We start from the raw sequence: 45,508 nt of genomic DNA, 5'->3' as shown, positions 1-45,508 counted from the left end.
CGATCCGTGAGGGTGGCCGTACCGTTGGTGCAGGTGTTGTGGCTAAAATTATTGAATAAATAGTTTTGGTTTGCTAAATGAAATAATTGCTTGATAGTTAATTGTTTTGTTTGTATAATCCGCAACCTTAATGAGCAGTGGTCTGTTTATGACGCCACTGCTTTTCTTTTTTTGTAAATAGAGAAAAGTTTTTATGGCGACACAAAATATACGTATTCGCTTAAAGGCGTTTGATCACCGTTTGATCGATCAGTCTGCTCGTGAGATTACCGAGACGGCCAAGAGAACCGGTGCTCAAGTAAAAGGGCCGATCCCTATGCCTACGCGCAAAGAGCGTTTCACCGTGTTAGTTTCTCCGCACGTCAATAAGGATGCGCGAGATCAATACGAAATCCGAACACATAAGCGTATGCTGGATATTGTTGATCCGACAGACAAAACGGTTGATGCGCTGATGAAGCTGGATCTGGCCGCTGGTGTGGACGTTCAATTAGAGCTTAGATAAATTAAGCTGGTATTAACTATCAATCGTAATGGTTAATAAATAATAATAAATGAGGTAACGATATGGGTATTGGTGTAGTTGGTACCAAGGTTGGTATGACTCGTGTGTTTAACGACGACGGTGTATCAACTCCTGTGACGGTTGTGGAAGTAACCCCCAACCGTGTTACACAGATAAAAGAGAGTATGGTTGATGGATACAATGCCATCCAAGTGACTTTCGGAGCAAAACATTCAGGTCGAGTGAACAAGCCATCGGCTGGACACTTTGCTAAAGCGGGTGTGGAAGCGGGTATTGGACTGTGGGAATTCCGTTTGGATGAGCCATCTGACGCTGAAGGCCTGGAGTTGGGCTCTGAGATAACGGTAGAGAAATTTGCGGAAATTACGAAGGTAGATGTTACAGGAACCACGAAGGGTAAAGGTTTTCAAGGTGGTGTGAAACGGCATAATTTTAAAATGCAAGATGCCACCCATGGTAACTCTGTTTCGCATCGTGCCCCTGGGTCAATCGGACAGAACCAAACGCCTGGTCGAGTTTTCAAAGGTAAGAAAATGGCCGGTCACATGGGGGATGTCAGACAAACCACTCAAAATCTTGAGTTGGTGAGGGTTGATGTTGAGAATTCATTGCTAATGATTAAAGGTGCCTTGCCAGGAGCTAAAGGCAGCACTGTGATTGTTCGCAAGGCGATTAAGTAAGGTGGGCACGATGGATCTGAAATTAATAGAATTAGCCAGTGGAAAGGCTTCGGGATCTGTAACAGTTTCTGATGCTGTCTTTGGCGTAGAGTTTAACGAGTCACTTGTGCATCAAGTTGTTAATGCCTATATGGCCGGTGCTCGTTCCGGCACAAAAGGTCAGAAGAATCGATCTGCTGTTAGAGGCGGTGGCGCTAAGCCTTGGGCTCAAAAAGGCTCAGGTCGTGCGCGCGCAGGTACCTCGCGTGGCCCGGTTTGGGTTGGCGGCGGACGTGCATTTCCAGGTCATAATCGTGACTTCTCTCAGAAGATTAATAAGAAAATGTATCGCGGCGCAATACGTTCGATTCTGTCTGAGCTGGTGCGAAACGAACGACTGGTTGTCGTGGATGATTTTAAAGTCTCAGCGCCTAAAACAAAAGAGTTTGTAGGGCATTTGTCCACGCTTAATCTGAAGGATGCATTGGTAATTACAGAAGGGTTTGACGAATATTTGTATCTGTCGGCCAGAAACCTTTATCACGCAGATGTCTGTGATGTCAGTGCGATTGACCCGGTCAGTCTGGTTGGTTTTAAGTCTATCGTAGTGACACAAGGCGCTATGAAGCAGCTTGAGGAGAAGTTGGGATGAGTAATGAACGTTTGTTGAAAGTGTTGCTGGCTCCTCATGTTTCCGAAAAGTCAGCTTTATTGGCAGATGCGTCAGAGCAGTATGTCTTTAAAGTGGTGCCTGATGCGACAAAGCCTGAAGTTAAGCAAGCTGTAGAGACATTGTTTGATGTGCAGGTTCAATCTGTCAATATGATTAATATCAAAGGCAAGACAAAGGTTTTTAAAGGGCGGGCAGGCAAGCGAAATGGCGTTAGAAAAGCCATTGTGCGTTTAGTGCCAGGCCAAGAAATTGACTTTGTTGGCGCAGAATAAAAGAGGTTGTTATGGCAATTATCAAAAAATCAAAACCTACTTCGCCTGGTCGCCGTTTCGTTGTCAGTGTAGTAGAGCCGGACTTACATAAAGGCAAGCCATTCTCGGCGTTACTGGAAAAGAAATCCAAGTCAGGTGGGCGTAACGCAAATGGTCGTATTACTGTCCGTCATCAAGGTGGTGGGCATAAACAGCATTACCGTAATGTGGATTTTAAACGTGATAAAGATGGTGTTCAAGCCACGGTTGAGCGCTTGGAATATGATCCAAATCGAACAGCTCATATTGCACTGTTGAAATATGCGGACGGTGAAAGACGCTACATTTTAGCACCCAGACACATAAAAGCCGGTGATGCTATTGAGTCAGGTGAGCATGTTTCTATTAAAACAGGCAATGCTTTACCTCTGAGAAACATTCCGGTAGGTACCATTGTTCATGCATTAGAGATGCGTCCCGGTAAAGGTGCGCAAATCGCTCGTAGTGCGGGTGCTTATGCGCAGATTGCAGGTCGTGATGGTCGTTATGTCTTGGTTAAGTTACGATCCGGTGAGATGCGTAAGATTCTGGCTGAGTGTCGTGCGACCATCGGCGAAGTTGGCAACCAAGAGCACTCTTTGCGTAAGCTAGGCAAAGCGGGTGCTAAACGCTGGAAAGGCGTTCGTCCGACTGTTCGTGGTGTGGCCATGAACCCGGTTGATCATCCCCATGGTGGTGGTGAGGGTCGTACTTCAGGTGGTCGTAACCCTGTGACACCTTGGGGTGTACCCACCAAAGGTAAGAAAACACGTAGTAACAAGCGTACTGATGGAATGATCGTACGTCGTAGAAATAAATAAGGAAGGACCCTATGCCACGTTCAGTTAAAAAAGGACCTTTTGTAGATCATCACCTTATGAAAAAGGTGATGGAGGCACAAGAATCTGGTAATAAACGTCCGATTAAAACATGGTCAAGAAGATCAATGATTCTTCCTGATATGATTGGTCTGACAATAGCAGTACACAATGGTAAAGAGCACATTCCTGTTTATGTATCCGAAAACATGGTCGGTCATAAATTGGGTGAATTTTCGATGACCCGTACTTATCGTGGTCATGCAGCCGATAAAAAGTCTAGATAAGGAGAAAGGTTATGCAAGTTAGTGCTACTCATAGATTTGCCCGTATTTCTCCTCAGAAAGCGCGTTTGGTTGCAGATCTTATTCGCGGTAAGGATGTTGAAACGGCTGTTAATTTGTTGGCTTTCAGCGACAAGAAAGCGTCTGATCTCATTAGCAAGGTGTTGAATTCTGCCATCGCTAATGCAGAAAACAACGAAGGCGCTGACATTGACGAGCTCAAAGTTACTGCAGCTTATGTCAATGAAGGTCCGATCATGAAGCGCATGCGTGCGCGCGCAAAAGGTCGTGGAAACAGAATCTTAAAACGCATCAGTCACATCACTGTGACTGTAGGCGATAAGTAAGGAGAATCAGAATGGGACAAAAAGTACATCCAATTGGGATTCGTCTCGGGATTACAAAAGACTGGAATGCCCGCTGGTATGCCGATAGCAAAAACTATTCTGATTTCTTGATCAGTGACATTGAAATTCGTAAAGAGCTCAATGAAAAGCTAAAGCATGCTTCGGTGAGCCAAATTAATATTGAACGCGTTGCCAATGGCATTCGTGTGACCATTCATACCGCTAGACCGGGTGTCGTGATTGGTAAAAAAGGTGAAGATATTGAAAAGCTGAAGCAATCGCTAATAGCCAAAACAGGGTTGCCGGTTAATATCAATATTGAAGAAATCAAGAAGCCTGAGCTCGATGCAAAATTGGTTGCAGAAAGCATTGCTCAGCAACTTGAAAAACGTATTCAATTTCGTCGTGCTATGAAGCGTGCGGTTGGTAATGCCATGCGCCTTGGCGCTGAAGGCATCAAAGTCAATATTTCGGGTCGTCTGAACGGAGCTGAAATTGCGCGTGCAGAATGGTATCGAGAAGGTCGTGTTCCGTTACACACTTTACGAGCAGATATCGATTATGCAACGTTTGAGGCAGATACTACCTATGGAAAAATTGGCGTTAAGGTTTGGATCTTTAAAGGCGAAAAGCTGGAAAAAATTTCCATGATTAACGATGAGAGCCAGTCCAAAGGTAAAAAAGGCCGTAAATAAGAGGATTATTCGTTATGTTGATGCCAAAACGGACAAAATTTAGGAAAGTGCATAAAGGTCGTAACAGAGGCCTGGCAAATGTTGGTAATAAAATCAGCTTTGGTCAGTACGGCTTAAAAGCAGTTGAACGTGGTCGTATGACATCACGTCAAATCGAAGCAGCACGTCGTGTAATGACCCGAAAAGTCAAACGTGGTGCCAAAATCTGGATTCGAGTGTTTCCAGACAAGCCAATTACGAATAAGCCTTTAGAAGTTCGTATGGGTAAAGGTAAAGGTAGTGTAGAGTATTGGGTTGCTCAGATTCAACCTGGTCGTGTTCTTTATGAGATGCAGGGTGTGGATGAAGTCGTTGCGCGTGAAGCTTTCGATTTAGCTGCAGCCAAGCTACCTTTTAAAACGCAATTCGTTACAAGAACGGTGATGTAAATGACGGCAGAATTAAGCGCTAAGTCAAATGAAGAACTTAAGAATGAACTCTTAGATCTTTTAAAACAACAGTTTAACCTAAGAATGCAGCATGCAACGGGTCAATTAGCTAATACATCAGAGCTAAGAAAAACTCGTCGTGCGATTGCTCGGGTTAAAACCATCATTCGTCAAAAAGTAGGTAAATAAGAATGGCTGGTACAGAAAGCACAACACGTACACGAACCCTGCAGGGTGTCGTAGTCAGTAATGGGATGGATAAGTCCGTTGTCGTTATGACGGATCGTTATATCAAACATCCGAAATATAAAAAGTTTGTCCGTAAATCCACCAAGCTTATGGCGCATGACGCCGAAAACGCTTGTGGTGTTGGTGACAAAGTTACCATTGAAGAGTGTACGCCACTCTCAAAAAGAAAGTCTTGGTCTTTAGTTTCAATCGATGAAAAAGCGGCACTTTAATTAATATCCGCTAGACTTTTTCGATTTAACTGATATAATCCCTCGAATATTACCGTCCTAATAGTCAAGCCCTTTGGGGAACTGATTATTTCGACGGTTTTTGTGTTATTTAAAATTTATGGATGGAGTTCCATCATGATTCAGATGCAAACTGTACTGGATGTTGCAGACAATAGTGGCGCACGAAAAGTCCAATGTATAAAAGTATTGGGTGGTTCCAAGCGTCGTTATGCAAGTGTCGGTGATGTCATAAAGGTCGCTGTAAAAGAGGCTGCCCCACGCGGTAAAGTCAAAAAAGGTGATGTCTATAACGCGGTTGTTGTAAGAACAGCGCAAGGTGTTCGACGTCCCGATGGGTCTAAGATTAAGTTCGATGGAAATGCTGCAGTCATCCTAAATGCAAAGCATGAGCCCATTGGCACGCGTATTTTCGGACCGGTAACACGTGAGTTGCGTAACGACAAGTTTATGAAGATCGTTTCGTTGGCTCCAGAAGTACTATAAGGAACAGATAATGAATCGTCTAAAAAAAGGTGATGAGGTTATCGTTATTGCAGGTAAAGATAAAGGGAAGCGCGGAAGCATTTCTCGTGTAATGCAAGATGGTAAGCTAATAGTAGATGGAATTAATTTGGTCAAGAAACATATGAAAGCCAATCCTATGCAAGGTGAGCAGGGTGGTATTGTTTCAAAAGAAATGCCAATTAATGCTTCTAATGTTGCTTTATACAATCCTGAAACAAAAAAAGCAGACCGTGTTGGTGTTAGAGTTGAAGAAGGTGTTAAGAAGCGCTTTTTCAAGTCTAATGGTAACTTGGTGGATGCTTAATAAGGTTGAGATATGGCAAGATTACAAAAAATTTATAATGATCAAATTGTTTCGGCCTTGGTGGAAAAATTTGGTTATAAGTCAGTCATGCAGGCACCTAAGCTTGTAAAGATTACGGTTAACATGGGTGTTGGTGATGCCATAGCAGATAAAAAGGTGTTGGACAATGCCGTGTCTGATATGGAAGCCATCACGGGTCAGAAAGCGGTTCGTACCCTTGCGCGCAAATCAGTGGCCAGCTTTAAAGTTCGAGACGGTTATCCGCTCGGCTGCAAAGTCACACTAAGAGGTGCACGTATGTATGAGTTTTTAGATCGCTTGGTCAATGTAGCTTTGCCTCGAGTTCGAGATTTTCAAGGCGTAAAAGCGAATGCTTTTGATGGTCGTGGTAACTATAACTTGGGTGTTAAAGAGCAAATTATCTTTCCGGAAATCGAATTTGAAAAAGTCGATAAGATCCGAGGCATGGATATTAGCTTTACAACAACTGCTTCAACAAATGATGAAGCAAAAGCTTTATTGGAAGCTTTTAATTTTCCATTTAAGAAGTAAGGAAGGTTTCTATGGCAAAGCAATCAATGATCGAAAGAGAAAAGAAAAGAGCAAAAACTGTAGCAAAGTATGCTGCTAAACGTGCTGAACTCAAGAAAGCATCCGTTGATGTATCTCTTAGTTATGATGAGCGCATGGATGCAATGGATAAGCTAGCGAAGCTACCACGTAATGCGTCACCTGTTCGACAGCAGAATCGTTGTCGTTTAACGGGGCGTCCTCATGGCGTTTATAGAAAGTTTGGATTGTCACGTAACATGCTAAGAGAATTAGCCATGCAAGGTGATGTACCTGGTTTAAGAAAAGCAAGTTGGTAAGGATAAATATTTATGAGTATGTCTGATCCAATAGCTGATATGTTGACTCGAATCCGCAATGGTCAAATTGCTGGTCACGCGAATGTTTTGATGCCTTCATCAAAAGTAAAGATTGCCGTGGCTAAAGTTTTGGCTGACGAAGGGTATGTGAGTGCATACAGCGTAAGTGATAAGAATGGTAAGTCGGAATTATCGGTTGATTTGAAATATTTTGAAGGGAAGCCGGTAATAGAGATGGTTAAGCGTGTAAGTCGTCCAGGCCTGCGTGTTTACAAAAACAAAAATGAATTGCCAAAGGTTATTGGTGGTCTTGGTGTGGCGGTAGTTTCTACTTCACAAGGCATCATGTCTGATCGCGATGCTCGCAAAGCCGGTATCGGTGGCGAAATCATTTGCTACGTAGCGTAATGGAGGGAGATATAAATGTCTAGAATTGCTAAGTCTCCTATCACTGTGCCAGCCGGTGTTGAAATAAAAGTGGATGGTTCCAATGTGTCTGTAAAAGGTGCTAAAGGAACGCTGAGCAACACCTTTAATTCCGTGGTCTCGATTGGTATGGAAGACAAAGTATTGTCAGTTTCGCCCAAAAATGATTCCAAGAACGCTTGGGCTCAATCAGGTACGGTAAGATCCATTATCAACAACATGGTTGTGGGTGTATCTGAAGGTTTTGAGAAGAAGCTGCAGTTGGTGGGGGTTGGTTATCGTGCACAGGCTCAAGGTAAAGTATTAAATCTAACCCTTGGTTTTTCGCACCCTATCAATCACGAACTTCCTGAAGGTATTACGGTTGAAACACCATCGCAAACCGAAGTTGTCGTTAAAGGCGCTGATAAGCAGGTTGTTGGTCAGGTTGCGGCTGAGATTCGTGCTTATCGACCACCAGAGCCTTATAAAGGCAAAGGTGTTAAATATGCCGACGAGTATATTTTGCGTAAAGAAGCTAAGAAAAAATAAAGGTTGGGAAAACAAATGGATAAAAGAGCTACCCGACTACGTAGAGCAAAAAAGACACGTGCAAAACTGGCTTCGCAAGACAGAGCGCGTTTATGCGTTCATAGAACGCCGAAGCATATTTATGCACAAATTATTTCGGCAGACGGTGCATCCGTTGTCGCGTCTTGCTCTACAGTCCAGGCAGATATAAAAAGTCAAGTTGCTTTTGGTGGTAATAAAGAAGCCGCCATCCTGGTCGGCAAGTCAATTGCTGAAAAGGCAAAAGCAGCCGGAATTGAATCAGTAGCGTTTGATCGTTCAGGTTTCAAATATCACGGTCGTGTACAAGTTCTCGCTGATTCAGCGCGAGAAAACGGTCTAGTGTTTTAAAAGAAGGGATAACAATGTCTTCAAGAGAATTACAAGAAGGTCAGGACGGTCTGATTGAAAAACTGGTCTCTGTACGCCGAGTTGCTAAAGTGGTAAAAGGTGGTCGAGTATTCGGTTTTTCAGCGTTAACCGTTGTTGGTGACGGTGAAGGTCGTGTGGGCTATGGCAGTGGCAAGGCAAACGAAGTTCCTGTTGCGATTAAGAAAGCTATGGAAAAAGCACGCCGTAATATGAGAGATATTCACCTGAATGGTGGTACTCTTCAATACCCTATTAATTTCAAGCAGGGGGCAGCGAATATTGTCATGCTACCAGCATCGGATGGTACGGGGATTATTGCAGGTGGTGCGATGCGCGCCGTCCTAGAAGCCGCCGGTGTTAAGGATGTATTGGCCAAGTGTGTTGGTACAACCCGTCCTGTTAACGTGGTGCGTTCAACAGTCAATGCTTTGACGGCGATGAGTAGCCCTGAATTGATTGCTGCAAAACGTGGTAAATCAGTTGAAGAAATATTAGGTGAATAATATGTCAGATAAGAAATTAGTCAAAGTTACTTTGGTGAAAAGTACAATCGGGCGTATGCCGGCACACAAAGCCTGTGTTGCGGGTTTAGGCTTGAGAAGAATGCACCATACAGTAGCGGTTATTGATACGCCAGAAAATCGTGGCATGATCAATAAAGTTTCCTATTTGCTTAAAGTAGAGGAAGCATAATATGCATTTAAATACTTTAAAACCAGCAGAAGGTGAAAAACAAGCTGCCAAGCGTAAAGGGCGTGGTCAAGGTTCCGGAAACGGAAAAATGGCTGGGCGAGGGCACAAAGGCCAGAAATCCCGTTCGGGTGGCATGCCTAAGATTGGCTTTGAAGGCGGGCAAATGCCTCTGCAGCGCAGACTCCCTAAGGTCGGTTTCAAATCACGTAAAGCCGCATTTGTGGCAGAATTACGTCTTGATACCTTAGCTAGAGTGGAAGCAGATGTGATTGATCTAGCCGCATTGAAAGCTGCCAATTTTGTCTCTGACAGAATTAAAACCGTCAAGGTTGTTAACAGTGGCGAATTATCGAAAGCGGTTAAGATCAGTGGCCTGAAAGTTACAGCAGGGGCTAAAGCAGCGATTGAATCCGCTGGTGGGTCAGTCGAAGCGTAATTATGAATAGTCAGTCAATTGAAAATTCGGGTTCAAGTGGGTTAAGTCAAAAAATATTTTTTGTTCTTGGTGCGCTCATTGTGTATCGCTTAGGAACTCACATTCCTGTACCGCTGATTGATCCAGTTGCACTGGCCGCTATGTTTGAGCAGCAACAAGGCACTATCCTTGACATGTTTAATATGTTCTCAGGTGGTGCTTTGGAGCGTTTGTCGATTCTGGCATTGGGGATCATGCCCTATATTTCAGCCTCGATTATTATGCAGTTGCTCACTGTGGTGTCCCCCACGCTTGAACAACTCAAAAAGGACGGTGAAGCCGGGCGCAGGAAGATAACGCAATACACTCGTTATGGCACAGTTGTGTTAGCTACCTTTCAGGCTTTGGGCGTTTCGATTGCGTTAGAGTCACAAAATATAAATGGTATGTCGGTTGTTGTTGAGCCGGGCTTCTTGTTTAAAGTGATTGCGGTAACCACGCTAGTGAGTGGCACGATTTTCCTGATGTGGTTGGGTGAACAAATAACAGAACGCGGCATAGGTAATGGTATTTCACTCATTATTTTTGCCGGTATTGTTGCAGGCCTGCCTTCTGCGCTGGGTGGAACTTTTGAGCAGGTCAATACGGGCGCATTGCATGCCATTACGGCTTTTGTATTATTGGCTTTGGTCTTTCTTGTGATTGCCTTTGTTGTGTTTGTTGAAAGAGGGCAGCGACGAATTCCAATACACTATGCACAACGTATGCGAGGACGTAAATTATACGGAGGGCAGGAAGGTCATTTGCCACTTAAGCTAAACATGGCTGGTGTCATACCGCCGATCTTTGCTTCCAGTATTATTTTGTTTCCAGCAACGCTGGGCGGCTGGTTTGGTACCGCCGAGAACATGGGGTGGCTAAAGGATATTGCAACGACCATGTCCCCGGGTCAACCGCTGTATATTTTGTTGTACGCACTTGCGATTATCTTTTTCTGTTTTTTCTACACGGCAATTGTGTTCAATCCTAATGAAACGGCAGATAACCTGAGAAAGTCGGGTGCTTATATTCCGGGGATTCGACCCGGCCAGCAAACGGCTAGACGTATAGACACTATAATGAGTCGTTTGACTTTAGCCGGTGCCATTTACATCACCTTGGTGTGCTTGCTACCGGAGTTCTTGATTTTATATTGGAATGTACCATTTTATTTTGGCGGTACTTCCCTGCTGATTATTGTGATTGTTGTTATGGATTTCATGACGAATATTCAAGCGCACATGCAATCAGGTCAATATGAGAGCATGATGAAAAAAGCAAATTTAAAAGGGCGGTAACTTTATTTTAAGTTACTACTAGTAATTAATCCTTTAAATGAGTATAATCGCTCGTTTTTCGGTAGATGGATAGTAAGGAGCGCAAAATGGCTCGTATTGCCGGCGTAAATATTCCAGCTAACAAGCATATTGTTATTGGATTAAGATCGATCTATGGTGTTGGGCAGACCACTGCACAAGATATTTGCAAGAGTGTCAATATCGATCCAACAACGAAAGTTCGTGAATTAGATGAAGAACAGTTAGAGTCAATTCGTACGGAAGTGACTAAATATCGTATTGAAGGTGATCTTCGTCGTGAAGTGACCATGAATATCAAGCGTTTAATGGATATGGGTTGTTACCGCGGGATTCGTCACCGTAGAAGTCTTCCTTTGAGAGGACAGCGTACTAAAAATAATGCGCGTACCCGAAAAGGCCCTAAAAAGCCGATTAAACGTTAAGTAATAATATTAGAGAGTTAATATGGCAAAAGCGAATACACGTGTTAAAAAGAAGGTTAAACAGGTCGTAACGGATGCCGTTGCACATGTTCATGCCACTTTTAATAACACCATCGTGACGATAACAGATCGTCAAGGTAATGCACTTTGCTGGGCTACTTCCGGTGGAAGTGGCTTCCGTGGTTCTCGTAAGAGTACCCCGTTCGCGGCGCAGGTAGCGGCTGAACGTGCAGGGCAAGTTGCAACCGAATACGGTGTAAAGAATATGGATGTCATGGTTAAAGGCCCAGGGCCAGGTCGAGATTCTGCAGTGAGAGGGTTAAACAGTGTTGGTTTTAAGATTACATCCATTTCAGATGTGACGCCCATTCCTCACAACGGATGTCGTCCTCCTAAAAAGCGTCGTGTTTAATTTTTAGAGGTAGAAGATGGCTAGATATATTGGTCCAAAATGTAAACTCTCACGTCGTGAAGGAACCGATCTATTTTTGAAAAGCGGTGTTCGTAGCATCGAATCAAAATGTAAGATAGATCAGTTACCTGGACAGCATGGTGCTGGACGTAAACGTGTTACCGAATATGGTTTGCAGTTAAGAGAAAAACAAAAAGTACGTCGTATGTACGGTGTTCTTGAGAAGAAATTCCGTCTGTATTACAAAGAAGCCGATCGTCGCAAGGGCTCAACAGGTGTTAATCTGTTGCAACTTCTTGAAACGCGTCTGGATAATGTTGTCTATCGGATGGGTTTTGCAGCGACACGTGCCGAAGCTCGTCAGCTCGTATCGCATAAGTCGATTCAAGTGAACGGTCAGTCGGTTAATGTACCTTCTTACGAAGTTTCTGTCGGTGATGTTGTCAGCGTTCGTGAAAAATCGCGCAACCAATCTCGCATTGCAACAGCATTAGAGTTAAGCAGTCAAGCCGGTGGTGTCAGTTGGGTTGAAGTTGATCCATCCAAATTTGAAGGGACGTTCAAGTCGGTTCCAGATCGTTCAGATTTGTCGAGTGATATCTCTGAGAATCTGATCGTCGAACTTTACTCTAAGTAACCCTTTGAAAACGGAGATAACTTCTAATGCAAGAGATGTTAGAGCAGCTACTAACTCCACGTTTAGTAGACATTAAAACAGTTAGCGGATTTAACAGCCGTGTAACTCTTGAGCCTTTAGAGCGTGGTTTTGGGCATACTCTAGGGAATGCTTTAAGAAGAATCTTATTGTCTTCGATGCCGGGTGCTGCGATTGTAGAAGTTCAAATCGACGGTGTTCTTCACGAGTATTCCGCTATTGAGGGTGTTCGTGAAGATGTCTTGGAGATTTTATTGAATCTCAAGGAAGTAGCCGTTAAATTGAATGAAACTTCTCAAGCTGAATTAAGCCTTTCCAAAAAAGGACCTGCAGTTGTTACGGCGGCGGATATACAGTTGAATCATGACTGCGAAATCATGAACCCCGACCTGGTGATTGCACATCTCAGTGAAGGCGCCGAACTTTCATTAAAGTTAAAGGTTGAAAAAGGCATTGGCTATCGATCGGCTGTGCAATCCAGTGACACTGACTCTTCCAGTATCGGTGTTCTTAAACTGGATGCCAGTTTCAGTCCGGTTAAAACAGTCAGCTACGAAGTTCAGAATGCGCGTGTTGAGCAGCGTACGGATTTGGATAAGTTGATCTTAAACGTTGCCACAGATGGAACCTTGGATCCTGAAGAGGCCATTAAACAGGCCGCGACGGTTCTACATTATCAATTGGTGGCGTTTGTCGATCTGAAACACAAAGAAATTGTGGTTCAGGAAGAAGAAGAGAACGAGTTTGATCCGATTTTCCTCCAGCCTGTTGATGATCTAGAGTTAACGGTACGTTCAGCGAATTGTTTAAAGGCCGAGCAGATTTATTACATCGGCGATTTGGTTCAACGCGCTGAGTCAAGCTTATTGAAAACGCCTAACCTGGGCAAAAAATCCCTGCAGGAAATCAAAGATGTCCTAGCGCAAAGAGGACTGGGGCTGGGAACTAAACTTGAAAACTGGCCGCCTTCGAGCCTAGTCAGTAAAGAGTCAGCATAATTAAAGGAAACAACCATGCGTCATCGTAAAAGTGGTCGTAAATTAAATCGTAATAGCTCACATCGCAAGGCGATGTTTCGTAATATGTCAGCATCATTGATCGAACATGAAATGATTAAGACAACTGTAGCTAAAGCGAAAGAACTGCGTGGTGTTGCCGAGCCTCTTATTACATTGGCAAAGCAAGACAGCGTGCATAACCGACGTGTTGCTTTTTCACGCTTGCGTGATAAAGCGGCCGTTGGAAAGCTTTTTTCAGAATTAGGGCCTCGTTATGAGTCTCGTCCTGGAGGGTACATCCGTATCCTTAAGTGCGGTTATCGCCCAGGGGACAATGCGCCTATGGCGTATGTTGAGTTAGTAGATCGCCCAGAAGGCGTTGATACTGACGCTTCTGAAGAATAAGTTATGAGCCAGCGTCACGCTGGCTTTTTTATGTACTGCTGTTTCGACACTCACTGCCATCTTGCGGACCCCGTTTTTACCCAAGCCGTGTTGGACGAATTCTTCGCCAGCTTATCGAATTCCGAACAGTCTTTTTATTTTCTAGCGGTTTCAACCAGCCTTCAAGACAGTCATCTTACTCATCGCTTATCACAACGCTACGACCGTGTGCTCGCGTCTGCAGGGATTCATCCTTGGTTCGTTTCTTCCGATTTTGAATCGCAGCTTGCCGCTATGGAAGATTTTGTTGTTCAGCATGCAGCATCGCTGGCAGCTTTGGGTGAAATTGGCCTGGATGCTATGCCTGGCCGACCCAACCAGGCCTGGCAGAAAATCGTTTTTGAGCATCAATTACGATTGGCAGAGGCGCATTCATTGCCCGTGTCTATTCATTGCTTAAAAGCCTATAATCCCATGCTGAAGTTTTTACGAGCCTATAATGTCACTGGCGTTATGCATGGATTTTCGGGTGGTGCGCAAATGGCTCGGGATTTTATAGAGGCTGGTTTTACGATTGGTGTGAATTCAGTGCTTTTGAATCAGAATGCGTGTCGTTATCATGCGATGGTTCAGGCGGTTGGTCTAGAGCATTTAGTGCTGGAGTCGGACGCCCCCTTTTCACAAAATTTTTCGATGTCCCAGCCCTTTGCGAGTCTTGCGCTTCTATCTAAAAAAGTATCCGAATTACTGGGTGTCACACAGGATGAAGTTTTGGATAAAACCTGTCAGAATGCAAAAGCTATTTTTTTGAAGGAATGAAATGGAAGCCCTTTTTGAACGAAGTCGATTAGTGTTCAGCGAGTCGGGTATTGAAGCGTTACAATCCAGTCATGTCGTCATTGCCGGCGTCGGTGGCGTGGGGGGCTTTGTTGCCGAAGCGCTTGCTCGTGGTGGGGTAGGTGCCATCACGCTTGTGGATCACGATGTGGTATCCCCGTCGAACTTGAATCGTCAAATTATCGCCTTGCAATCCACCCTGGGACAAGAAAAAGTGCATGTCATGAAGCAGCGGATTTTGGACATTAATCCTCAGTGCCAAGTCACCGCAGTCAATCGTTTTCTGACACCGGATGCAATGGCTGAATTTTTGCAACAGGGGTTTGATTTTGTCGTGGATGCCATCGACAGCTTAAACTGTAAAGTGTCGCTCGTCGCCTCAGCGCATCAGTTGGGTGTCCCCGTCGTTTCTTCTATGGGGGCGGGGCGGCGGGTGGATCCTTCTAAAGTGTGCGTGGCGGATATTTCACAGACGCACACTTGCGGGTTGGCGCGTAATATGCGCCAGCGTCTTCGAAAGCTCGGGATTCCAAAGGGAATTCCGGTGGTGTTTTCAACGGAGCTGCCGCAGCCTCCGGGACCCATGGAAGAAATCGACGGTGCGCGAGGTCGTGTAGTGAATGGAACTGCGAGTTATATGCCTGGCGTGTTCGGCTTGATGCTGGCAGGCCTGGTGATTCAGGCTTTAACGGCGGCTGCGGATGCTTAGCAGAAGACGGTGTTCAGCGGTAGGAGCTTTGTCTGCTTGTCGGCGGGGCTTTAAGCCGTCAGCTGAGCCAGTTTAATACAGCAGCTGATAGACCCCAGACCGATTGACTTGGTTGCCAGCGCGTCGAATCAAGCCTTCTTTCTCAAACGCTTGGATTCTGTTTTTTAATATTGGTGTCGATTCTTCAGCCCCCATCCCAGCCTTGATGTCGTTATCGTACAAGAGTTTCAATAAAATATAGTCCAGCCCGGTCAGCAGATCCAATCGACTTTGGTCGTTTGCGATACTTGGGGCGACCCAGTCCGAATCGTTTGGAAGCCCCATTACTTGTGTGAGCTCTTCCACCACGCAAGCTGGGAGGATGCCGCGGCTCATGGCGTGATCGACGGGAATAATCACCATTGCTTGCAGGATTTCATTATTCCGGTTATGCCGGATCGTTCCCATGCAGTGGCTTTCCGTGCCTAGATTTTTGACATCGGTTGACGTGTAACGGTTAATGGTTTCTTGATAAAACGCATCTCGAGTGAAAATGATGTTTAAGTTGCTGTCTTGCGCTTCTTGGCTTTGTATAATGGGATGCTGTGTGATCTCGGCCAAGTGTTTTAGGTGTGTTTCGCTTAACTGTTTAACGACATCGTTTTCAGGCAGCTTGTAAAAAACATAGCGGTAGCGAATCGGTTTTTCCCATTTCATAATGCGCTCATCGGTTTGGCGATACTCGTTTTTCAGAGCAATCTCTTGAAAAGCCTTCAAAATATAGTCTGGCGATTGCCAGTCATGTGTCAGTTGTGGTGCGAAAGCCGATGCTGTCAAGCTGGTTAGGATTACAATGACAACTTGGGTGATTCGTTGACGCCAGTGCATAGTCGTGTCCTTTGAAGCGATTTACGAATGAATGATATTTATTTCTTTGGGATTTCTTTGGGAGCCTCGGATTTTGTCAGAGGTTTAACCATTTTTTTAAATAATAACCTGTGTAGGATGTCGGGTGCTCGGCGATGGTTTCCGGTGTGCCAGTAGCAATAATTTCACCGCCTCCCGAGCCGCCCTCAGGGCCAAGATCGACAATCCAGTCCGCTGTTTTGATGACATCCAGATTGTGCTCGATAATGACAATGGTATTGCCTTGGTCGCGCAGATTACGAATCACCTTGAGCAACAACTCAATATCGTGAAAGTGCAGTCCGGTCGTCGGTTCATCCAAAATGTACAAAGTGTTGCCCGTGTCCCGTTTTGAAAGCTCCTTGGCCAGCTTGACCCGCTGGGCTTCGCCGCCCGAAAGCGTAGTGGCGCTTTGTCCCAGTCGAATATAGCCCAGCCCGACTTCCATCAGCATCTGCAGTTTCCGGGCAATGACCGGGATGGGGTCAAAGAAAGCGCGCGCATCTTCAACGGTCATTTCGAGGATGTCGTGAATGTTTTTACCTTTGTACTGCACCTGCAGGGTTTCACGATTGTAACGTGCGCCTTGACACACATCGCAGGCCACATAGACATCCGGCAAAAAATGCATCTCCACTTTGATAACGCCATCGCCCTGACAAGCTTCACAGCGCCCCCCTTTGACATTGAAGCTGAAGCGCCCTGGCGTGTAACCTCGGGTGCGGGCTTCGGGCGTGGCGGCTAAGAGTTCGCGGATTGGCGTAAACAAACCGGTGTAAGTGGCCGGGTTGGAGCGGGGGGTTCGACCGATCGGGCTTTGGTCAATATTCACGACCTTATCAAAATGCGCCAGGCCTGTCACTTTTTCATAGGGTGCCGGTTCCAGCGACGCCTTGTTTAAATGGTTGGCCGCAATTTTATAGAGGGTTTCGTTAATCAGGGTGGACTTTCCGGAGCCGGATACGCCGGTGACGCAGGTCAGCAGTCCGGCCGGAATTTCCAGGTCTACCCCTTTCAGATTGTGGCCACTGGCACCGGTGATCCTCAGCGCTCGGTTTTTCGGTTTCGCGAGTCGTTTTTCCGGTATGGCGATGGCGCGCGCACCGGTCAGGTATTGCCCCGTGAGCGAAGCTTTGCTGGCCATAATGTCTTCCGGCGTGCCTTGCGCCATAATACGCCCACCGTGAATCCCGGCACCGGGTCCAATGTCCAGCACGTAATCGGCCGCGCGAATGGCGTCTTCATCGTGTTCGACAACGATGACGGTGTTGCCCAAATCTCGCAAGTGGTTCAAGGTATTGAGTAGGCGGTCATTATCACGTTGGTGCAATCCAATGGAGGGTTCGTCCAGCACATACATCACCCCGACTAAGCCAGCGCCAATTTGGCTGGCCAAGCGAATACGCTGGGCTTCGCCACCGGAAAGGGTGTCGGCACTGCGATCCAAGGTTAAGTAGTTTAAACCGACATTGACTAGAAACGATAAACGATCACGTACTTCCTTAATGATTTTCTCAGCAATTTGTCCTTTGGTGCCTTCCAGCGTCAACTGGCTGAAAAACGTGTAGAGTTGGCCGATGGGTTGTTCCGTGAGTTCTGGCAGCGACCGGTTCGCCACAAAAACATGGCGTGCGGCTTCATTAAGGCGTGCCCCATGGCAGCTGCTGCAAAGGTGGGAGACGCGAAACCGATCCAGTTCATCCCGCACCGCCTTGCTGTCGGTTTCGGCAAAGCGGCGTTCCATATTGGGGATCACGCCTTCGAAGCGACGCGTGTCGGCGTAGCGACCGTGGGGTAAAGGCAGTTTTTCCTTGCCCGAGCCATACAGAATAATGTCTTGGTGTTTTTTCGAGAGCGTCAGCCAAGGGGCTTCCATGTCGAAACCATAATGGTCGGCCACGGCTCTGAGGATGTCGTAATAATATTTATGCCGTCTGTCCCAGCCGCGAATGGCGCCGCCAGCGAGGCTGAGATCCGGGTGCATGACCACACGTGCCGGATCGAAAGCCTGTTTGACGCCAAGGCCATCACAGACAGGGCAGGCGCCGTGCGGATTATTGAATGAAAAAATGCGGGGTTCCAACTCCGGTACCGCATAACCGCAGTGTGGGCAGGAAAAGCGTTCCGAAAACAGCAGTTGAAAGTCATCCGCTTCATCCATCGGCAAGACCTGGGCAATGCCGTCGGCCAGATGAAGTGCGGTTTCGAACGATTCCGCCAGACGCTGTTTGATGTCTGGGCGGATTTTGAAACGGTCCACCACCACCTCAATGTCGTGTTTGTATTTTTTATCCAGCGCAATGCCACCATCCAATTCCAACAGTTTGCCGTCGATGCGGGCGCGCACATAGCCTTGCGCCTGTAATTCATCCAGCAAGTTTTGATGACTGCCTTTTTTGCCGCGTACAATCGGTGCCACCAGCAGGCATTTGGTGCCTTCCGGCAACGTCAAAGTGTGATCCACCATTTGACTGACGGTTTGCGCCACCAGATCGCACTGATGCGTCGGACAACGTGGGGTGCCAGTGCGTGCATAAAGTAACCGCAGGTAATCGTAAATTTCGGTGACGGTGCCAACGGTTGAGCGCGGGTTATGCGACGTGGATTTTTGTTCAATGGATATCGCCGGAGACAAACCTTCGATGTGATCAATATCCGGTTTGTCCATAACGGATAGAAATTGGCGCGCATAGGCGGACAGTGACTCCACATACCGGCGTTGACCTTCGGCGTAGATGGTGTCGAAGGCCAGTGACGATTTGCCGGAGCCTGACAGCCCTGTAATGACGATGAGTTTGTCACGTGGGAGCGCCACATCAATGTTTTTCAGATTGTGGGTGCGCGCACCGCGAACAATGATTTCTTCCAGCATTTGAACCTTCCGTCAGACGTTATAGTGAACGCGCACATTCTTTCCTCTTGAGAAGCCTTAGGTAAAGCACTCTGTGCACCGTTGAAGTGCCAAGATTATAGCAAACCCATTTGTGTCGGGTGGCGTCTGATGCGGTGGTGTCGTCAAAAATCTGGGTTGGGTAACACCAGCACACCGGAAACCGTGATGCGAATCTCGGTTTGCCCCGCTTCCAGAACCGGCGCGGCGGCTTCGGCTTTCACGGCGGACATCATCATGCGTGTTTGCGGCAATCTCGCGCCTGGGGATGAGTCCTGAATTTGGGTTTCGGTCAGGCGAAAGGTTTTTTCTCCGAAAGCGTGTGCAATGCGAGCGGCTTTGTCCCGATACGATTGAATGGCCGTTTGCAAAAGTTGCGCGCCGACTTCGGCCTGTCGTTCAGTCGAAACGCTGAAATCGAGACGATTGAAATTTAAATCGTCTTGAAGCTCGGCCAGCCGTTTTGCCAGGCCTGGCGGATTCCGGCTTACAATCGTTAAGGCTTGTTGCCCGCGCCAAGCCTTGATTTTCTGGTCAGAGTCGTACACAGGAGTAATGCGGTAGTCGCCGGTTTCGATGGTGGAGCCTTTTGGAAGGCCGCTATTGGCCAAGCGTTGACGAGCCTGTTGCATTTTTCGGTTGATGGCCTGTCCGACATCTTTGGGATCTGCGGCCTGGGCTTCGGCTAGAAATCGTGCTGTGACTTGGTCGTTGATGACTTGTTGAGAAACCGTTTCACTAAACGAAATACGGTTGAATTCAGGGTGGATGTCATTTGCCCAGGCCTGGTAAAAAGGCAACATCAAGGCAAACGCCAACAGTGGCGATAAGAGTGAGAGAAGGTGTTTCAAGGGTCGGCTCCTTTTTACGCTGAAAGGAAGTTGCTATAATGGCGGTGTTTTTTCCGCAATCCCGCGGAACCGATCGGCACCACGAAACCTTGACAGGATACCATAAAATGTCTGAATTCAGTCGCAGCATGACCCCGACGGAGCGGCGTGCCGCTTTTTCCATCGCTGGAATTTTCTCCACCCGAATGCTCGGCCTATTCATGATTTTTCCGGTGTTTGCGTTATTTGCACAAGAAGAATTCGCGGATGTGACGGCCACGCAGATTGGTATTGCCATTGGTATTTACGGTTTGACGCAGGCTTTCTTGCAAATTCCGTACGGAATGTTGTCCGATCGTTTTGGGCGCAAACCCTTGATTATTGTCGGGATGCTGGTGTTTATGCTGGGGTCGATTATCTGTGCACTGGCAGAGTCGATTGAAATGATGATTGTCGGCCGCGCCATTCAGGGCATGGGCGCGGTGGCGGCCGTGTTGATGGCCAGCGTCGCCGATCTGGTGTCGGAACAATTTCGCTTGCGTGCCATGTCGATTGTCGGCCTGACCATTGGCTTTTCATTTACCGCTTCCCTGGTGGTCGGCCCCATGTTAGGTGAGTTGTTCGGGGTGCGCGGTATTTTCTGGGTGATTGCAGGCCTGGGCGTTTTGGGGATAATGTTGGTTCTGTTTGCGGTGCCCAAAATCGAGCAGCAAAGCTTTCAGCGCGAGGCCGAAGCTGATCCCAGTCAGTTTAAAGACGTTCTTAAAAACCCGCAGTTGCTGCGTTTGGATATTGGCGTTTTTGTGCTGCATGCCATCTTAACGGCCATGTTTATCGTGGTGCCTTTTTTGATCCGTGACACCGCAGGACTTGACTCAATGCACCATTGGGAGTTGTATCTGCCGGTCATGTTGCTGTCGTTTGTGCTGATGGTGCCATTTATTATTCAAGCGGAATCGAAGGGGCGGATGAAGCCCATTTTTGTGGGCGCGATTCTCACCATTTCCCTAATGCAATTGGCCTTGCTGTATGGTGCCAGCGGTTTCTGGTCGGTTTTTTTGATTTTGATGGTGTTTTTCACCGCCTTCAATTTGCTGGAAGCCAGTTTGCCTTCTTTGGTTGTGAAGTTGTCGCCAGCGGATAAAAAAGGCACCGCCAGCGGCGTTTATTCCAGCAGTCAGTTTTTCGGGGCGGCGTTTGGCGGCGCTTTGGGGGGCTGGCTGTATCAAACGTTCGGATTGGAAGGCTTGTTTGGCTTCACCGCCGCCATCGGTTTTCTATGGTTTTTATTGGCGGCGACCATGGTCAAACCGATGCCCTTGAGCATCGCCTCTGTTCCCATCACAGCCAAGCTTGAAGACGCAGAACTGCCAGGCCTGGTTGAAAAGCTTTTGACGTATGACGGCGTAAACGAAGTGGTGTTCCGTCTGGATGAACAGCGCGTTTACTTTAAAGTGGATCGTCAGAAAGTGGACGAGGCGGGGCTGATCGAATACTTGGAAAAAGGCTTGAGCTAACCTTTTCAAGCGAGGGTTAAAAAGGTATTATTCACCAATTAAGTGTAAATTAATTGTTTGGAGAAAGGTATGGCGCGTGGTGTAAATAAAGTGATTTTGGTTGGCACTTTGGGGCGAGACCCTGAAGTGAAATACGCGGCAAACGGCAATGCCATCGCCAATCTTAACGTGGCCACCTCGGAACAATGGAACGATAAACAAACCGGTCAGAAGCAGGAAAAAACCGAGTGGCACCGAGTGGTGATCTTCGGCAAGCTGGCCGAGATTGCCGGGCAATATTTAACCAAGGGGTCGCAGGTGTACTTAGAAGGCAAACTGCAAACCCGTAAATGGCAAGACCAGAATACCGGGCAGGATCGCTACTCGACGGAAGTGGTGCTGGATCCGTTTAATGGCACCATGCAAATGTTGGGCGGTGGCAACCGACAGGATGCGGGTGCCTATGATGGCGGCTATGGCGCTCAGAACGCACCGCAAATGACCCAGCCGAATGCGCAGCCGAATACAATGGGGCAAGTGCCTCAGCAACAGGCTGCGCAGCCGAATTACGGCCAACAACCAAGCGGTTATGGTAATCAACCTCAAAACAAACCGCCACAGCCCGCACCCGCTTTTAATGACTTTGACGACGATGATGTGCCGTTCTAAAACACACTTGATACCTTTTTGTAAGGTGTGAGGGAAGAACCCGAAGGTCAGTGATTCGGGTTGAATCAGGACGGTTTACGTCCTTTTTTGTTTTTGCGTCAACGTTGAAATTTCACTCAATTCTTTCGTCATTTGGTCGATACCTTGTTTAGAGGTGTTTATTATGACTAAAAACGATATGTCGCCAGCGCTGAAATACTTTTTTAAAAAGTTAGAGCGCAAATCGGAAGAAGTGCGTCAGATTCACCTCTTGGAGGTGGATGAGAAGCATGAAGTGCCTTTTGAGGAGGTGGAGCGTTTTGCGCGTGCCATTATGACGCAAAATATTTTTATCTTTACCGTTGGGGTGAACGGCAAACGTGAATCCACTATTCTCACTAAAGCCATGTTCAGTATCAATAAAGTGGTTCGTTTGTATTACAGCACCAGTTTTGATGAAACGCAGCAGGGGTTTATTCGCTTGCGGCCGGACACGGAACAGCAGTTGATTCTGGTGGAGCGTTTGCATGGCCTGCGCCCGAGACCGGAGTTGCTCTATGCCAGTAAAGATGAATGTCATGTGGTGCGGTTTTTCACCAATTGGTTGTTGCGCCGCATTGATTGGGAAAAAACCAAAATCAACAACTTGGATCTATACAAACGTTTTGTGGATTTGGAGCGTAAAGCGTTGGAAGAGGCGATTGCGGCTGAGGAAGCGGAAAGAGAGCATCACGAATTGCAAAAAACGCTCAGTAAGCATTTTGGCGACAACAGTAAGCACAAAATGCCAACAAAGCTGGTGCAATAGACTCGCGTGGTCGATTAATGGCTGCGGTGCACGGCGAGGTCGGCTAACGCCAGCATGGCTTTCTTGATGGGGGAGTCGGGCAGCACTGAAAGGGCGTATTTGGCTTTTTCCGCTTCGGCTTCGGCCATGGCTTGGGTGTATTGGAGTGCGCCCGAGCCGGCAATGATGTTGGTGACCTCTGTCAGCAACTGGAGCCCATCGGTTTCGATGGCACGCCGTATTAAGGCTTTTTCGTCGTCCGTGCCGTTATCTAAAATGTAGATCAGCGGTAAAGTGGGCTTGCCTTCAGCCAAGTCATCGCCGAGATTTTTGCCCAGGGTATCCGCATCGGCGGTGTAGTCCAGCGCATCGTCTATCAGTTGAAAAGCCGCCCCTAAGTGGCGACCGTAAATGGCAAAAGCGCTTTCAAGTTCCGGTTTATCGGCCAGCACCGGTCCCAGTAAGGTGGCGGCTTCAAACAGCTTGGCGGTTTTACGGTGAATGACTTCCATATAGCGTTCAATGCTGGTGTTGGCATCATGGCAGTTCAGCAGTTGCAACACTTCCCCTTCGGCAATGACATTGGTGGTTTCTGACATGATTTCCATAATGCGCATTCTGCCCGGCTCCACCATCATTTCAAATGAGCGAGAATACAAAAAGTCGCCCACCAAAACGCTGGCGGCATTGCCCCAGACTTCATTGGCGGTCTTGTTGCCGCGACGGGTTTCGGATTCGTCCACAACATCGTCGTGTAACAAAGTAGAGGTGTGAATGAATTCAATCACTGCCGCCATGGTTAAGTGGTCTTGTCCAGCGTAACCGCAGGCTCGGGCGGATAATAAAACCAACAGAGGCCGAAGACGTTTGCCGCCGTTGTTGATGATGTAATGGCCAATTTGATTGATCAGTACGACATCCGAAGCAAGACGCTCCAGGATGAGCTGGTCGGTGGCGAGTATGTCAGGTTCAATGAGTTTTCGAATGTCGGAAAGCGTCATGGGGGTTGGGTTGCATAACCAATATGATTAAAAGAAGCCAAGTTTAGTATGAAATGCACCGGAATCAAAGCCATAAATCCGATTTGGTCGGCATTTGCAGCCTGTTGGGTGGCTTTTGGCTTCCGTTTAATTGGCGGTGGGTAAAATTCTAGCTTAATTGTTTGACCTTAAATATAAAAGACTATATAATCCCGCCTTTGCCGTTTCTGACGGTGTGAATAAACAGAATTTGAATATTATAAGAAACCGGGAGTTTCCATAATGTATGCGGTAATCAAAACCGGTGGTAAGCAATATCGTGTTCGTGAAGGCCAAGTTCTTCGTGTGGAGTCTTTGAATGCAGTCGAAGGCGACAAGGTTGAGTTTGATCAAGTGATGATGGTAGGTGAAGGTGCAGACGTTAAAGTCGGTGCGCCGATTGTTGAAGGGGCTAAGGTAGCGGCCACTGTCACAGCAAACGGTCGTGGAAAAAAAGTATCCATCATCAAGTTCCGTCGTCGCAAGAACAAATCACGTTCCAAGCAAGGCCACCGTCAAAATTATACGGAAGTTGAAATCACAGGTATTTCAGCGTAATTTCGGTGGGTTTTACCGACTGAATGAATCGATTAAAACAATCCGGTTTATTTCTGAGTAGGGAATAAAAGGGTTAACAGGAGATGTCACCATGGCTCATAAAAAGGCTGCAGGTAGTACTAAAAACGGTCGCGATTCCAATGCTAAGCGATTAGGCGTTAAACGTTTTGGTGGTGAGCAGGTTCTAGCGGGAAGCATTATTGTTCGTCAGCGTGGTACGAAATTCCATGCCGGTGATAATGTGGGTCGCGGTAAAGACGATACTTTGTTTGCTAAAGCCACCGGTGAAGTGGCTTTTGTTACCAAAGGCAAGCCACAGCGCACCTATGTAACCATTAAAGCCGACTGATTTCAGTTCACTTCAATGGTTTACAGAAAGCCCCGCGAGTCGGGGCTTTTTTATTTCTCGGTAAAGCGGAACGCCTCGGCTAAAATAGCGAGTGACGGCTGTGCGATAGGTTCAGGTTCAAAGTGCCATCCGGCGCTTTCAGACACTTTAGGAATTCCAATCATGTTATTTGTTGATGAAGCCAATATTCGGGTGATGGCCGGTCGTGGTGGTAATGGCGTGGCCAGTTTTCGCCGTGAAAAATACATTCCATTCGGCGGGCCGAACGGCGGCGATGGCGGCGATGGCGGTAGCGTGTATCTGATTGCCGATCGTAATATTAATACGCTGATTGATTTCCGCTATACCCGAGACTATAAAGCTCAAAATGGCCAGGCCGGCATGGGGCAGCAGAAAACCGGTCGCGCAGGGGAAGATTTGATTGTTCCCGTGCCGGTCGGCACCATTGTGCGCGATCTGGATACTCAGGAAGTGATCGGCGACTTGGTTGAGCACGATCAGGTGTTATTGGTCGCCAAAGGCGGTCGTCACGGTTTGGGTAATGTGCATTTCAAGAGCAGCACCAACCGCACGCCACGCCAGTGCACCCCCGGCGAACCGGGTGATGAGCGTAATTTGTCGCTGGAGCTGTCGGTTTTGGCCGATGTCGGCTTGCTGGGGATGCCCAATGCCGGTAAGTCCAGTCTGATTACCGCCGTTTCTGCGGCACGTCCGAAAGTGGCGGATTATCCTTTCACCACGCTTTACCCGAACTTGGGCGTGGTGCGGGTGTCGCCGGAGTCGAGTTTTGTGATTGCCGATATTCCCGGTTTGATTGAAGGAGCCTCCGAAGGAGCCGGTTTGGGCGTTCAGTTTTTGAAACACTTGTCCCGAACCGGCTTGTTGTTGCATGTGGTCGATATCGCGCCGATTGACGATTCCGATCCGGTTGAGTCGGTGCGCATCATCGAAAAAGAACTGGAAAAGTACAGTGAGGCTTTGGCTGGCAAAGAGCGTTGGTTGGTGTTGAATAAAACCGATCTGCTGCCGGAAGAAGACGCCAGTGAAGTGTGCAATGATATTGTCGAACAATTGGGCTGGCAGGGGCCGGTGTATTCAATATCCGCCGTGAATCGAACCGGAACCGAAGCCTTAATGAAAGAGATTGCCTACGGCTTGGAGCAAAACCGTTTGAAAGCCTTGGAAGAAGCCGGCGAAGAGTCATAAAAGATGGTCACACGTTCAAACATTCACACAAAATCGCGTCGCTGGGTGGTAAAAATCGGCAGTGCTTTGCTCACCAATGACGGTAAAGGGCTGAATCGCGATGCCTTGGCGAATTGGGTGGCGCAGATGGTGCAGCTGAAACAGCAAGGCATCGAATTGGTGATCGTGTCCTCCGGGGCGGTTGCGGAAGGCATGCAACGTTTGGGCTGGACGAAACGTCCATCCGAAATTAATGAGTTGCAGGCCGCCGCCGCCGTCGGGCAGATGGGGTTGGTGCAGGCTTATGAATCCGAGTTTGCGAAAAATGGCATCCGCACCGCGCAGATTCTGATGACGCACGATGATCTGTCGAATCGCGCCCGCTATCTCAATGCGTCCAATACCATTCAAACGCTTTTGGAGCATCAGGTGGTGCCGATTATCAATGAAAACGATACCGTCGTGACGGATGAAATTCGTTTTGGCGATAACGATACCTTGGCCGCCTTGACCGCGAATCTGGTGTCGGCGGATGTGTTGGTGATTTTGACCGACCAAAACGGTTTGTATAACGATAATCCGCGCACCAATCCGAGCGCCACGCTGATTTGCGAAGCCGAAGTCAGTCGAAAAGACATTGAAGCCATGGCCAGCCCGGAAGGCGGAAGCCTCGGCAAAGGCGGGATGTACACTAAGGTGATGGCGGCCAAGCGCGCCGCGCGTTCCGGTACCGCCACCTTTATTGCCTCTGGTCGCGAAGACAATATCCTACCGCGCCTGCACGCCGGAGAAAACCTCGGTACCTTGTTGATTCCCGATTTGGAACCTTTGACCGCACGTAAACGCTGGCTGGCGGGGCATCTTCAGGCCAAAGGGCAGTTGGTGCTGGACGACGGCGCGGTAGCCGCCCTGCAATCCTCCGGTAAAAGTCTGTTGCCGGTTGGCGTTAAAGCCATTCAGGGCGCGTTTCAGCGCGGCGAAATGGTGATTTGCGTTAATGAAAAGAACCAGGAAGTCGCGCGCGGCCTGGTCAATTATCCCTATTATGAAGCCGAAAAAATCATCGGCCATCCTTCCGTTGAAATCACCGAGCGACTCGGCTATTCGGAAGGTGAGTTTTTGATTCACTGCGATAATCTCGTTCTGGCGGATTAGCCGCTACTTAAACTGAGTCGAAATATCACTTCTCACAAAACGCCCAGGCCTGGGCGTTTTGGTTTTTTCCGATTTTTTCCATTTTGTTCCTTGAAAAAAAATGAACCGCCACCATAAGGCTTGACAGTGACGGATCAATTTATAAAATAATTAGCACTCTCGATGGTAGAGTGCTAATTTTGAGCTTTTTAGTAATCTAATACCATTCATTATCAAATAGTTAGGAGAATCCTATGAAAATTAAACCATTGCATGACCGTGTGGTCGTTCGTCAAGTTGAAGAGCAGAAAGAATCCGCAGGTGGCATTTTGTTGCCCGGTTCGGCTCAGGAAAAAGAAAACAGAGGCGAAGTGGTCGCGGTTGGGCCTGGTAAAGCGGCGGATAATGGTTCCATTATTCCGATGACAGTCAAAGTCGGCGATACCGTTATGTTCGGTCAATACTCCGGGCAGGAAGTCAAAGACGAAGACGGTCAGGCGCTGAAAGTCATGCGTGAAGACGACATTATTGCAATTGTTGAGTAATTGAAGCTTTATTAAACGTTTAACCAAAGGATTTTAAAGATGGCAAAAGATGTAAGATTGGGCTTAGATGCCCGCGAAAAAATGGTAGAAGGGATTAACGTTCTAGCGGATGCTGTGAAAGTGACTTTGGGGCCGAAAGGGCGTAATGTCGTGTTGGAAAAATCGTTCGGTGCGCCGACGGTGACCAAAGACGGTGTGTCTGTGGCGCGTGAAATCGAATTGGAAGACAAGTTCATGAATATGGGCGCGCAGATGGTGAAGGAAGTGTCTTCCCAAACCAATGACGTCGCTGGTGACGGCACGACCACGGCGACCGTTTTGGCGCAGTCCATCGTGCGTGAGGGGATGAAGTCTGTGGCCGCCGGTATGAACCCGATGGATTTGAACCGTGGTATTCACAAAGCCGTTGAAGCGGTCGTGGAAGAAATTCAGAAAATGGCGCAGCCTTGCACCACCTTTGAAGCCATTGCTCAGGTCGGAACTATTTCAGCCAATACGGACGCCTCGGTCGGTAAGATGATTGCCGATGCCATGGAGAAAGTGTCTACTGAAGGCGTGATCACCGTTGAAGAAGGCTCTTCTTTGCATGATGAGTTGGTTGTGGTTGAGGGGATGGAGTTCGACCGTGGTTATCTATCGCCTTACTTTGTGACCAATCAGGAAAAAATGGTCGCGGAACTGGACAATCCTTACATCCTGTTGCACGACAAGAAAATCTCCAATATTCGTGACCTTCTGCCAACCCTGGAAGCGGTTTCCAAAGCCGGTCGTCCGTTGTTGATTATTGCCGAAGACGTGGATGGCGAAGCCTTGGCGACATTGGTGATCAACAATATGCGCGGTATCGTCAAAGCCACGGCCGTGAAAGCGCCCGGTTTCGGTGAGCGTCGTAAGGCGATGCTTCAGGATATGGCGGTGCTCACCGGTGGTACGGTGATTTCCGATGAAGTGGGACTGACGCTGGAAAACGTCACTTTGGATATGCTGGGTGAAACCAAGTCGGCCGTGGTCGGTAAAGACAGTACCAAGCTGATTGATGGCACCGGCACGAAAGAAGACATCGAAGCCCGTTGCTCGCAGATCAAGTCGCAAATGGAAAACACCACTTCCGACTACGATAAAGAAAAATTGCAGGAGCGTCTGGCGAAGTTGTCCGGCGGTGTAGCGGTCATTAAGTTGGGCGCGGCCACGGAAATGGAAATGAAAGAGAAAAAAGACCGTGTGGACGATGCGTTGCACGCCACACGTGCGGCCGTGCAGGAAGGAATCGTTGCCGGTGGGGGGGTCGCTCTGGTGCGTGCGCGTTCACGCGTTCAAGTGAAGGGGGATAACGATGACCAGCAAGTCGGTATTGAAATCGCCTTGCGTGCCATGGAGGAGCCCATGCGTCAAATCGCGGCCAACTGCGGTCTGGAAGGTTCCGTCATTGTCAATAAAGTGATGGAATCCGAAGGCAATACCGGTTTTGATGCCGCTTCTGAAACCTATGTGGACATGCTGAAAGCCGGTATTATCGACCCAGCCAAAGTGACTCGTTCCGCTTTGCAGAACGCGGCTTCCGTGGCCGGTCTGGTGTTGACCACCGGTGCGGCCATTGCCGATCTGCCTTCGAAAGACGGTGGCGCGGATGCCGGTGCGGCCGCAGGAATGGGCGGAATGGGCGGCATGATGTAAATTTTGGTTTCAGAGGTTCATTTTCACGCCATCTTCTGCGTTGAGAATTAACTTCCGATGTTCATGGGCTATTTGCCCACTCCGCTTCGGGTTAAATTCTCGCCTTAAATCTGGCATAAAACTGAACCTCTGAATTCCAAAATTGAGCACTTTTATGTTTCAAAGGCCAGCTTATGCTGGCTTTTTTTGTGTCTGGCGTTTGGGAAAATGACAAAATCGCCAGGCCTGATGTTATTGCGTGAAGGCGATGCAAAGGCCTTTATGCTTTCAAAACGAACATGCTAAAATGATTGATCTAACCCTTACTCGTAATGGGTTCGGGTCACTTTGTTAAACGAATTAACGCGGTGCGCAGCGCCGACTGGTTGGAACATGGAAAACGCAATAATCAAAATTGGCATTGTCGGCGGCACAGGCTACACTGGTGTGGAGTTGCTTCGCTTACTGGCGCAACATCCACAAGTGGAAGTGGTGGCGATTACATCACGCAGTGAAGCGGGGATGTCAGTAGCGGAACTGTTTCCGAATTTGCGCGGTCATTATGATTTGGTTTTTTCCGAGCCTTCACCTGACGTTCTGACAGCGTGCGATGTGGTTTTCTTTGCCACACCGCATGGTGTGGCCATGAGTATGGCGAAAGAATTAGTGGCGGCCGGGGTGAAAATCATTGACCTCGCCGCCGACTTCCGCATTGAAAATCTCCAGGCCTGGTCAAAATGGTATGGCGTGGAACACACCTGTCCAGACATGATGCCCCAAGTGGCTTATGGTTTGCCCGAGTGGTTCCGAGACGATATTCAAAAAGCCCAGATCATCGCCAATCCCGGCTGTTATCCGACCAGCATTCTACTGGCCGCCGTGCCCTTTTTAAAAGCAGGCCTGGTGAAAACGGATGCGATCATCGCTGACGGAAAATCCGGTGTGAGCGGCGCCGGTCGCGGGGCGAAGGTGGCAATGCTCGGCGCGGAAATGAGCGAAAGTTTTAAGGCATATGGCTTGAACGGTCACCGTCACCTGCCGGAGATGCAGGAAAAGCTTCAGGTATTGAACGGTGAACCGGTGGGCTTGACCTTTGTGCCGCATCTGGTGCCAATGGTGCGCGGCATGGAGTCCACAGTGTATATGACGCTGGAAAATGACGTCAGCCAAGCCGAATTGCAATCGGTGCTGGCGTCGGCTTATGCGGATGAACCGTTCGTGGATGTGATGCCCTTCGGCAGCCAGCCCGAAACCCGTATGGTCAAAGGCACTAATATGTGTCGTCTGGCGGTGTATCGTCCAGAAGGCGGTCAGACGCTGGTAGTGTCTTCGGTCATTGATAATCTGGTCAAAGGGGCGGCCGGTCAAGCGGTTCAGAATATGAATCTGCTGTGTGGGCTTCCGGAAACTCAGGGGTTGAATCAGGTCGCCTTGATGCCCTAAAGCGGCTTGGACGTCACAGAGTAATTGCTGACGGATTCGTAAGGTTTTGATACAATGAGCGCTTTGATACATTAGGAGGCCACCATGTCCGAAATGCCTACCCCAGTGAATTTCACTGAAGCGGCTGCGGCGAAAGTCAGCGGTCTGATTGAGGATGAAGGTAATCCGAATCTGAAACTGCGTGTTTACATTACCGGCGGCGGTTGCTCCGGGTTTCAGTACGGCTTTACGTTTGACGAATCTCAGGCGGAAGATGACACCGTTGTTGAGAAAGAAGGCGTCAAACTGATGATTGACCCTATGAGCTTTCAATATCTTGTCGGCGCCAAAATCGATTATCTTGAAGATCTTCAAGGTGCCCGCTTTGTCATCGAAAACCCGAACGCCACCACCACCTGTGGTTGTGGCTCGTCCTTCGGCGTTTAGCAGACGTTTGTAATTACAGGGCGTGCGTCGCTTCTGAGCGGCGCTGCCGCGCCCGAACCAATCACTAGGAACCTAAATATGGAATATATTCCAGGCCTGGCCGGTGTTCCGGCGACCGAATCCGAAATTTCCTATATTGACGGTCAAAACGGTATTCTGACTTACCGTGGTTACGACATCATGGAACTGGCGGAATATTCCTCCTTTGAAGAAACCACCCTTTTACTGTTGTTTGGCAATCTCCCGACGGCGGATGAACTGGCGACGTTTGAAAATAAATTGCGCAATGCACGGCGGGTGAAGTACAACCTGCGCGAAATTATGAAGAATCTGCCCGCCACCACGCACCCAATGCACATGTTGCAGGTGGCGGTGGCCAGTCTGGCGAGCTTTTATCCCAGCACCGAATACATGAAAGGCGGCACCGAGAACCAGCAATACATCAATGAAGTCACGGTAAACATTATTTCGCACATGGGCACCCTTGTGGCAATGTGGGAGCATATGCGCAATGGTTACGACCCGATCGAGCCGCGCAAGGACTTGACCTACGCCGAAAACTTTCTGTATATGGTGACCGGCGAGGAACCGGACAAAGACTGGGCGCGTTTACTGGATGCCTGCTTGATTCTGCACGCCGAGCATACCATCAATGCCTCCACCTTCACCACCATGGTAACGGGTTCGACGCTGGCGAACCCCTGCTCGGTGATTTCCTCCGCCATTGCCTCCCTGTCCGGGCCCTTGCATGGCGGTGCCAATCAGAAAGTGATTGAAATGCTGGATGAAATCGGCACGCCGGAAAATGCCCGTGCCTACATTGAAAAACGCCTGTCGGAAAAGAAAGTGATCTGGGGCATGGGGCACCGGGAATACAAAACCAAGGACCCGCGTGCGACCATTCTGCAAAAGCTTTCATCGCAGCTGCTGCAGAATAAAAGTGACGCCGGTTCCCTCAGTCAGGCGTTTGCTACTGCTATGGAAGTGGAAACCGTTTGCGAAGAGCTATTGGGGCACAAGGGCGTTTACCCAAATGTGGATTTTTATTCCGGCATTCTTTACAAGGAAATGGGCTTTGATGCCGGACTCTTTACCCCCATTTTTGCGGTGGCACGTTCGGCTGGGTGGATGGCGCACTGGCGGGAACAGCTGCAGAACAATAAAATTTTCCGACCCACGCAAATATATAAGGGTGCCGGAACGGCGTGCTACTTGCCCATGGAAAAGCGGGGTGAATCCACACTGTCAATCGACTGATGGATACTTTCAAAATCGCAAACAAAAAAAGCGCCAGGCCTGGCGCTTTTTTATTGTCTTCCTCTTTGTAGCCGATGCCGTGTGTTGTTTCTGGCGTCAAAGGGCGCTGAGGCGGTTAGACGTCGAGGTAATCCAGAATACCTTCCGCCGCTTTGCGGCCTTCGGCAATGGCGTGCACCACCAGGCTGGAACCGCGCACCATGTCGCCACCGGCAAACACTTGAGCGTTTGATGTCTGGAAAGGGTAGTCGCCGCTTTCCTGCGCCACCACCGTCTGCCAGTCGGTTAAGCCGATATTGTGGTCTTGGAACCAGGCGGGCGGGTTCGGCTGGAAGCCAAAGGCGACAATGACGGCATCGCATTCAATTACGGTTTCCGACCCTTCAATCATTTCCGCACGACGACGCCCGTTTTCATCCGGCTCGCCCATGCGGGTTTCAATGACCTTCAGCCCCGTGACTTGACCGTTTTCGGCCAGCACTTCCACCGGTGCCAGATTGAATTTAAACTGCACGCCTTCTTCCTTGGCGTTCTTCACTTCGGCGCGGGAACCGGGCATATTGGCTTCGTCACGACGGTAGACGCAGTAGACTTCACGGGCACCCTGACGAATCGAGGTGCGGGTACAGTCCATGGTGGTGTCGCCACCGCCTAGAACCACCACGCGCTTGCCTTTCATGGAAACATAGGGTTCCGGCGACTGCTCCATCCCCAGTTCGTGCTTGACGTTGCCAATGAGGAAATCCAGCGCTTTGTAGACCTGCGGCAGATCCTCCCCGGGGAAGCGTCCGGCCATCGGCTTGTAGGTGCCCATGCCGAGGAAAACCGCATCATAGTCCTGCAGAAGCTGTTCAAAGGTAATGTCCTTACCAATCTCAGTATTGCAGTGGAACTCAACGCCCATGCCTTCGAGGATGTTACGGCGCTTGACGACGATTTCCTTATCAAGCTTGAACTGCGGAATCCCAAAGGTCAGCAGGCCGCCGATCTGCTGTTCTTTTTCGAACACCACTGGTTTGACGCCGTTACGAATCAAAATGTCGGCACAGCCCAGACCGGCAGGACCGGAACCGACAATGGCGACCTTCTTGTCCGTCATGGGGATGTTGCTCAGGCTGGGCGTCCAACCCATTTCGGTGGCGGTGTCGGTGATGTACTTTTCCACTGCGCCAATGGTGACGGCACCGAAGTGAGTGTCTTCCAAAGTACAGGCTTCTTCACACAGGCGATCCTGCGGACAGATGCGACCGCACATTTCCGGCAGCGAGTTTGTCTGATGGGACAATTCGGCCGCTTCCAACACATTGCCTTCGGCGACCAGCTTCAGCCAGTTTGGAATGTAGTTGTGCACCGGGCACGCCCATTCACAATAAGGATTACCGCAATGCAGGCAGCGATCCGCCTGAGCCTGAGCCTGAGCCAGGGTGAATTCCGTGTAAATCTCATTGAAATTCTGTTTGCGGTCCATGGCTTCTTTTTTGCTCGGAAGCTGTCGATCCAGTTCTAAAAATTGTCTTACATTTCCCATGGTTCGTTTCCTTATTCTCCATCACCGCAGTTGGCAAATAAATCCAATAATTTGTCCACACCGATGGCGCGAGACTTGATCAACCAGAAATTATGCAGATAGCGGCTGAAATCCTGCAGCACCTCCTGACCGAAGGCACTGTCGGTTTTCGCCACGTATTCCGCCAGAAGGTCTTTGAGGTAAATGCGATAGGCTTCGGTGGACTCGGTGTCGATACGAATGGCTTCCACCATTTCCGAGTTCAGGCGGTCGGGCAGGGTGCGATCCAAGTCCAGGATAAAGGCCATGCCGCCGGACATCCCCGCGCCGAAGTTAACCCCCACCGCGCCAAGGCTCACCACAGTCCCGCCCGTCATGTATTCACAGCCGTGATCCCCCAGGCCTTCGACCACGGCGGTTGCACCGGAGTTACGCACGGCAAAGCGTTCACCGCCTGTGCCGTTGGCAAACAGTTTACCGCCAGTGGCACCGTACAAACAGGTGTTGCCGACAATTGGCGTCAGATGCGGGTCAAATGCGTGCCCCCTTGCCGGACGGATGACGATTTCACCCCCGGCCATGCCTTTGCCGACATAGTCGTTGGCATCGCCTTCTAAGTGCAAATTCAGTCCGTCTACGTTAAAGACGCCGAAAGACTGGCCGGCAATACCGGTCAGTTTCAGGGTGATCGGCTGATTTTTCATGCCGTGGTTGCCATAACGCTGGGCGATTTCACCGGCGACACGTGCGCCGATGGAGCGAGCGGTGTTGACCAGTGTAAAGTCGAACTGACCGCCACTTTTCGCGTCAATAGCAGGCAACACGGCTTTCACGATATCTTCTGCCAGATGACCGTCGTCCCAAGGGTTGTTGCGATCCACTTGAACGGTTTGCGGTTTGGATGGATCCACGCCGCCGTCCGAAATGATGGGCGTCAAATCAATGTGCTGCTGCTTTTGCGTCAGCGGCGCATCGATTTTCTTTAACAGATCGACGCGTCCAACCAAATCTTCCAGGCGTGCCACGCCCAGTTTGGCTAACCATTCGCGGGTTTCTTCCGCCACGAAGGTGAAATAGTTGATCACCATTTCCGGCAGGCCGACAAAATGTTCCTTCCGCAGACGCTCATCCTGCGTGGCCACACCCACGGCACAGGTGTTCAAGTGGCAGATGCGCAGGTATTTGCAGCCCAGCGCAATCATCGGCGCTGTGCCGAAACCAAAGGACTCGGCACCGAGAATGGCGGCTTTAATCACGTCCAGGCCGGTTTTGAGGCCGCCGTCGGACTGCAGAATGACCTGGCCGCGCAAATCGTTGGCACGCAATACCTGATGCGCTTCCACCAAGCCCATTTCAAAGGGGTTGCCCGCATATTTGACCGACGTGAGTGGGCTGGCACCGGTGCCGCCGTCGTAACCGGAAATGGTGATCAGATCGGCGTAGGCTTTTGCCACCCCAGCGGCAATGGTGCCAACACCGGGTTCCGCTACCAATTTGACTGAGACCAGTGCGTTTGGATTGACCTGCTTTAAATCGAAAATCAACTGCGCCAAATCTTCAATCGAATAAATATCGTGATGCGGTGGCGGTGAAATCAAGGTGACGCCTTCCACCGAATGGCGCAAACGCGCAATGGTGGCATCCACTTTATGACCCGGCAACTGACCGCCTTCACCCGGTTTCGCGCCTTGTGCAACTTTGATTTGCAGCACTTCGGCGTTGCGTAAATAATGTGCGGTCACACCAAAACGCCCGGAGGCGATTTGTTTGATTTTCGACATTTTTTCGGTGCCGTAGCGGGACGGATCCTCCGCCCCTTCACCGGAGTTGGAGCGTGCGCCGATGCGATTCATGGCTATCGCTAGGGCTTCGTGGGCTTCTGGCGACAAGGCACCCAACGAAATCCCTGCGGAGTCGAAACGCTTGAAGATGGATTCGATGGGTTCAACCTGATCCAATGCAATCGGCTTGAGGTTGTCCTTAAAGGTGATGAGATCACGCACCGTCATGGCGGGGCGTTCGTTTACCAGTTGAGCAAACTTGGCATAGGCCGCTTGATCCCCTTTTTGCACCGCATCGCGCAAATAATTGACCACATCGGGGTTGTAGGCGTGGTATTCCCCGCCGTGAATGTATTTCAGCAGGCCGCCGGGTTGTAAAAATTTGCGGGGGTTAAAGGCGTGCTTGGCCACTTTCGCCAAGTCGCTTTCCAAATCGTCAAAGCGTGTCCCTTCGATACGGGTCGGTGTGCCCTTAAAGCAGAGATCGACAATCTCACGACTGAGGCCGACGGCTTCAAACAGTTGCGATCCGCGATAGGACGTAATGGTCGAAATTCCCATTTTTGAGAGAATCTTGAACAGGCCTTTATTGATGCCTTTGCGATAGTTTTTAATGTACTGATCTAAGCCGACTTTCTCATCCAGTTCTCGGGTGCGAATCATGTCTTGGATGGTTTCATAGGCGAGATACGGATAAACCGCGGTGGCACCGTAGCCAAACAGCACGGCAAAGTGGTGTGGGTCGCGGCTGCTGCCGGTTTCAACAATGAGGTTGGCTTCTGGGCGCAGACCTTCCTGAATCAGGCGATGGTGGACCGCACCGGTTGCCATGGCGGCCGGGATGGTCACCAACCCCTTTTCAATCGACAGATCGCTGAGAATGAGCAGTGTCACGCCTTGGTTTACGGCCTCGACAGTGGCATCGCACAAGTCAACGATGGCTTGTTTCAGGTCTTTCTGGTCTGGATTGTAGTGCATGGAAACGCGTTGGTGACGGTAATGTTCGTCCACCATGCCCAGCAAGTGTTTCATCATCGATGGTGATAAAATCGGTGACTGCGACTCTAAGCGGCGTGCATGGGCTTCGCTTTCGTCAAACATATTCAATTCGCGGCCGAAACAGGTGTTCAGTGACATCACAATGTTTTCCCGCAAGGGGTCAATCGGCGGATTGGTGACCTGAGCAAACATCTGGCGGAAATAATCGTAAACCGAACGCTCTTTGTGCGAGAAAACCGGCAAGGGGGCATCATCGCCCATGGAGCCAATGGCCTCCTGACTGGATTCGGCGAGAACACGAATAATCTGATCCCGCTCTTCAAACGAGACCTGGTAATATTTTTGATACACATCTGCGGTGTCGGCGTCCCAGTCGGAAGTATAGGCCTCCGACTCCAGGCGCTCTTCTAAGTGCATATAGCCTTTGTCCATCCACTGACGGTAGGGTTTGGCTTGCTTGAGGGCATTGTCGATGTCTTCCGGTTTGAGCAGACGACCGGCTTCCAGATCCACCGCAATGATTTGGCCGGGCTTCAGGCGACCTTTTTCCAGTACGTCTTCCGGTGCGTAGTTGTAAACACCAATTTCCGAGGCAAAGGTAATGTGGCGATCTTTGGTGACGACATAGCGCGTTGGGCGCAGGCCGTTTCGATCCACACCGCAGATGGCGTATTTGCCGGTGTTGATCACCATGCCAGCCGGGCCGTCCCAGGGTTCCATGTGCATGGAGTTGTATTCCAGAAACGCTTTGAGATCTGGGTCCATGTGCGGCATATTCTGCCAAGCGGGCGGAATCAGCAGGCGTAATGCCTGAAATACCGGCATATCACCCATCATCAGCACTTCCAGCATGTTGTCCAATGAGTTGGAGTCGGAACCTTCCTGTGCGACCAAAGGCTTCAGTTCCGCCAGGTCTGGAATCAGCGGGGTGGCAAATTTGCTTTGACGCGCCAACGCCCAATTGCGGTTGCCTTTAATGGTGTTCAGCTCGCCGTTGTGCGCCAGGAAGCGGAAAGGTTGCGCCAGTCGCCATTGCGGCAAGGTGTTGGTGGAAAAACGCTGGTGATAGGAAATCAACGAAGACTCGAAGTCTTCAGACTTCAAATCCAGATAATATTCCGGCAACTCTTTCGGCATGACCAGCCCTTTGTAGGACATCAGCTGGCTGTGCAGGGAGGCAATGTAAAAAGTGCTGTCGTCCGCTTCAAGCGCCATTTCCGCTTTGCGGCGCGCTACAAACAGCAAACGATTGAAATCGGCGTCCGTCATGTCGGCCGGAGCATTGACAAAAATCTGTTCGATGCGCGGTTCCATCCCGGCGGCTTGGGCACCGAGAACGTCCGACGCCACCGGCACGGTGCGCCAGCCTGCCACGTCCAGCCCTTTGTTGTTCAGAAACTGTTCCAGCGTTGACTTGGCCTGTTCAGCTTTGGTCGTGTCCTGGTTCAAAAACACCATGCCGCAGGCATAATTGTCGGATAATTTCGCCCCTAGGGCGCTGGCTTGGGCGCGTAAAAAGCCATCCGGTTTTTTAATGAGCAGACCACAGCCGTCACCCGTACAACAGTCCGCCGCGACGCCACCACGGTGCGTCATATTGGCTAAGGACTCGATGGCGGTTTGCACGACCCAGTGGCTGGGCTGGTCGTCCATTTGGGCAATCATGCCAAACCCGCAGTTCTCTCGTTCGAATTCGGGCGAATAGAGTCCTTGTAAGCTGTTGAGTGAATTCATAATTCAGTTTCCTGTTTTCAACATTTATCGTCGGTGTTTTTTCGTAACACCTTGTTGTGTAACACCTTGTTATAGAAGGTCTTTTGGGCGATAGTATGGGTGTTGTTGGTCGTAAAATTTAAAATGGTGCGAAATTATACTTTTTTTGACTCTCGAAAGCAATGTTTCGGGCGCGGTCGCCGGTGCAGCTGGGTGTGAGTGGGGGAAGCGAAAACAGCCAGCCTTGGCTGTTTTCGAGAGGGTGAAGTGGCGGGCGGCGGGTCTCAGTGTTTGTCGATCAGAGACGAACCGCTCATTTCTTCAGGTTGCCCGATGGCCATCAGATCCAGTAAGGTCGGGATGACATCGCATAAAGCGCCGCCCGTGCGCAGGGCAAAATCACGCTCACCGAAATACACCAGCGGCACTGGGAAGGTGGTGTGCGAGGTCACTGGCTTGCCGGTTTCGTCGTCAAACAGCATTTCCATATTGCCGTGGTCGGCGGTCACGATGGCCTCGCCCCCAGCGGCCTTCAGTGCCGCTAAAATCTCGCCCAGTGCTGCGTCAACCGCTTCAACCGCCTTAATGCAGGCATCAAACACCCCTGTGTGGCCAACCATGTCTGGGTTGGCGATATTGCAGATAAAGGTGTCGTATTGACCGCTTTGAATGGCTGCGATCAGCTTTTCTTTCACTTCTGGCAGGCTCATTTCCGGCTGTAAATCGTAGGTGGCGACTTTCGGGGAGTTGACCAGAATGCGATCTTCCCCTCGGTTTGGTTCCTCAACGCCGCCATTGAAAAAGAAGGTGACGTGAGCGTATTTTTCGGTTTCGGCAATGCGCAGCTGCTTCAATCCTTTTTTGGAAACATACTCGCCAAAGGTGTTGCGCAATTTGTTTGGGCGATAGGCAATGAGTGCGCCGAATTTCTCAAAGTTCTTTTTGTATTCGGTGAGGGTGACGAAAGAGGACAATACCGGGGTGTTGCAACGGTGAAAGTCGGCAAAGTCGTCTACAATAAAGGCTTTGGTCAGCTGGCGGGCGCGGTCGGAACGGAAGTTCATAAAAATGACCGAGTCGCCGTCCTTGACGCGGACGTGCTTACCATCTTCTTTGCGGGGAATGACTGTGGCTTGGATGAATTCGTCATTTTCACCGCGTTCGTACGCCATTTCAACGGCTTCTTCAGCGGAAGCCGCCTCGAACAGCCCTTCACCACAGGTGATGGCGTCATAGGCTTGTTTAACACGATCCCAGCGGTTGTCGCGATCCAAGGCGTAATAACGACCGGTAACGGAGGCGATTTCACCGCCACCCAGTTGCTGCATAAAGCTTTCCAGTTCTTCGATGTATTGTATGGCGCTGCGCGGCGAAGTATCACGCCCATCGGTGAAAACGTGGACGTAGATTTCGGCACCACGCTCATGCGCCATTTGCACACTGGCCTTGATGTGGTTGATGTGTGAGTGTACGCCGCCGTCGGACAGCAAGCCGAGAATATGAACCTTGCGTCGGCGGTCAATGGCGGCGTCAATCGCTTTCAGCAGGGCGTTGTTTTGAAAGAAGCGTCCGTCGTCGATGTCTTTTTGAATGCGGGTCAGTTCTTGATACACCACGCGTCCGGCTCCAAGATTCATGTGGCCGACTTCGGAGTTACCCATCTGTCCATCGGGTAAGCCCACCGCCATGCCGGAGGTGCTGATCAGGGTGTGGTGATAGTCTTTAAGCAGTTGATCCCAGTTGGGTGTGTTGGCTTGTGCAATGGCATTGTGCTGTTTGGCTTCACGATGTCCCCAGCCGTCCAAGATGATCAATCCGGTAGGTCGGTGTTCGATTTGCACTGTCTCTGTCATGTGGTTTCCTTTTGAGAAGCGGTTTCGCGGTTTCGGGAGTTGAGCCGCAAAAAAGAATAAAATTTGAAAATGTCATTTATTGTAACGAGTTTGACTGTTAAAATCATTAGCTTTGAATTTTGGCGGATGTTATCCAAGGAATTATGAATGTTTATTGAATTTGTGGAAGAGCAAATTTTTCTTTTTATCGCACTGGGTGTGATAGCGGTGATGTTGGCGTACAGTTACTTCGGGGATCGCTTGTCGGGGTATCAAACGGTGAACGCCGATGAAGCCGTGCGACTGTACAATGCCGGTGCCTGGGTGCTGGATGTGCGTTCGGATGCGGAATACAAAACCGGTTTTATCGGTGAAGCGGAGCATATTTCTTCAACGGAGGTCGCGAAAAAGATGGAGACCATTCGCCCCCATAAAGACGAGTTGGTGTTGGTCTATTGTCAGTCGGGTATGCGGTCGGCCTCGGTGGCGAAAACGCTGGTAAAAGAAGGCTTTACCAAGGTGAATAACCTCAGTGGCGGAATCTTGTCGTGGAAAAACGCTGGCCTGCCCCTAAATAAGCCGGTTTCTAAAAAAAAACTAAGAAAAGAAAAAAAGTGAGTTCGAAGATGCCAAAAATCGTTATGTACGTAACCCAGACCTGTCCATTTTGCACCATGGCCAGAAGCCTGTTGGATGGAAAAGGCTTGGCCTATGACGTGATTGATGTGGGCAGTGACCGTGCCATGTGGGCCGAATTGCAGGCCAAGTCCGGTCGCAATACCGTGCCGCAGGTGTTTATTGGCGAACATCATGTCGGTGGGTTTGACGATTTGTCGGCCGCCGAGCGTTCGGGCGAATTGGATCAGCTTTTGGCCGAGTAAGCTCGGTTGTCCAGACACTCAGTCGCGTAATAGGTGATCATGTCGATCATTGAAAAATATAGCAAAGTTTACAGTTTATTAATCTAAGTATTCATCTAAGGAAATGTCATGTCAGAGCAAGCGGAAAAGCACTTTTCCATTCAAAAAATTTACACGCGCAACATCTCATTTGAAGCGCCCAATTCACCGGAAATGTTCACTCAGGAGTTCCAGCCGCAGTTGGACGTCGATTTGAATGTGGAAACTTCGAACCTTGAAGAAGGGGTCTATCACGCCGTCGTTCGAGTGACAGCGACCACTAAAGTTGGCGAAAAAACCGCTTTTCTGTGTGAAGTGGAGCAGGCTGGCATTTTTACCATCACCGGATTTGGTGAGGATGAACTGGGCTACCTCTTAGCGACTCAATGCCCAAATGCGCTCTTTCCCTATGCGCGCGAAGCGATTTCCGAAATGGTCACCCGTGGCGGCTTCCCGCAGTTGTTGTTGGAGCCGGTGAATTTCGATGCGATGTATGCCAATCATTTGCAGCAGCAGGGCAACGCAGCGGCACCGGAAACACAGCAATAACCTTGTGTTGTGAAACTCGGTCTCGTTTTAAGGCGCTCGCATGACTCGGCAGACTGAAGCGGCCGGCATTGCGGTTTTAGGGGCGGGTGCTTGGGGAACGGCGCTGGCGATTCATTTGGCCAAAAATGGTCATGCGGTTCGTCTGTGGGAGCATCAGCCAGAGCGCGCAGCGCAGCTGCAAAAATATCGTCAAAATGAGCGTTATTTGCGCGGCGTCACTTTTCCGGAAAATCTTACGGTTTCCTCAGACCTGGCGGAAACGGTTCAGCAGGTGGGTGCGGTGCTGATGGTGGTGCCCAGCCATGTGTTTCGTGAGGTTTTGCGCCGTTTGGGTGAGGTTCGCGATTTTCGCCAGGCCTGGCCACATTTTGCTTGGGCGACAAAAGGGTTTGAGCCGGACAGCAGCTTGCTTCTGCACCAAGTGGTGGCAGAAGAAGCGCCTGAAATGAAAGCCATGGCTGTGTTGTCTGGCCCCACCTTTGCGGATGAAGTGGCGCGGGGCTTGCCCACAGCGATGGTCAGCGCCTCTTCGGATGCCTCAGAGGCTCAGTTTTGGGCGGATGCCTTTCATTGTGACACCTTTCGAATGTACACTCAGTCGGATATTGTTGGCGTGGAAATCGGTGGAGCTTATAAAAACATTATGGCCATTGCCACCGGTTTGTCGGACGGTTTGCATTTGGGCGCCAATGCGCGCGCGGCACTGATTGGACGCGGCATGAAAGAGATGATGCGGTTTGGCGCAGCCCTCGGAGCGCAGCCGGATACGCTGATGGGGTTGTCAGGCCTGGGCGATTTGGTGTTGACCTGTACCGATAATCTGTCGCGTAATCGGCGTTTCGGTTTGAAGATGGCGCAGCCGGGTGTGACGGCGGAAGACGTGATGGCCGAAATCGGTCAAGTGGTGGAGGGGGTTAAAGCCGCCAAAGCGGTGAAGCGCATTGCCGAACAACGGCATTTGGATTTGCCGATTATGGAACAGGTTTATTGCATTATCAGCGGCGAAAAGACGGCGCAGCAAGCGGTGAAAACCCTGATGCATCGTGATGGGCGCTCGGAAACAGAGCCCTTTTAGCGAGAACGGAAAACCACCAGGCTTGGTGGTTTTTGCGATTCAGTGAGCGGGCAGATTCATGTCGAAGTCGAGTTGACGCCAGGCTTCGTAAGCCATCACCGACACCGCATTCGCCAGATTCAGGCTGCGCCCGCCCGGCACCATGGGAATGGTGAGGCGTTGTTGCCGCGGCAGACTCTGCAAAACATCGGCGGGCAAGCCTCGGCTTTCCGGGCCGAACAAAAAGGCGTCGCCGTTTTCAAAGATCGGTTCGGTATAATAACGGTCGGTTTTGGTGGTGAGTGCAAACACACGATTGGGTTGCAGTATTTTCAGGCAGTTTTCAAGCGATTCGTGCTCGTGCAGATTGGCCAGTTCGGCGTAATCCAGTCCGGCGCGGCGCACTTTTTTTTCGCTGAGGTCGAACGCATAGGGCTGAATCAAATGCAGGTGTGCGCCCATATTGGCGCTGAGTCGAATCAATGCCCCAGTGTTTTGTGGAATTTCCGGTTCATATAAAATAATGTGGATCATAATAATGTAGTGGTGAACAACTTGGTTGATTTGTCGGTTGAATTAAAGGGCATTCGATTTGCCAACCCGGTGGCGATGGCCTCCGGTAATGCCGGTTACGGTTTTGAGTACCAAGCGGTTTCCGGTTTCGCCAACCGAGATGTCGGTGCGGTGTTTCTGAAAGGCACGACTCTGGAACCAAAACTGGGCAATAAACCAGAACGGGTAATGGAATCGCCTTGCGGCCTGTTGAATTCCATTGGTTTGCAAAACCCGGGGGCGCACGCCGTGATTGCAGATTATCTACCAAAGCTGGATCTAAGCCAAACACAATTTATCATTAATGTCTCCGGCTCGTCAGTGGAGGAGTATGCGCAAGTCGTGCGTTTGTTCGACCAAACCGACCTGCCGGCGATTGAAGTGAATATTTCCTGTCCGAATGTGAAAAAAGGCGGCGCGGCCTTCGGAAACGACCCAGATATGGCGGCGCGCGTGGTGGAGGCTTGTCGTGCCAGCACCCGCAAGCCGTTGATTGTGAAATTGTCGCCCAACCAGACCGATATTGCCGAAGGGGCGCGTCGCGTGATTGACGCTGGGGCGGATATATTGTCCGCCATTAATACCTTGATGGGCATGCAGATCGACATTCATTCCGCCAGACCGACACTGGGCAATAATCAGGGCGGGCTTTCCGGTCCGGCGATTAAACCGATTGCTCTGTTGAAGGTGCATCAGGTCTATCAAGTGGCCAAACACTATGACGTGCCGATTATCGGCTTAGGCGGCATTACTTCGGCGGAAGATGCCATTGAGTTTATCCTCGCCGGCGCCTCGATGGTTGCGATTGGCACAGGCCTGGCAAAAGATCCGTTGATGGTGAAAAAAGTCGCCAAAGGCATTGAGCGATATATGAAGCGTCACGGCTATGCCACGGTTCAGGAAATGACCGGCCGCCTGACGCTGAACACCGACACCGTTTTGTGTGGCTGAAAAACGTTTATCAAAACAGTCCGCATACATTCCAATCCTCAACCCATTGAAAAAGAACTCAACATAATAATGAATATGAAAACAGTAGAAGAACAATTAGCGATTATCAAACGTGGCGCGGAAGAGATTCTGGTCGAGAAAGAACTGGTGGAAAAGCTGGAATCGGGCAAGCCGCTAAAAGTCAAAGCTGGCTTTGATCCGACTGCGCCGGACTTGCACCTTGGGCACACGGTGCTGATTAACAAATTGAAGCAGTTTCAGGATTTAGGGCATGAAATTTTATTCCTGATCGGCGACTTTACCGCCATGATTGGCGACCCGACCGGCAAAAGCGCCACGCGCCCCCCTTTGTCGGAAGACGATGTGTTGCGCAATGCGGAAACCTATAAAGAGCAGGTGTTCAAGATTTTGGATCCGGCGAAAACCCAAGTGGTGTTCAACTCCGAGTGGATGTCGAAATTGACGGCGGCGGACATGATTAAGCTGGCCGGCACCACGACGGTGGCGCGGATGTTGGAACGTAATGATTTTGGTGATCGTTATGCGTCCAATACGCCCATTGCAATACACGAATTTTTGTACCCACTGGTGCAAGGCTACGATTCCGTGGCAATGGACGCAGACATTGAGCTGGGCGGTACCGATCAAAAGTTCAATTTGCTGATGGGGCGAACCTTGCAGCAACATTACGGAAAACCGGCGCAATGCACCTTAACCATGCCGATTTTGGAAGGCTTGGACGGCGTGCAAAAAATGTCCAAATCCTTAGGGAACTATATCGGTATCCAAGATGCCCCGAATGATATGTTCGGCAAGGTGATGTCGATTTCCGATGAACTGATGTGGCGCTACTTTGAACTGCTGTCGTTTGAATCGCTGGAAACCATAGCGGCTTATCAACAAGCGGTGAAAGACGGTGAAAATCCGCGCAATATCAAAATTAAGCTGGCGTTGGAACTGATTGAACGTTTCCACAATTCAGAAAGTGCCGAAGCGGCTTTGAACGATTTTGAGACCCGTTTTTCCAAAAACGCCATTCCAGATGAAATGCCGGAATTTACCTTCAATGAGGTCATGCCACTGGCGAATGTATTGAAAGAAGCCGGTTTGGTTGCTTCGACTTCCGACGGCCATCGTATGGTCAAGCAAGGTGCGGTGAAGCTGAACGGCGAAAAAGTCACCGACAGCCGAGCCAAGGTTGAAAACTGCGAGGCGCAGGTGTATCAGGTAGGTAAACGCAAATTTGCCCGCATTAGCGTGCAGGCCTGATGGTTTGAAAACCCCATTATCGCAATCGACCAGGCCTGGTCAAAACTGCCAGGCCTGGCAGAATGCCAAAGCGGTGAAAAAACCCAGTCAGCGGTTGACATAACCCTAAAACATTCTATAATACGTCAATCTTTTTTGGCTACATAGCTCAGCTGGTTAGAGCACATCACTCATAATGATGGGGTCCC

Annotated in this window: 55 protein-coding genes; 47 read left to right on the top strand and 8 right to left on the bottom strand. The window is 49.5% G+C overall.

Going from position 1 to position 45,508, the window contains the following annotated elements:
* The first annotated feature begins 193 nt into the window (after positions 1–193).
* From rpsJ to ACP5D0_RS02255, 29 genes are all read left to right on the top strand, one after another.
* Positions 194–505, top strand: coding sequence for a 30S ribosomal protein S10 (gene rpsJ / locus ACP5D0_RS02395; protein WP_472363965.1), 312 nt, complete (start codon positions 194–196; stop codon positions 503–505).
* Positions 506–567: 62 nt separating this feature from the next.
* The gene (rplC, locus tag ACP5D0_RS02390; RefSeq protein ID WP_472363964.1) at positions 568–1,206 is read left to right on the top strand and encodes a 50S ribosomal protein L3; all 639 of its coding nucleotides are present in this window, start codon (positions 568–570) and stop codon (positions 1,204–1,206) included.
* A gap of 10 nt (positions 1,207–1,216) precedes the next feature.
* Positions 1,217–1,837 carry a 50S ribosomal protein L4 gene (rplD, locus tag ACP5D0_RS02385; protein ID WP_472363963.1) on the top strand — a complete coding sequence of 207 codons (621 nt, stop codon included), beginning with the start codon at positions 1,217–1,219 and terminating at the stop codon, positions 1,835–1,837.
* The gene (gene rplW, locus ACP5D0_RS02380; RefSeq protein WP_472363962.1) at positions 1,834–2,130 is read left to right on the top strand and encodes a 50S ribosomal protein L23; all 297 of its coding nucleotides are present in this window, start codon (positions 1,834–1,836) and stop codon (positions 2,128–2,130) included. Before rplD ends, rplW begins: the two co-directional genes overlap by 4 nt.
* 11 nt (positions 2,131–2,141) lie before the next feature.
* A complete protein-coding gene (gene rplB, locus ACP5D0_RS02375) occupies positions 2,142–2,969 on the top strand; it encodes a 50S ribosomal protein L2 (RefSeq protein ID WP_472363961.1) in 828 nt (275 codons plus the stop codon).
* A gap of 11 nt (positions 2,970–2,980) precedes the next feature.
* The gene (gene rpsS, locus ACP5D0_RS02370; protein ID WP_472363960.1) at positions 2,981–3,253 is read left to right on the top strand and encodes a 30S ribosomal protein S19; all 273 of its coding nucleotides are present in this window, start codon (positions 2,981–2,983) and stop codon (positions 3,251–3,253) included.
* Positions 3,254–3,264: 11 nt separating this feature from the next.
* Positions 3,265–3,597, top strand: coding sequence for a 50S ribosomal protein L22 (gene rplV, locus ACP5D0_RS02365; RefSeq protein ID WP_472363959.1), 333 nt, complete (start codon positions 3,265–3,267; stop codon positions 3,595–3,597).
* Between the two features lie 11 nt (positions 3,598–3,608).
* Complete coding sequence (rpsC, locus tag ACP5D0_RS02360) at positions 3,609–4,292, top strand: 30S ribosomal protein S3 (protein ID WP_472363958.1); 684 nt, start codon at positions 3,609–3,611, stop codon at positions 4,290–4,292.
* Positions 4,293–4,306: 14 nt separating this feature from the next.
* Positions 4,307–4,720 (top strand): 50S ribosomal protein L16, encoded by a 414-nt coding sequence (rplP, locus tag ACP5D0_RS02355; RefSeq protein WP_472363957.1) that lies wholly within the window; start codon positions 4,307–4,309, stop codon positions 4,718–4,720.
* On the top strand, positions 4,721–4,909 hold the full coding sequence (gene rpmC / locus ACP5D0_RS02350) for a 50S ribosomal protein L29 (protein ID WP_472363956.1): 189 nt from the start codon (positions 4,721–4,723) through the stop codon (positions 4,907–4,909).
* 2 nt (positions 4,910–4,911) lie between these two features.
* Positions 4,912–5,181, top strand: a complete 270-nt coding sequence (rpsQ, locus tag ACP5D0_RS02345) for a 30S ribosomal protein S17 (RefSeq protein WP_472363955.1) — start codon at positions 4,912–4,914, stop codon at positions 5,179–5,181.
* A 135-nt stretch (positions 5,182–5,316) separates the two neighbouring features.
* Positions 5,317–5,685, top strand: coding sequence for a 50S ribosomal protein L14 (rplN, locus tag ACP5D0_RS02340; RefSeq protein ID WP_472363954.1), 369 nt, complete (start codon positions 5,317–5,319; stop codon positions 5,683–5,685).
* A 10-nt stretch (positions 5,686–5,695) separates the two neighbouring features.
* Positions 5,696–6,010, top strand: coding sequence for a 50S ribosomal protein L24 (gene rplX, locus ACP5D0_RS02335; RefSeq protein WP_472363953.1), 315 nt, complete (start codon positions 5,696–5,698; stop codon positions 6,008–6,010).
* A 12-nt stretch (positions 6,011–6,022) separates the two neighbouring features.
* On the top strand, positions 6,023–6,562 hold the full coding sequence (rplE, locus tag ACP5D0_RS02330; RefSeq protein WP_472363952.1) for a 50S ribosomal protein L5: 540 nt from the start codon (positions 6,023–6,025) through the stop codon (positions 6,560–6,562).
* An 11-nt stretch (positions 6,563–6,573) separates the two neighbouring features.
* Positions 6,574–6,879, top strand: coding sequence for a 30S ribosomal protein S14 (gene rpsN / locus ACP5D0_RS02325; RefSeq protein ID WP_472363951.1), 306 nt, complete (start codon positions 6,574–6,576; stop codon positions 6,877–6,879).
* A gap of 12 nt (positions 6,880–6,891) precedes the next feature.
* Positions 6,892–7,287: a 30S ribosomal protein S8 gene (rpsH, locus tag ACP5D0_RS02320; RefSeq protein WP_472363950.1), complete on the top strand. Its 396-nt coding sequence runs from the start codon at positions 6,892–6,894 to the stop codon at positions 7,285–7,287.
* A 15-nt stretch (positions 7,288–7,302) separates the two neighbouring features.
* Positions 7,303–7,836 (top strand): 50S ribosomal protein L6, encoded by a 534-nt coding sequence (gene rplF, locus ACP5D0_RS02315; protein ID WP_472363949.1) that lies wholly within the window; start codon positions 7,303–7,305, stop codon positions 7,834–7,836.
* 15 nt (positions 7,837–7,851) lie between these two features.
* Positions 7,852–8,205: a 50S ribosomal protein L18 gene (gene rplR, locus ACP5D0_RS02310; RefSeq protein WP_472363948.1), complete on the top strand. Its 354-nt coding sequence runs from the start codon at positions 7,852–7,854 to the stop codon at positions 8,203–8,205.
* A 14-nt stretch (positions 8,206–8,219) separates the two neighbouring features.
* The gene (gene rpsE / locus ACP5D0_RS02305) at positions 8,220–8,729 is read left to right on the top strand and encodes a 30S ribosomal protein S5 (RefSeq protein WP_472363947.1); all 510 of its coding nucleotides are present in this window, start codon (positions 8,220–8,222) and stop codon (positions 8,727–8,729) included.
* A gap of 1 nt (position 8,730) precedes the next feature.
* Entirely contained in the window at positions 8,731–8,919 is a 189-nt protein-coding gene (gene rpmD / locus ACP5D0_RS02300) for a 50S ribosomal protein L30 (protein ID WP_472363946.1), read from the top strand.
* Position 8,920: 1 nt separating this feature from the next.
* On the top strand, positions 8,921–9,355 hold the full coding sequence (gene rplO / locus ACP5D0_RS02295) for a 50S ribosomal protein L15 (RefSeq protein ID WP_472363945.1): 435 nt from the start codon (positions 8,921–8,923) through the stop codon (positions 9,353–9,355).
* Positions 9,356–9,357: 2 nt separating this feature from the next.
* Positions 9,358–10,671 (top strand): preprotein translocase subunit SecY, encoded by a 1,314-nt coding sequence (secY, locus tag ACP5D0_RS02290; protein WP_472363944.1) that lies wholly within the window; start codon positions 9,358–9,360, stop codon positions 10,669–10,671.
* Between the two features lie 86 nt (positions 10,672–10,757).
* Positions 10,758–11,114: a 30S ribosomal protein S13 gene (gene rpsM, locus ACP5D0_RS02285; RefSeq protein WP_472363943.1), complete on the top strand. Its 357-nt coding sequence runs from the start codon at positions 10,758–10,760 to the stop codon at positions 11,112–11,114.
* A gap of 22 nt (positions 11,115–11,136) precedes the next feature.
* A complete protein-coding gene (rpsK, locus tag ACP5D0_RS02280; protein ID WP_472363942.1) occupies positions 11,137–11,526 on the top strand; it encodes a 30S ribosomal protein S11 in 390 nt (129 codons plus the stop codon).
* Between the two features lie 16 nt (positions 11,527–11,542).
* Positions 11,543–12,163: a 30S ribosomal protein S4 gene (rpsD, locus tag ACP5D0_RS02275; RefSeq protein ID WP_472363941.1), complete on the top strand. Its 621-nt coding sequence runs from the start codon at positions 11,543–11,545 to the stop codon at positions 12,161–12,163.
* 26 nt (positions 12,164–12,189) lie between these two features.
* A complete protein-coding gene (locus ACP5D0_RS02270; protein ID WP_472363939.1) occupies positions 12,190–13,179 on the top strand; it encodes a DNA-directed RNA polymerase subunit alpha in 990 nt (329 codons plus the stop codon).
* A 15-nt stretch (positions 13,180–13,194) separates the two neighbouring features.
* Positions 13,195–13,584, top strand: coding sequence for a 50S ribosomal protein L17 (rplQ, locus tag ACP5D0_RS02265; protein ID WP_472363938.1), 390 nt, complete (start codon positions 13,195–13,197; stop codon positions 13,582–13,584).
* Positions 13,585–13,587: 3 nt separating this feature from the next.
* Complete coding sequence (locus tag ACP5D0_RS02260) at positions 13,588–14,382, top strand: TatD family hydrolase (protein WP_472363937.1); 795 nt, start codon at positions 13,588–13,590, stop codon at positions 14,380–14,382.
* Between the two features lies 1 nt (position 14,383).
* Entirely contained in the window at positions 14,384–15,109 is a 726-nt protein-coding gene (locus ACP5D0_RS02255) for a tRNA threonylcarbamoyladenosine dehydratase (protein ID WP_472363936.1), read from the top strand.
* A 72-nt stretch (positions 15,110–15,181) separates the two neighbouring features.
* Here ACP5D0_RS02255 and ACP5D0_RS02250 read toward each other — a convergent pair whose 3' ends face one another.
* The 3 genes from ACP5D0_RS02250 to ACP5D0_RS02240 all read right to left on the bottom strand — a co-directional run bounded on the left by ACP5D0_RS02250 (position 15,182) and on the right by ACP5D0_RS02240 (position 19,735).
* On the bottom strand, positions 15,182–15,976 hold the full coding sequence (locus ACP5D0_RS02250) for a DUF2927 domain-containing protein (RefSeq protein ID WP_472363935.1): 795 nt from the start codon (positions 15,974–15,976) through the stop codon (positions 15,182–15,184).
* 76 nt (positions 15,977–16,052) lie between these two features.
* Positions 16,053–18,866 carry an excinuclease ABC subunit UvrA gene (uvrA, locus tag ACP5D0_RS02245; protein ID WP_472363934.1) on the bottom strand — a complete coding sequence of 938 codons (2,814 nt, stop codon included), beginning with the start codon at positions 18,864–18,866 and terminating at the stop codon, positions 16,053–16,055.
* Between the two features lie 143 nt (positions 18,867–19,009).
* The gene (locus ACP5D0_RS02240) at positions 19,010–19,735 is read right to left on the bottom strand and encodes an SIMPL domain-containing protein (protein ID WP_472363932.1); all 726 of its coding nucleotides are present in this window, start codon (positions 19,733–19,735) and stop codon (positions 19,010–19,012) included.
* A 107-nt stretch (positions 19,736–19,842) separates the two neighbouring features.
* On the opposite strand from ACP5D0_RS02240, the gene ACP5D0_RS02235 reads away from it, so the two are divergent.
* The 3 genes from ACP5D0_RS02235 (at position 19,843) to ACP5D0_RS02225 (ending at position 22,666) form a co-directional block, all read left to right on the top strand.
* Positions 19,843–21,231, top strand: coding sequence for an MFS transporter (locus tag ACP5D0_RS02235; protein ID WP_472363931.1), 1,389 nt, complete (start codon positions 19,843–19,845; stop codon positions 21,229–21,231).
* A 69-nt stretch (positions 21,232–21,300) separates the two neighbouring features.
* The gene (gene ssb, locus ACP5D0_RS02230) at positions 21,301–21,879 is read left to right on the top strand and encodes a single-stranded DNA-binding protein (RefSeq protein WP_472363930.1); all 579 of its coding nucleotides are present in this window, start codon (positions 21,301–21,303) and stop codon (positions 21,877–21,879) included.
* A gap of 163 nt (positions 21,880–22,042) precedes the next feature.
* Positions 22,043–22,666 (top strand): hypothetical protein, encoded by a 624-nt coding sequence (locus ACP5D0_RS02225; protein WP_472363929.1) that lies wholly within the window; start codon positions 22,043–22,045, stop codon positions 22,664–22,666.
* Positions 22,667–22,680: 14 nt separating this feature from the next.
* Here the strand turns inward: ACP5D0_RS02225 and ispB are convergent, their stop codons facing one another.
* A complete protein-coding gene (gene ispB / locus ACP5D0_RS02220; RefSeq protein ID WP_472363928.1) occupies positions 22,681–23,646 on the bottom strand; it encodes an octaprenyl diphosphate synthase in 966 nt (321 codons plus the stop codon).
* A 261-nt stretch (positions 23,647–23,907) separates the two neighbouring features.
* Here ispB and rplU point away from each other — a divergent pair, with 261 nt between their 5' ends.
* From rplU to ACP5D0_RS02175, 9 genes are all read left to right on the top strand, one after another.
* Positions 23,908–24,222, top strand: coding sequence for a 50S ribosomal protein L21 (gene rplU / locus ACP5D0_RS02215; RefSeq protein ID WP_472363927.1), 315 nt, complete (start codon positions 23,908–23,910; stop codon positions 24,220–24,222).
* A gap of 91 nt (positions 24,223–24,313) precedes the next feature.
* Positions 24,314–24,571, top strand: a complete 258-nt coding sequence (rpmA, locus tag ACP5D0_RS02210; RefSeq protein ID WP_472363926.1) for a 50S ribosomal protein L27 — start codon at positions 24,314–24,316, stop codon at positions 24,569–24,571.
* 162 nt (positions 24,572–24,733) lie between these two features.
* Positions 24,734–25,777, top strand: a complete 1,044-nt coding sequence (gene cgtA, locus ACP5D0_RS02205; protein ID WP_472363925.1) for an Obg family GTPase CgtA — start codon at positions 24,734–24,736, stop codon at positions 25,775–25,777.
* Between the two features lie 3 nt (positions 25,778–25,780).
* On the top strand, positions 25,781–26,911 hold the full coding sequence (proB, locus tag ACP5D0_RS02200; RefSeq protein WP_472363923.1) for a glutamate 5-kinase: 1,131 nt from the start codon (positions 25,781–25,783) through the stop codon (positions 26,909–26,911).
* Between the two features lie 233 nt (positions 26,912–27,144).
* A complete protein-coding gene (locus tag ACP5D0_RS02195) occupies positions 27,145–27,435 on the top strand; it encodes a co-chaperone GroES (RefSeq protein WP_472363921.1) in 291 nt (96 codons plus the stop codon).
* A gap of 39 nt (positions 27,436–27,474) precedes the next feature.
* Entirely contained in the window at positions 27,475–29,109 is a 1,635-nt protein-coding gene (gene groL / locus ACP5D0_RS02190; protein WP_472363920.1) for a chaperonin GroEL, read from the top strand.
* Between the two features lie 372 nt (positions 29,110–29,481).
* Complete coding sequence (gene argC, locus ACP5D0_RS02185; protein ID WP_472363919.1) at positions 29,482–30,531, top strand: N-acetyl-gamma-glutamyl-phosphate reductase; 1,050 nt, start codon at positions 29,482–29,484, stop codon at positions 30,529–30,531.
* Between the two features lie 84 nt (positions 30,532–30,615).
* The gene (erpA, locus tag ACP5D0_RS02180; RefSeq protein ID WP_472363917.1) at positions 30,616–30,957 is read left to right on the top strand and encodes an iron-sulfur cluster insertion protein ErpA; all 342 of its coding nucleotides are present in this window, start codon (positions 30,616–30,618) and stop codon (positions 30,955–30,957) included.
* 78 nt (positions 30,958–31,035) lie between these two features.
* Positions 31,036–32,214, top strand: a complete 1,179-nt coding sequence (locus ACP5D0_RS02175; RefSeq protein ID WP_472363916.1) for a citrate synthase — start codon at positions 31,036–31,038, stop codon at positions 32,212–32,214.
* A 115-nt stretch (positions 32,215–32,329) separates the two neighbouring features.
* Here the strand turns inward: ACP5D0_RS02175 and ACP5D0_RS02170 are convergent, their stop codons facing one another.
* From ACP5D0_RS02170 to gpmI, 3 genes are all read right to left on the bottom strand, one after another.
* Positions 32,330–33,742, bottom strand: a complete 1,413-nt coding sequence (locus ACP5D0_RS02170; RefSeq protein WP_472363915.1) for a glutamate synthase subunit beta — start codon at positions 33,740–33,742, stop codon at positions 32,330–32,332.
* Between the two features lie 11 nt (positions 33,743–33,753).
* Positions 33,754–38,235 (bottom strand): glutamate synthase large subunit, encoded by a 4,482-nt coding sequence (gene gltB, locus ACP5D0_RS02165; RefSeq protein ID WP_472363914.1) that lies wholly within the window; start codon positions 38,233–38,235, stop codon positions 33,754–33,756.
* A 263-nt stretch (positions 38,236–38,498) separates the two neighbouring features.
* Positions 38,499–40,067 carry a 2,3-bisphosphoglycerate-independent phosphoglycerate mutase gene (gene gpmI / locus ACP5D0_RS02160; RefSeq protein ID WP_472363913.1) on the bottom strand — a complete coding sequence of 523 codons (1,569 nt, stop codon included), beginning with the start codon at positions 40,065–40,067 and terminating at the stop codon, positions 38,499–38,501.
* Positions 40,068–40,214: 147 nt separating this feature from the next.
* Here gpmI and ACP5D0_RS02155 point away from each other — a divergent pair, with 147 nt between their 5' ends.
* From ACP5D0_RS02155 to ACP5D0_RS02140, 4 genes are all read left to right on the top strand, one after another.
* Complete coding sequence (locus ACP5D0_RS02155) at positions 40,215–40,664, top strand: rhodanese-like domain-containing protein (RefSeq protein WP_472363912.1); 450 nt, start codon at positions 40,215–40,217, stop codon at positions 40,662–40,664.
* An 8-nt stretch (positions 40,665–40,672) separates the two neighbouring features.
* Positions 40,673–40,927 (top strand): glutaredoxin 3, encoded by a 255-nt coding sequence (gene grxC, locus ACP5D0_RS02150; protein WP_472363911.1) that lies wholly within the window; start codon positions 40,673–40,675, stop codon positions 40,925–40,927.
* 108 nt (positions 40,928–41,035) lie between these two features.
* A complete protein-coding gene (gene secB, locus ACP5D0_RS02145; protein ID WP_472363910.1) occupies positions 41,036–41,494 on the top strand; it encodes a protein-export chaperone SecB in 459 nt (152 codons plus the stop codon).
* Positions 41,495–41,534: 40 nt separating this feature from the next.
* Positions 41,535–42,569, top strand: a complete 1,035-nt coding sequence (locus ACP5D0_RS02140; RefSeq protein ID WP_472363909.1) for an NAD(P)H-dependent glycerol-3-phosphate dehydrogenase — start codon at positions 41,535–41,537, stop codon at positions 42,567–42,569.
* 39 nt (positions 42,570–42,608) lie between these two features.
* Here ACP5D0_RS02140 and ACP5D0_RS02135 read toward each other — a convergent pair whose 3' ends face one another.
* A complete protein-coding gene (locus ACP5D0_RS02135) occupies positions 42,609–43,082 on the bottom strand; it encodes a tRNA (cytidine(34)-2'-O)-methyltransferase (protein WP_472363908.1) in 474 nt (157 codons plus the stop codon).
* Positions 43,083–43,103: 21 nt separating this feature from the next.
* Here ACP5D0_RS02135 and ACP5D0_RS02130 point away from each other — a divergent pair, with 21 nt between their 5' ends.
* Both ACP5D0_RS02130 and tyrS read left to right on the top strand, forming a co-directional pair.
* The gene (locus ACP5D0_RS02130) at positions 43,104–44,051 is read left to right on the top strand and encodes a dihydroorotate dehydrogenase (protein ID WP_472363967.1); all 948 of its coding nucleotides are present in this window, start codon (positions 43,104–43,106) and stop codon (positions 44,049–44,051) included.
* 75 nt (positions 44,052–44,126) lie between these two features.
* Positions 44,127–45,320 carry a tyrosine--tRNA ligase gene (gene tyrS / locus ACP5D0_RS02125; protein ID WP_472363966.1) on the top strand — a complete coding sequence of 398 codons (1,194 nt, stop codon included), beginning with the start codon at positions 44,127–44,129 and terminating at the stop codon, positions 45,318–45,320.
* The last annotated feature ends 188 nt before the right edge of the window (positions 45,321–45,508 follow it).

The organism is Hydrogenovibrio sp. (genome assembly GCF_049975065.1).
Classification (GTDB): domain Bacteria; phylum Pseudomonadota; class Gammaproteobacteria; order Thiomicrospirales; family Thiomicrospiraceae; genus Hydrogenovibrio.
This window is presented reverse-complemented; position numbering and strand designations above follow the sequence as displayed.

What these genes read in the sequence shown, in the direction of transcription:
- rpsJ (WP_472363965.1), top strand. Translation starts at nt 194, where the DNA reads ATGGCGACACAAAATATACGTATTCGCTTAAAGGCGTTTGATCACCGT.
- rplC (WP_472363964.1), top strand. Translation starts at nt 568, where the DNA reads ATGGGTATTGGTGTAGTTGGTACCAAGGTTGGTATGACTCGTGTGTTT.
- rplD (WP_472363963.1), top strand. Translation starts at nt 1,217, where the DNA reads ATGGATCTGAAATTAATAGAATTAGCCAGTGGAAAGGCTTCGGGATCT.
- rplW (WP_472363962.1), top strand. Translation starts at nt 1,834, where the DNA reads ATGAGTAATGAACGTTTGTTGAAAGTGTTGCTGGCTCCTCATGTTTCC.
- rplB (WP_472363961.1), top strand. Translation starts at nt 2,142, where the DNA reads ATGGCAATTATCAAAAAATCAAAACCTACTTCGCCTGGTCGCCGTTTC.
- rpsS (WP_472363960.1), top strand. Translation starts at nt 2,981, where the DNA reads ATGCCACGTTCAGTTAAAAAAGGACCTTTTGTAGATCATCACCTTATG.
- rplV (WP_472363959.1), top strand. Translation starts at nt 3,265, where the DNA reads ATGCAAGTTAGTGCTACTCATAGATTTGCCCGTATTTCTCCTCAGAAA.
- rpsC (WP_472363958.1), top strand. Translation starts at nt 3,609, where the DNA reads ATGGGACAAAAAGTACATCCAATTGGGATTCGTCTCGGGATTACAAAA.
- rplP (WP_472363957.1), top strand. Translation starts at nt 4,307, where the DNA reads ATGTTGATGCCAAAACGGACAAAATTTAGGAAAGTGCATAAAGGTCGT.
- rpmC (WP_472363956.1), top strand. Translation starts at nt 4,721, where the DNA reads ATGACGGCAGAATTAAGCGCTAAGTCAAATGAAGAACTTAAGAATGAA.
- rpsQ (WP_472363955.1), top strand. Translation starts at nt 4,912, where the DNA reads ATGGCTGGTACAGAAAGCACAACACGTACACGAACCCTGCAGGGTGTC.
- rplN (WP_472363954.1), top strand. Translation starts at nt 5,317, where the DNA reads ATGATTCAGATGCAAACTGTACTGGATGTTGCAGACAATAGTGGCGCA.
- rplX (WP_472363953.1), top strand. Translation starts at nt 5,696, where the DNA reads ATGAATCGTCTAAAAAAAGGTGATGAGGTTATCGTTATTGCAGGTAAA.
- rplE (WP_472363952.1), top strand. Translation starts at nt 6,023, where the DNA reads ATGGCAAGATTACAAAAAATTTATAATGATCAAATTGTTTCGGCCTTG.
- rpsN (WP_472363951.1), top strand. Translation starts at nt 6,574, where the DNA reads ATGGCAAAGCAATCAATGATCGAAAGAGAAAAGAAAAGAGCAAAAACT.
- rpsH (WP_472363950.1), top strand. Translation starts at nt 6,892, where the DNA reads ATGAGTATGTCTGATCCAATAGCTGATATGTTGACTCGAATCCGCAAT.
- rplF (WP_472363949.1), top strand. Translation starts at nt 7,303, where the DNA reads ATGTCTAGAATTGCTAAGTCTCCTATCACTGTGCCAGCCGGTGTTGAA.
- rplR (WP_472363948.1), top strand. Translation starts at nt 7,852, where the DNA reads ATGGATAAAAGAGCTACCCGACTACGTAGAGCAAAAAAGACACGTGCA.
- rpsE (WP_472363947.1), top strand. Translation starts at nt 8,220, where the DNA reads ATGTCTTCAAGAGAATTACAAGAAGGTCAGGACGGTCTGATTGAAAAA.
- rpmD (WP_472363946.1), top strand. Translation starts at nt 8,731, where the DNA reads ATGTCAGATAAGAAATTAGTCAAAGTTACTTTGGTGAAAAGTACAATC.
- rplO (WP_472363945.1), top strand. Translation starts at nt 8,921, where the DNA reads ATGCATTTAAATACTTTAAAACCAGCAGAAGGTGAAAAACAAGCTGCC.
- secY (WP_472363944.1), top strand. Translation starts at nt 9,358, where the DNA reads ATGAATAGTCAGTCAATTGAAAATTCGGGTTCAAGTGGGTTAAGTCAA.
- rpsM (WP_472363943.1), top strand. Translation starts at nt 10,758, where the DNA reads ATGGCTCGTATTGCCGGCGTAAATATTCCAGCTAACAAGCATATTGTT.
- rpsK (WP_472363942.1), top strand. Translation starts at nt 11,137, where the DNA reads ATGGCAAAAGCGAATACACGTGTTAAAAAGAAGGTTAAACAGGTCGTA.
- rpsD (WP_472363941.1), top strand. Translation starts at nt 11,543, where the DNA reads ATGGCTAGATATATTGGTCCAAAATGTAAACTCTCACGTCGTGAAGGA.
- ACP5D0_RS02270 (WP_472363939.1), top strand. Translation starts at nt 12,190, where the DNA reads ATGCAAGAGATGTTAGAGCAGCTACTAACTCCACGTTTAGTAGACATT.
- rplQ (WP_472363938.1), top strand. Translation starts at nt 13,195, where the DNA reads ATGCGTCATCGTAAAAGTGGTCGTAAATTAAATCGTAATAGCTCACAT.
- ACP5D0_RS02260 (WP_472363937.1), top strand. Translation starts at nt 13,588, where the DNA reads ATGAGCCAGCGTCACGCTGGCTTTTTTATGTACTGCTGTTTCGACACT.
- ACP5D0_RS02255 (WP_472363936.1), top strand. Translation starts at nt 14,384, where the DNA reads ATGGAAGCCCTTTTTGAACGAAGTCGATTAGTGTTCAGCGAGTCGGGT.
- ACP5D0_RS02250 (WP_472363935.1), bottom strand. Translation starts at nt 15,976, where the DNA reads ATGCACTGGCGTCAACGAATCACCCAAGTTGTCATTGTAATCCTAACC.
- uvrA (WP_472363934.1), bottom strand. Translation starts at nt 18,866, where the DNA reads ATGCTGGAAGAAATCATTGTTCGCGGTGCGCGCACCCACAATCTGAAA.
- ACP5D0_RS02235 (WP_472363931.1), top strand. Translation starts at nt 19,843, where the DNA reads ATGTCTGAATTCAGTCGCAGCATGACCCCGACGGAGCGGCGTGCCGCT.
- ssb (WP_472363930.1), top strand. Translation starts at nt 21,301, where the DNA reads ATGGCGCGTGGTGTAAATAAAGTGATTTTGGTTGGCACTTTGGGGCGA.
- ACP5D0_RS02225 (WP_472363929.1), top strand. Translation starts at nt 22,043, where the DNA reads ATGACTAAAAACGATATGTCGCCAGCGCTGAAATACTTTTTTAAAAAG.
- ispB (WP_472363928.1), bottom strand. Translation starts at nt 23,646, where the DNA reads ATGACGCTTTCCGACATTCGAAAACTCATTGAACCTGACATACTCGCC.
- rplU (WP_472363927.1), top strand. Translation starts at nt 23,908, where the DNA reads ATGTATGCGGTAATCAAAACCGGTGGTAAGCAATATCGTGTTCGTGAA.
- rpmA (WP_472363926.1), top strand. Translation starts at nt 24,314, where the DNA reads ATGGCTCATAAAAAGGCTGCAGGTAGTACTAAAAACGGTCGCGATTCC.
- cgtA (WP_472363925.1), top strand. Translation starts at nt 24,734, where the DNA reads ATGTTATTTGTTGATGAAGCCAATATTCGGGTGATGGCCGGTCGTGGT.
- proB (WP_472363923.1), top strand. Translation starts at nt 25,781, where the DNA reads ATGGTCACACGTTCAAACATTCACACAAAATCGCGTCGCTGGGTGGTA.
- ACP5D0_RS02195 (WP_472363921.1), top strand. Translation starts at nt 27,145, where the DNA reads ATGAAAATTAAACCATTGCATGACCGTGTGGTCGTTCGTCAAGTTGAA.
- groL (WP_472363920.1), top strand. Translation starts at nt 27,475, where the DNA reads ATGGCAAAAGATGTAAGATTGGGCTTAGATGCCCGCGAAAAAATGGTA.
- argC (WP_472363919.1), top strand. Translation starts at nt 29,482, where the DNA reads ATGGAAAACGCAATAATCAAAATTGGCATTGTCGGCGGCACAGGCTAC.
- erpA (WP_472363917.1), top strand. Translation starts at nt 30,616, where the DNA reads ATGTCCGAAATGCCTACCCCAGTGAATTTCACTGAAGCGGCTGCGGCG.
- ACP5D0_RS02175 (WP_472363916.1), top strand. Translation starts at nt 31,036, where the DNA reads ATGGAATATATTCCAGGCCTGGCCGGTGTTCCGGCGACCGAATCCGAA.
- ACP5D0_RS02170 (WP_472363915.1), bottom strand. Translation starts at nt 33,742, where the DNA reads ATGGGAAATGTAAGACAATTTTTAGAACTGGATCGACAGCTTCCGAGC.
- gltB (WP_472363914.1), bottom strand. Translation starts at nt 38,235, where the DNA reads ATGAATTCACTCAACAGCTTACAAGGACTCTATTCGCCCGAATTCGAA.
- gpmI (WP_472363913.1), bottom strand. Translation starts at nt 40,067, where the DNA reads ATGACAGAGACAGTGCAAATCGAACACCGACCTACCGGATTGATCATC.
- ACP5D0_RS02155 (WP_472363912.1), top strand. Translation starts at nt 40,215, where the DNA reads ATGTTTATTGAATTTGTGGAAGAGCAAATTTTTCTTTTTATCGCACTG.
- grxC (WP_472363911.1), top strand. Translation starts at nt 40,673, where the DNA reads ATGCCAAAAATCGTTATGTACGTAACCCAGACCTGTCCATTTTGCACC.
- secB (WP_472363910.1), top strand. Translation starts at nt 41,036, where the DNA reads ATGTCAGAGCAAGCGGAAAAGCACTTTTCCATTCAAAAAATTTACACG.
- ACP5D0_RS02140 (WP_472363909.1), top strand. Translation starts at nt 41,535, where the DNA reads ATGACTCGGCAGACTGAAGCGGCCGGCATTGCGGTTTTAGGGGCGGGT.
- ACP5D0_RS02135 (WP_472363908.1), bottom strand. Translation starts at nt 43,082, where the DNA reads ATGATCCACATTATTTTATATGAACCGGAAATTCCACAAAACACTGGG.
- tyrS (WP_472363966.1), top strand. Translation starts at nt 44,127, where the DNA reads ATGAAAACAGTAGAAGAACAATTAGCGATTATCAAACGTGGCGCGGAA.